This window comes from Photorhabdus hainanensis, from assembly GCF_018448965.1.
Classification (GTDB): domain Bacteria; phylum Pseudomonadota; class Gammaproteobacteria; order Enterobacterales; family Enterobacteriaceae; genus Photorhabdus; species Photorhabdus akhurstii.
Genome location: NZ_RCWD01000010.1, coordinates 1 through 57,671, shown reverse-complemented (window position 1 = coordinate 57,671; position 57,671 = coordinate 1). Strand labels below are relative to the sequence as shown.

Annotated in this window: 56 protein-coding genes, 1 tRNA gene and 2 pseudogenes (1 of these 59 running past the window's edge); 15 read left to right on the top strand and 44 right to left on the bottom strand. The window is 41.1% G+C overall.

The features are described from left to right. The 8 genes from EAE92_RS08265 to EAE92_RS08230 form a co-directional block, all read right to left on the bottom strand. On the bottom strand, window positions 1-722 hold the 5' portion of the coding sequence (locus EAE92_RS08265; protein WP_214067734.1) for a major capsid family protein. 313 nt of this gene lie to the left of the window's left edge; the window shows 722 of its 1,035 coding nt (coding positions 1-722); it begins with the start codon at window positions 720-722; its stop codon lies off the left edge, out of view. Further along, complete coding sequence (locus tag EAE92_RS08260; RefSeq protein ID WP_214067733.1) at window positions 722-1,198, bottom strand: structural cement protein Gp24; 477 nt, start codon at window positions 1,196-1,198, stop codon at window positions 722-724. Before EAE92_RS08260 ends, EAE92_RS08265 begins: the two co-directional genes overlap by 1 nt. Before the next feature lie 2 nt (window positions 1,199-1,200). Continuing rightward, window positions 1,201-2,526 (bottom strand): DUF2213 domain-containing protein, encoded by a 1,326-nt coding sequence (locus EAE92_RS08255; protein WP_214067732.1) that lies wholly within the window; start codon window positions 2,524-2,526, stop codon window positions 1,201-1,203. Between the two features lie 17 nt (window positions 2,527-2,543). Continuing rightward, window positions 2,544-3,236 (bottom strand): phage head morphogenesis protein, encoded by a 693-nt coding sequence (locus EAE92_RS08250; RefSeq protein ID WP_214067794.1) that lies wholly within the window; start codon window positions 3,234-3,236, stop codon window positions 2,544-2,546. A gap of 85 nt (window positions 3,237-3,321) precedes the next feature. After that, the gene (locus tag EAE92_RS08245) at window positions 3,322-4,827 is read right to left on the bottom strand and encodes a DUF1073 domain-containing protein (RefSeq protein ID WP_214067731.1); all 1,506 of its coding nucleotides are present in this window, start codon (window positions 4,825-4,827) and stop codon (window positions 3,322-3,324) included. After that, the gene (locus EAE92_RS08240; protein WP_214067793.1) at window positions 4,827-6,062 is read right to left on the bottom strand and encodes a PBSX family phage terminase large subunit; all 1,236 of its coding nucleotides are present in this window, start codon (window positions 6,060-6,062) and stop codon (window positions 4,827-4,829) included. The genes EAE92_RS08245 and EAE92_RS08240 overlap by 1 nt, the downstream gene beginning before the upstream one ends. A gap of 69 nt (window positions 6,063-6,131) precedes the next feature. After that, window positions 6,132-6,788, bottom strand: coding sequence for a terminase small subunit (locus EAE92_RS08235; protein ID WP_246545090.1), 657 nt, complete (start codon window positions 6,786-6,788; stop codon window positions 6,132-6,134). 78 nt (window positions 6,789-6,866) lie between these two features. Continuing rightward, window positions 6,867-7,184 carry a hypothetical protein gene (locus tag EAE92_RS08230; protein ID WP_214067730.1) on the bottom strand — a complete coding sequence of 106 codons (318 nt, stop codon included), beginning with the start codon at window positions 7,182-7,184 and terminating at the stop codon, window positions 6,867-6,869. 402 nt (window positions 7,185-7,586) lie between these two features. On the opposite strand from EAE92_RS08230, the gene EAE92_RS08225 reads away from it, so the two are divergent. Beyond that, window positions 7,587-8,690, top strand: a complete 1,104-nt coding sequence (locus tag EAE92_RS08225; RefSeq protein WP_214067729.1) for a beta family protein — start codon at window positions 7,587-7,589, stop codon at window positions 8,688-8,690. Here EAE92_RS08225 and EAE92_RS08220 read toward each other — a convergent pair. The 5 genes from EAE92_RS08220 to EAE92_RS08200 form a co-directional block, all read right to left on the bottom strand. Beyond that, complete coding sequence (locus EAE92_RS08220; protein WP_214067728.1) at window positions 8,650-9,228, bottom strand: sce7726 family protein; 579 nt, start codon at window positions 9,226-9,228, stop codon at window positions 8,650-8,652. The two genes, EAE92_RS08225 and EAE92_RS08220, sit on opposite strands and share 41 nt — an antisense overlap. 213 nt (window positions 9,229-9,441) lie before the next feature. After that, the gene (locus EAE92_RS08215) at window positions 9,442-9,654 is read right to left on the bottom strand and encodes a hypothetical protein (RefSeq protein WP_214067727.1); all 213 of its coding nucleotides are present in this window, start codon (window positions 9,652-9,654) and stop codon (window positions 9,442-9,444) included. Then, window positions 9,651-10,112, bottom strand: coding sequence for a lysis protein (locus EAE92_RS08210; protein ID WP_214067792.1), 462 nt, complete (start codon window positions 10,110-10,112; stop codon window positions 9,651-9,653). Before EAE92_RS08210 ends, EAE92_RS08215 begins: the two co-directional genes overlap by 4 nt. Window positions 10,113-10,204: 92 nt before the next feature. Then, entirely contained in the window at window positions 10,205-10,741 is a 537-nt protein-coding gene (locus tag EAE92_RS08205) for a lysozyme (protein ID WP_011147596.1), read from the bottom strand. Next, window positions 10,725-10,907: a phage holin family protein gene (locus tag EAE92_RS08200; protein ID WP_011147597.1), complete on the bottom strand. Its 183-nt coding sequence runs from the start codon at window positions 10,905-10,907 to the stop codon at window positions 10,725-10,727. The genes EAE92_RS08205 and EAE92_RS08200 overlap by 17 nt, the downstream gene beginning before the upstream one ends. Window positions 10,908-10,995: 88 nt before the next feature. On the opposite strand from EAE92_RS08200, the gene EAE92_RS08195 reads away from it, so the two are divergent. Continuing rightward, a complete protein-coding gene (locus EAE92_RS08195) occupies window positions 10,996-11,469 on the top strand; it encodes a YjaA family stress response protein (protein ID WP_343221383.1) in 474 nt (157 codons plus the stop codon). 44 nt (window positions 11,470-11,513) lie between these two features. Here the strand turns inward: EAE92_RS08195 and EAE92_RS08190 are convergent, their stop codons facing one another. The 7 genes from EAE92_RS08190 to EAE92_RS08160 all read right to left on the bottom strand — a co-directional run bounded on the left by EAE92_RS08190 (window position 11,514) and on the right by EAE92_RS08160 (window position 16,071). Beyond that, window positions 11,514-12,557 carry a DNA-methyltransferase gene (locus tag EAE92_RS08190; protein WP_214067725.1) on the bottom strand — a complete coding sequence of 348 codons (1,044 nt, stop codon included), beginning with the start codon at window positions 12,555-12,557 and terminating at the stop codon, window positions 11,514-11,516. 100 nt (window positions 12,558-12,657) lie between these two features. Then, window positions 12,658-12,858, bottom strand: coding sequence for a hypothetical protein (locus tag EAE92_RS08185; RefSeq protein WP_011147645.1), 201 nt, complete (start codon window positions 12,856-12,858; stop codon window positions 12,658-12,660). Between the two features lie 179 nt (window positions 12,859-13,037). Next, window positions 13,038-13,553 (bottom strand): antiterminator Q family protein, encoded by a 516-nt coding sequence (locus EAE92_RS08180; protein ID WP_214067724.1) that lies wholly within the window; start codon window positions 13,551-13,553, stop codon window positions 13,038-13,040. Window positions 13,554-13,577: 24 nt separating this feature from the next. Then, a complete protein-coding gene (locus tag EAE92_RS08175; protein WP_246545089.1) occupies window positions 13,578-13,838 on the bottom strand; it encodes a hypothetical protein in 261 nt (86 codons plus the stop codon). Window positions 13,839-13,853: 15 nt separating this feature from the next. Further along, entirely contained in the window at window positions 13,854-14,447 is a 594-nt protein-coding gene (locus EAE92_RS08170; RefSeq protein ID WP_214067723.1) for a DUF1367 family protein, read from the bottom strand. A 100-nt stretch (window positions 14,448-14,547) separates the two neighbouring features. Then, window positions 14,548-15,747 carry a helix-turn-helix domain-containing protein gene (locus tag EAE92_RS08165; RefSeq protein WP_046975053.1) on the bottom strand — a complete coding sequence of 400 codons (1,200 nt, stop codon included), beginning with the start codon at window positions 15,745-15,747 and terminating at the stop codon, window positions 14,548-14,550. A gap of 15 nt (window positions 15,748-15,762) precedes the next feature. Continuing rightward, window positions 15,763-16,071 carry a hypothetical protein gene (locus EAE92_RS08160; RefSeq protein WP_214067722.1) on the bottom strand — a complete coding sequence of 103 codons (309 nt, stop codon included), beginning with the start codon at window positions 16,069-16,071 and terminating at the stop codon, window positions 15,763-15,765. 84 nt (window positions 16,072-16,155) lie between these two features. Between EAE92_RS08160 and EAE92_RS08155 the strand changes: the two are divergent. Continuing rightward, window positions 16,156-16,968, top strand: a pseudogene (locus EAE92_RS08155) (site-specific integrase); the annotation flags it as partial. 2 nt (window positions 16,969-16,970) lie between these two features. Beyond that, window positions 16,971-17,073, top strand: a tRNA-OTHER gene (locus EAE92_RS08150). A 215-nt stretch (window positions 17,074-17,288) separates the two neighbouring features. Here the strand turns inward: EAE92_RS08150 and EAE92_RS08145 are convergent. Then, on the bottom strand, window positions 17,289-17,702 hold the full coding sequence (locus EAE92_RS08145) for a helix-turn-helix domain-containing protein (protein WP_214067791.1): 414 nt from the start codon (window positions 17,700-17,702) through the stop codon (window positions 17,289-17,291). Between the two features lie 74 nt (window positions 17,703-17,776). Here EAE92_RS08145 and EAE92_RS08140 point away from each other — a divergent pair, with 74 nt between their 5' ends. Further along, window positions 17,777-18,271 (top strand): DUF2938 domain-containing protein, encoded by a 495-nt coding sequence (locus EAE92_RS08140; protein WP_214067721.1) that lies wholly within the window; start codon window positions 17,777-17,779, stop codon window positions 18,269-18,271. A 440-nt stretch (window positions 18,272-18,711) separates the two neighbouring features. Then, window positions 18,712-18,966 (top strand): YceK/YidQ family lipoprotein, encoded by a 255-nt coding sequence (locus tag EAE92_RS08135; protein WP_214067720.1) that lies wholly within the window; start codon window positions 18,712-18,714, stop codon window positions 18,964-18,966. A gap of 222 nt (window positions 18,967-19,188) precedes the next feature. On the opposite strand, the gene EAE92_RS08130 is transcribed toward EAE92_RS08135, so the two are convergent. The 5 genes from EAE92_RS08130 to EAE92_RS08110 form a co-directional block, all read right to left on the bottom strand. After that, window positions 19,189-19,476, bottom strand: a complete 288-nt coding sequence (locus tag EAE92_RS08130; protein WP_214067719.1) for a gp53-like domain-containing protein — start codon at window positions 19,474-19,476, stop codon at window positions 19,189-19,191. A gap of 1,144 nt (window positions 19,477-20,620) precedes the next feature. Then, window positions 20,621-21,208, bottom strand: coding sequence for a putative adenosine monophosphate-protein transferase Fic (locus EAE92_RS08125; protein WP_214067718.1), 588 nt, complete (start codon window positions 21,206-21,208; stop codon window positions 20,621-20,623). A gap of 2 nt (window positions 21,209-21,210) precedes the next feature. Next, a complete protein-coding gene (locus EAE92_RS08120) occupies window positions 21,211-21,699 on the bottom strand; it encodes a YhfG family protein (protein ID WP_214067717.1) in 489 nt (162 codons plus the stop codon). 79 nt (window positions 21,700-21,778) lie between these two features. Next, a complete protein-coding gene (locus EAE92_RS08115; RefSeq protein ID WP_214067716.1) occupies window positions 21,779-22,315 on the bottom strand; it encodes a GNAT family N-acetyltransferase in 537 nt (178 codons plus the stop codon). 174 nt (window positions 22,316-22,489) lie between these two features. Then, window positions 22,490-22,978, bottom strand: coding sequence for a bactofilin family protein (locus EAE92_RS08110; RefSeq protein WP_229001700.1), 489 nt, complete (start codon window positions 22,976-22,978; stop codon window positions 22,490-22,492). 1,773 nt (window positions 22,979-24,751) lie between these two features. On the opposite strand from EAE92_RS08110, the gene EAE92_RS08105 reads away from it, so the two are divergent. Both EAE92_RS08105 and EAE92_RS08100 read left to right on the top strand, forming a co-directional pair. Continuing rightward, complete coding sequence (locus EAE92_RS08105) at window positions 24,752-25,027, top strand: FaeA/PapI family transcriptional regulator (protein WP_065389050.1); 276 nt, start codon at window positions 24,752-24,754, stop codon at window positions 25,025-25,027. Window positions 25,028-25,232: 205 nt separating this feature from the next. After that, a complete protein-coding gene (locus EAE92_RS08100; protein WP_036810591.1) occupies window positions 25,233-25,688 on the top strand; it encodes a GNAT family N-acetyltransferase in 456 nt (151 codons plus the stop codon). A gap of 126 nt (window positions 25,689-25,814) precedes the next feature. Here the strand turns inward: EAE92_RS08100 and EAE92_RS08095 are convergent, their stop codons facing one another. Beyond that, window positions 25,815-27,719 carry an autotransporter outer membrane beta-barrel domain-containing protein gene (locus EAE92_RS08095; RefSeq protein WP_214067715.1) on the bottom strand — a complete coding sequence of 635 codons (1,905 nt, stop codon included), beginning with the start codon at window positions 27,717-27,719 and terminating at the stop codon, window positions 25,815-25,817. A 427-nt stretch (window positions 27,720-28,146) separates the two neighbouring features. Here EAE92_RS08095 and EAE92_RS08090 point away from each other — a divergent pair, with 427 nt between their 5' ends. Continuing rightward, complete coding sequence (locus EAE92_RS08090) at window positions 28,147-28,602, top strand: acetyltransferase (RefSeq protein WP_105396826.1); 456 nt, start codon at window positions 28,147-28,149, stop codon at window positions 28,600-28,602. Window positions 28,603-28,672: 70 nt separating this feature from the next. On the opposite strand, the gene EAE92_RS08085 is transcribed toward EAE92_RS08090, so the two are convergent. From EAE92_RS08085 to EAE92_RS08065, 5 genes are all read right to left on the bottom strand, one after another. Next, the gene (locus tag EAE92_RS08085; RefSeq protein WP_214067714.1) at window positions 28,673-29,485 is read right to left on the bottom strand and encodes an energy transducer TonB; all 813 of its coding nucleotides are present in this window, start codon (window positions 29,483-29,485) and stop codon (window positions 28,673-28,675) included. Window positions 29,486-29,566: 81 nt separating this feature from the next. Beyond that, window positions 29,567-32,581 carry a TonB-dependent receptor domain-containing protein gene (locus EAE92_RS08080; protein WP_214067713.1) on the bottom strand — a complete coding sequence of 1,005 codons (3,015 nt, stop codon included), beginning with the start codon at window positions 32,579-32,581 and terminating at the stop codon, window positions 29,567-29,569. Between the two features lie 52 nt (window positions 32,582-32,633). Then, entirely contained in the window at window positions 32,634-34,124 is a 1,491-nt protein-coding gene (locus EAE92_RS08075; protein WP_246545088.1) for a surface lipoprotein assembly modifier, read from the bottom strand. Window positions 34,125-34,216: 92 nt separating this feature from the next. Further along, the gene (locus EAE92_RS08070) at window positions 34,217-34,963 is read right to left on the bottom strand and encodes a Slam-dependent surface lipoprotein (protein ID WP_110091393.1); all 747 of its coding nucleotides are present in this window, start codon (window positions 34,961-34,963) and stop codon (window positions 34,217-34,219) included. 764 nt (window positions 34,964-35,727) lie between these two features. Further along, entirely contained in the window at window positions 35,728-37,089 is a 1,362-nt protein-coding gene (locus EAE92_RS08065) for an MATE family efflux transporter (RefSeq protein ID WP_214067712.1), read from the bottom strand. A gap of 584 nt (window positions 37,090-37,673) precedes the next feature. On the opposite strand from EAE92_RS08065, the gene EAE92_RS08060 reads away from it, so the two are divergent. After that, entirely contained in the window at window positions 37,674-38,948 is a 1,275-nt protein-coding gene (locus EAE92_RS08060; RefSeq protein ID WP_214067711.1) for a bifunctional O-acetylhomoserine aminocarboxypropyltransferase/cysteine synthase, read from the top strand. Window positions 38,949-39,383: 435 nt separating this feature from the next. After that, complete coding sequence (locus EAE92_RS08055) at window positions 39,384-40,178, top strand: glycoside hydrolase family 16 protein (protein WP_214067710.1); 795 nt, start codon at window positions 39,384-39,386, stop codon at window positions 40,176-40,178. Window positions 40,179-40,240: 62 nt separating this feature from the next. On the opposite strand, the gene EAE92_RS08050 is transcribed toward EAE92_RS08055, so the two are convergent. Further along, complete coding sequence (locus tag EAE92_RS08050) at window positions 40,241-42,334, bottom strand: TonB-dependent copper receptor (protein ID WP_246545095.1); 2,094 nt, start codon at window positions 42,332-42,334, stop codon at window positions 40,241-40,243. A 149-nt stretch (window positions 42,335-42,483) separates the two neighbouring features. Next, window positions 42,484-42,987, bottom strand: coding sequence for a DUF2946 domain-containing protein (locus tag EAE92_RS08045; RefSeq protein ID WP_281422762.1), 504 nt, complete (start codon window positions 42,985-42,987; stop codon window positions 42,484-42,486). Window positions 42,988-43,875: 888 nt separating this feature from the next. Between EAE92_RS08045 and EAE92_RS08040 the strand changes: the two genes are divergently transcribed. After that, window positions 43,876-44,259, top strand: coding sequence for a hypothetical protein (locus EAE92_RS08040; RefSeq protein WP_110091384.1), 384 nt, complete (start codon window positions 43,876-43,878; stop codon window positions 44,257-44,259). Continuing rightward, window positions 44,240-45,508, top strand: coding sequence for a glycoside hydrolase family protein (locus EAE92_RS08035; protein ID WP_214067708.1), 1,269 nt, complete (start codon window positions 44,240-44,242; stop codon window positions 45,506-45,508). The genes EAE92_RS08040 and EAE92_RS08035 overlap by 20 nt, the downstream gene beginning before the upstream one ends. A 141-nt stretch (window positions 45,509-45,649) precedes the next feature. Here EAE92_RS08035 and EAE92_RS08030 read toward each other — a convergent pair whose 3' ends face one another. From EAE92_RS08030 to prpB, 4 genes are read right to left on the bottom strand one after another with little or no spacing between them, the layout of a single operon-like run. After that, window positions 45,650-47,599 carry a propionate--CoA ligase gene (locus EAE92_RS08030; protein ID WP_281422761.1) on the bottom strand — a complete coding sequence of 650 codons (1,950 nt, stop codon included), beginning with the start codon at window positions 47,597-47,599 and terminating at the stop codon, window positions 45,650-45,652. 7 nt (window positions 47,600-47,606) lie between these two features. Next, entirely contained in the window at window positions 47,607-49,058 is a 1,452-nt protein-coding gene (locus tag EAE92_RS08025; protein ID WP_214067706.1) for a bifunctional 2-methylcitrate dehydratase/aconitate hydratase, read from the bottom strand. 55 nt (window positions 49,059-49,113) lie between these two features. Next, complete coding sequence (gene prpC, locus EAE92_RS08020) at window positions 49,114-50,280, bottom strand: bifunctional 2-methylcitrate synthase/citrate synthase (protein WP_214067705.1); 1,167 nt, start codon at window positions 50,278-50,280, stop codon at window positions 49,114-49,116. Between the two features lie 60 nt (window positions 50,281-50,340). Then, window positions 50,341-51,231 carry a methylisocitrate lyase gene (gene prpB, locus EAE92_RS08015; protein ID WP_214067704.1) on the bottom strand — a complete coding sequence of 297 codons (891 nt, stop codon included), beginning with the start codon at window positions 51,229-51,231 and terminating at the stop codon, window positions 50,341-50,343. Between the two features lie 301 nt (window positions 51,232-51,532). Between prpB and prpR the strand changes: the two genes are divergently transcribed. Beyond that, window positions 51,533-53,209 (top strand): propionate catabolism operon regulatory protein PrpR, encoded by a 1,677-nt coding sequence (prpR, locus tag EAE92_RS08010; RefSeq protein ID WP_214067703.1) that lies wholly within the window; start codon window positions 51,533-51,535, stop codon window positions 53,207-53,209. Here the strand turns inward: prpR and EAE92_RS08005 are convergent. Further along, window positions 53,206-54,177: a GlxA family transcriptional regulator gene (locus EAE92_RS08005; protein WP_036810638.1), complete on the bottom strand. Its 972-nt coding sequence runs from the start codon at window positions 54,175-54,177 to the stop codon at window positions 53,206-53,208. The two genes, prpR and EAE92_RS08005, sit on opposite strands and share 4 nt — an antisense overlap. A gap of 176 nt (window positions 54,178-54,353) precedes the next feature. Between EAE92_RS08005 and EAE92_RS08000 the strand changes: the two genes are divergently transcribed. Continuing rightward, complete coding sequence (locus EAE92_RS08000; RefSeq protein ID WP_214067702.1) at window positions 54,354-55,121, top strand: DJ-1/PfpI family protein; 768 nt, start codon at window positions 54,354-54,356, stop codon at window positions 55,119-55,121. 373 nt (window positions 55,122-55,494) lie between these two features. Here EAE92_RS08000 and EAE92_RS07995 read toward each other — a convergent pair whose 3' ends face one another. From EAE92_RS07995 to EAE92_RS07975, 5 genes and pseudogenes are all read right to left on the bottom strand, one after another. Next, entirely contained in the window at window positions 55,495-55,704 is a 210-nt protein-coding gene (locus EAE92_RS07995; protein WP_052739373.1) for an RpnC/YadD family protein, read from the bottom strand. Between the two features lie 99 nt (window positions 55,705-55,803). Next, window positions 55,804-56,064 (bottom strand): annotated as a pseudogene (locus EAE92_RS07990) (ISNCY family transposase); the annotation flags it as partial. Window positions 56,065-56,108: 44 nt separating this feature from the next. Further along, window positions 56,109-57,044, bottom strand: coding sequence for an Rpn family recombination-promoting nuclease/putative transposase (locus EAE92_RS07985; RefSeq protein WP_214067701.1), 936 nt, complete (start codon window positions 57,042-57,044; stop codon window positions 56,109-56,111). A 193-nt stretch (window positions 57,045-57,237) separates the two neighbouring features. Further along, on the bottom strand, window positions 57,238-57,438 hold the full coding sequence (locus EAE92_RS07980) for an LbetaH domain-containing protein (RefSeq protein WP_214067700.1): 201 nt from the start codon (window positions 57,436-57,438) through the stop codon (window positions 57,238-57,240). Further along, window positions 57,432-57,671, bottom strand: a 240-nt coding sequence (locus tag EAE92_RS07975) for a transposase (protein ID WP_214066812.1), incomplete at its 5' end; no start/stop codon positions are given. The genes EAE92_RS07975 and EAE92_RS07980, both read right to left, overlap by 7 nt.

Genomic DNA, 57,671 nt, shown 5'->3' with positions numbered 1-57,671 from the left:
ATGCAAAGTTTCAATGGCTCTGTTCGTTCCACCAACCCTTCCGTTTGTTTTGTAAGCTGTTTAAATAGGCGTTGGGAAATATCGTCATAAATTGCCTGCCCATCTTTGGTTTCCCACGTTGTACCATTGGATTTTCCGTTTGCAGCCGGTACCACCGGTGCGCTTAACCCCAGATCATTCAACAGTCCATAGTTTTTAAGCCCCGCAATACCATAGAAATAAGACTTGTTCATAAACTTGTTTAGGGTTAATGCGCTTGCGGTGTTAAGTTGCGCTGCTCGATTGATACGGGCCGTACCGTACATATCCAGCTCACGCTCCCCCCAGACAGTAAATGTTTGGAAATGATAGCTCTGGCGTTCCACCCAATTCACGTTAGCATCTGACATGCCGTTATTGCTGTGATCACCGTATGAGCTCACTTCACCCGTTGATTCTTCAACCGGGAACTGGGTTGTCAGCGTTGTCCAGTCACCTTTTTTATTTTCACCGATAATTTCAGCCGCTCTCATCGGCGTGACCAACACACGAACCAACTCAGGATCGAGATAGTTAGTCAGATACGCAGGAACACCGGCGTTACTCACGGTCACCATAGCTGGCTGTGCATCCATAGCTAACGTATAGTTACGAGCATATTGGGGATTTAAGTAATCGACGGCCTGTGGTACTACAATGCCGTATTCCCCTTCAATATATTGAAAATCTGTATGTCGTTTCATTAGCTCCAGGTCCCCATTTTGACTAATTCACCCGCACCAGCAGCAGTACCGGCAACGAATTTAGTTTCGATAAAATCAGTGATAGTTTTTCCCGCTGCGGCGGCCTGCACCTCACCCGTTTTTAAGGATGCGTAAATCTTATCCCCAACTTTTGCGGGAGTGCTTGTTCGTACCGTAAAATCACCCGCAGTAAATAAAGTGACTTCACGTCCGGGTTGGATCAGCATGGATGCTTCTCCCAACCAAAGAGTGATAGACGCTTGTCCGTCACGCCCCACAAAACCAGACGGGGCACCCGCCCCCTTGTTCGAAACAACACCATCAATCACCCAGGCAAAACGCCCAACAGTTACTCCATCGTTACCCGCAATCAGCGTGCCGTCCCTTGCTAACAAAGTGGCGCTAGGGTTAGTACTGGCAAATGCTCCCTCAATGCCGGGGGCTGGATAGTGATTAATTTTGTTCGGAAAACCCATAGTTAAATCCTCACTAATTCAGATGCGGTGGGAAAACGTTTTTCAAAAGAATCTATAGCAGCAGAATCCATTGCTAGGCGGGCTTTAAGTTTTGCTGATTCTGCTATGCCGATCTGCATTTTCACTAAAGAGCGATAAGCGGACGGATGAACGCCGGTTGTATCAACACCCACCTCATCAAGCGCAACCTTGTAAATTTCGTCAGCAGAATCCATTGCTACTACATCACCGATGAGGGGTTTAACCTCAGCCTCAGCAATGCGAATAGCATTAATGTGATTCACTGTGTCTTTTTCTGCCTTTCGAGTAGCTGCACGAATAGCAGCATCCATTGCGGGCTTACTGACGCTATCCTCTTCCTTTGGTTCTGGTTTATTATCGGGATCATCGTCTTGCGCGGGAGTGCCTGAAATTAACGCCCGGATTTTTTCCAAGTCTTCCTCTGGCAATTTACCCGCAAGCAGTTCAAGTACTTGCGCACAGATATCATCGTCCTGCGCGGGTAACTCCGCAGGCTCCTGTGTCTCCGCATCATCAGCAACAGCTTCAATGATTGAGGCAAGCTCCGCTGAGTCGATTTCCATATCCTGAGCCAGAAGTGTACCGAATTTGCTTTTCGCCGCTTCCGCTATACTTTTCGCGCTACCACCCGCTTTCAGTAATGAGGCAATTTCTTTTGGTGCAGCATCTTGTGCTAATTTCGGCTGCAAGTATGCCCCCAGCGCCGCACGTACAGCGACAGCCACCATTTTTTTATTTAACTTCATGTGTTTTAACTCCAGAGGGAGGGAATCGCAGACAACAACATCTGCACCGACTCGCCCTTCTTCAACAAGAGCGACATGGTTCCCGACGATATCGCGCATAACGCCATCATGATGAATGCCGTCATACATGCCGGGGGTCATATCAGCGACGTAGTGATACGCCGCTGACAATTCTTTTTGTTCATCCGATTCAATACCCGCTATAGATTCAGCATCCCAAATTGCCAGGCTGTTTTTCAGGTATGTACCATCGAACATGGAATCTGATCCCGTTGTACCGACAATCAATTCTGTTGAAGGTTTGGCCGCCGTGACGGGAATGTGTTTTTTCAATAACGGCAGGTTATTGAAAGTTGCAACCCCTTTCTCTAATTCATCAGGGGCACGCAACAGTTTGTAGATACGATTAGGATCAAGCCTTAACCCTTGCCAGTTCGGGATTTCTCTTCCGTAATACGATGATACCGTCGCCTTAGAGATAGGACTTTCAGCAACATGCAAACGCCCATCTCTGTCGTATGAGCGTACAGAAGCCCGATCTAACGCCAGACCGTGATTCATAATATTTCTCGGATTAATTAGTTGGTTAGTTTAGGAATGACGACCTGCCAACCACACCCGCAATTGATTTCTTCACCAGGCATGATCCATTTTCCGTCAATATAAAGCCCTTTTGATAAATCGAACTCTTTACCATCCGCTTTCAAGTGTGATTGACGAAATTTTTTTGCTGCATGACTGTGCCGCCAAATGCCCGTCTTAAAACCGATTGAGCGCTGCCGGGCAGATTGCATAACAGAAGTCGCTTTGTTGTTCTGGTCACGAGCAATCAGGGCTGCTCGGCGCTTAGTAATGTCGTAACGCTCTTGCAAGGCTTTTGTCAACGTTCCAAGATCACGCCCCCTTGCTACTGATTGCATCACTAGCGTTTCAACTTGGGATAAATATTGCCGTGGAATACTTTTAATCAACCCAACATTCTCACCAATGACCGTCTGTAGCGCGTTATTCATTTCTGTCGTCATCGTGAACGGTATCGAAATATGTGCCGCATCTAACGCATGATTTAACGAGGCATCCATGTTGTCCATTGATAAAGCCGTGAATTTTTTCGCCAGCTTATCAGCTAAAACATCAAACTGCTTTAACCAACGCCGGGTTAATTTTCGCATTGCTGAACGCATCAACATCTCCGGGCTAACATCCATTGCCATTACTGCACCGCTGTTCTTATAATTGGCGGATACCCAGTAAATCACCGAGTTATTCATCTCATCCACCAGCTTATATAACTGCTTGCTGTACCACACCCGAACACCGGCATTAGGTTTAATTTGTCGGAGTGTTTGAAGGGGATCAGATGATGTTTTCCGTGTTGCCCTCTTCTTCGATGTCGTCTTCTTTGTCGATTTCATCATTGATTTCCAGAGAGTGATACGGGCTGTTTTCATCGTTGGCTAGACGTTCGCGAGCTTCATCTGTGCTAATCACATTTGCAGCAATTAATACTGAATCAGTATCTGCATCGGTCTTACGTATGCTGGCTTTTTGTTCATCATTCATTTGATACAGCGGCTCGAATGTAAAGCTAATATCAGGATCAATTTCGCCAAATTCGGATAACTGAATAATATCAATCATTCGTGCCAATCCATCTTTCACTAACATTTGCAAGGTAGCAATGAAGTCATAGAAAACACGGATTTCCCCATCAGATGACGCATTTAGCCCGCTTGGTGTGATACCTGTAAAAATCACTAACGGTATGCTACTGACTGAACTCATATGTTCCTGAGACTGGGCTTGCAGTGAATCAAGGCCACTTAGCGGTGTATTGAACTGGAAAAACTCCTCTTCGTTATCCAGCATCATTACCCCTCGGTTATCACGCATCTTGTTAAACAATTCTGCACGATAAATTAACTGATCGGGATTCTTCGCCTGTCCTTGCAACGTCGATTGAAGATTGGTTTTAAATCCAGACACAGAGAATGAATGGATCAAATCAGATACGCTATCACGTGTCCTATACCAGTTTTGTACATAAGACTCTGCAATCTGAGTCAGTGATAAGCCGCCGAAATTATACGCAGGTTTAAACATATCGGTTAATGGCCGGGTGATAAATGTAATCAAACGACTGTCATGTACAGTTTTTGCCATCACATACCAACTTGACGGCTTATAGAAATCATTGCTCAACGGGTTGCTAGCGTTATAAATCCCCGGATATGTCCATATTGGCTCAATGACGTTAAAGCCAATAAGACTCCCCTTTGTGATTTTTTTGGGTGACAGAAATAATCTAGACTCAAGTTCAACCGGATCGGTTGCAGCAAGCACGCCTCTTGACGTGCGAACATCAATGTAAATCTGACCTCGCCCAAAAAAACCATCATGTTCAATGGCTTTTTTTAACCGTTCACGAACGTGGAATTTTTCAATAGCCTCATTAAGCGCTTTGATTTTATCTGATTTGTCATTATCCCCCACTGACGTTAGCTTTATCCACTTACGAGTCATCTCCCCTGCAATAGTGCCGACCATTTTCCGATATTCGGGTAATTGTGACAGTTGGGCCAGATAAGGATAACCGGGGAAACCCACATCTCCCGATATACCACCTGTACCCGTCATATATTCATAAGGTGTAGAATCCATTGCCATTAATGCGGATAACTGTTCAGTAGGAACAACACCGGGAGGGGGCCTGTATGGTTCAACAGGCCGAGCTACTTTTCTCTCTGTTATCGATCCGACAGTATCCGGATGTATGTTCATTGGCTGAGGTGATGCTTGATCAATATCCTGTTCAACTGGCAAAGCCTCCGCTTTCTTTTTATGTCTGAATTTGAAAAACATTAAATTCGCCCCAACAGATTTTTAGATATACGAAGTGGGTTGTTTTTGCCTGTGATATAACCATCCAGCGAATAACGTACCGCATCCCATAAATGGTTATGTTTGTCGAGCACCACCGGCAGGATTTCACCGGTCAGTCGGTCAGTCTTGTATGAATAGAGTCTTGCCTCATCAATCATGTGCTTACAGCGTTCATGAATAATGATTTCTTCAAACCCTTTTAGGTAAGTGATCCCATCTTCGACACTTCCGGGCCACTTTGTAGCACCATCGATAACGAACCCCTGACGAGATAAGTAGCTGATTGTCTCCGGTCGGCTACTGTCCCCATGAATGGGCCATTTGCGAGAAAGTGGCACTGAATCATAGAACTGGGACATTTCATCTAATTCAACACCTATCCCATAGGCTTCATATTCAATATATAGTTTGGTACCGATAATGAAGCAGCGAATTAATGTTGACGGGTCATGAGCGAAACCGAAGTCAGCCCCATAGAAAAGCCGGGCGGCCTCTAGCCACAACTTATTAGAAAATGCTTCAACCCGGTACTTGCCAGAGAAAATAACTGCTTCACTGAGTGCTTTTGGTAATCCAAGCCAAATATGCTCATACGCTTCATAGTCGATACGTTTGCAATATTCCATCTCTTGCTTAAGCACATCAGGGAAAAAAGCATTATCGCAATAATTAACCTTGCTAATAATAACGCCGCCGCCAGAGGGATCTTCGTGATGCCGGGTCATCAGTTTGTATGTTGGCTCTTCCTCTTCTCTGGGGTTGAAAGAAACCCAGACTTCGGATTTATTGGCGCGAACTGTCGGACCAAGAATATCCCAACTATCTTGTGATACCGTCTGAGCCTCTTCAACCCAACAGATCTTAATGCCATGCATCGACTTGATGCTTTGAATATTGTTGCGAAGACCTTTAAACGTGAAACGAGTGCCGTTCTGACCTTCAATCTCGTTGTTTTTGACCTTATAGAAGTGGGACAGTCCAAGATCAATGATTTGTGCCTCAAGCAGGGCAAGAACAGAATCATTGATTGAGTTCTGGAATTCACGGGCACAGAGAATCGTCATTGGCTCTATAGCACCCAACAATACCAGCGCACGAGCGATCTCTACCGATTTGCCACCACCACGCCCGCCATATGTCCAACGCCAACGAACAGAACCCAATGCTCGGTCATATAAAACCTCTGTCGCCCAGTCACTACTAAAGGCGTACAGCACACCATCTATGATGACTGGGCTACCTGTTTTCCCTCGCGCAGTTTCTCCATATGTGTTGACCAGACATCAGCCGGGCAATTGGCAGGCGTGACAACAGACCTTGCCATAACTCAGACCAGCGAGATCAACATTGACCTCAGTTTTATTGCTGCTCATATCGATACCGGTAAGCTGAGCGGCGTTTTTAATATTTGGGGCAACCTGCCCGAATTTCTTATCTGCTAACGCTTCCTTCCCAGCACGAAACGACAATTCAGCCAGGTGTCCAGCATTGAATGAAACAAGCAACGCCGCTTCGTTTCTCAGTTCTCGAATGCGGGCTTTTATTTCCGGTCTGCGTATCAATATGGATGATTGAGAATCAGCACGGGCTGGAGAGTAACCCGCACAAATTGCCGCCTCTTTCATCGGCATACCCGCCGCTATGTTTTGAGCAAACTGTTCGTATTGCGGCTTTAGAATCCCTGCGGTTCCTTGCGAACTCTCTGCGAACTTTTCAGACTCCAAGATATTACTGGTGCTACTTGCTACCTGACTTTCCGTTTGGTTCGCATCAGGTCCGCACTGCGTACTTTCAACAATAGTGCGAACCCATTCCTCAGTCTTTGCCCTCTTGCGGATTGCGGCATCACTAATACCGTACTTTTTGGCAATCTCTCTGATTGAGATGAGGCCGGAACGGTAATCGCGCTCTATTCCCTCCCAGTCAGTATTTTTTGCCATTTCTTTCCCTTAAAATATAAAAACCACCGTGGAAGGTAGTCAACATGTAATATTTATTCAATAACAAATAATCATCATTCAGTTATTGTTTAATTCGGCTTTCCGTCTGATATTTACCATTCGAACATAAAAATCATGCATAGATTTATAGTTTTCTTCACGTTTATCAATAGCCTCAAAAGGCTTAAGCCACTCATCAACCTGAGATTTGCACGTAATAAAAGCATCATCCACTAACTTTTCAGGCAGTATGTCTGCTGATAATTTAGGAAGGACATAATCATTTAGACATGTTGTCATAGGATCTGCGTATTGGGTTTCCGAGTACCCAATACAAGGTAAAATAAAAACAATCATCAATCCGATAAGTTTTACGCAATTGAATATTTTTAACATCACTTCCTCCTCGCATGGGAGGATTATATATCAGCATTATCACTAAATAACGCTTCATAATTCTGCTACACATGGTCTTCTTCAACCCATTGTTATACATAGAATTATGAGTAGTATAAGATGTAGCTCTATTTTGGAATCTTATTTAGTACGCGATAGATACAAAATGCCACCACGGGATGTTATGGCATGGGGATATTTCTGTAGCTACTCAGGGAATGGACACAGAAATAAGAATTTATCGTTAGAAAATTATGTTAGTGAGGAAACATGAATAACATCACGATTATCAATGCATATCTTCATTTATTTAAGAAAATACGATCCAGCTCTCTATGTGTTATCTAACAAAAGGTAATATACTGTCTATTCTTTAACCTTATCAAAATTAGGAGATAAATAGTGCTTGAAACAATTTCATATATCCCTATTTTAAAGACCAAAAGAGCTGAATTTAATGCATTAAATCAACTCGACACTTTTACGAAATCAAAGATTATTCCTCTATTAGAAATTGAGCCAGTTCCCATAGACCCTGACACAGATATCCCAGATAAAACATATAATGAGATGTTAAATGGGTTTGAGAGAAAAATTCTTTCTGGATGTGATGGTATTCCTATAGTATTTTTAGATGGGATTTTAATCGAAGAGCAATTTATTGCTTCAACAGACACATATCCAATTGAAAATGCGATAATCCAAGCAAGAAACGCTGGGTTTAGAGTGATTCCGGTAACATCTCCGACCAGATCAGTTGATTATAAACAATCTATCAGCACCCTTGTGCAGGGCGAAATTTGCTTCAGATTAACAACCACTGATTTAGTCAATCCTCAACTAATTACTGATTATATCCATGAATTACAAATTACCCCTGAGCACATTGATATAATTATCGATCTACGAGATATGCTATCAGAAAGTGATGTCAGCTCAGAGCATAGCAAAATACTTGCGTTGGGCTTGATTAATAACTTTAGCAACCTCCAGAGATTCCGTTCTATATCATTAGCATCAGGATCTTTCCCTATTGATTTGAGCGGCATATCGTTAGGAACTTACTCTCAAACTCGCTTAGAATGGACATTGTGGCAAGCTCTTCATTCTAGCGGACAGTTATTAAGAAACGTTATTTATAGTGACTATGGTATACAGCACCCTGATTATTCTCGCCTTGCAACTCGATTCCCCAGTGTTACCGCCAGTGTTCGATATACTGCCGATAGTGATTTTTTAGTATTTAGAGGGCAAGTTGCGAATCGATATGGCTATGAACAGTATGGCGCTCATAGTAAAGCAATTGTGACCCACCCTGAATACTCAGGAAATTCATTCTCTACAGGTGATAGAGATATTGATAATTACGCGAGAGAATACACGCAATACCTTCAAGATCCTGCGGGAAATTACAAATTTGGCAGTCCAGAAGTTTGGAGGAGAATTGGACAAAACCACCATATTACTAAGGTAGTCTCTCAGCTCTCCAATTTGTACGGGCTTTAAGCTTTTTCCTGACCAAATCACGAAGCTCATCTGTATCTAAAGTTTCGGCTAATTTATTCCATAATACACGCCGTGGTTTGCTTTTTAGACCACGGTCTTTACCTAAATCAGAGAAAATTTCCAGCATTTCCTCTTTCCATAGCAACATAGAAAGGGATACTTTATCTATAGACGGATTAAGGCGATTGTGGCGCTCAGTATATAAATGTATACCATTTCTTGCACCTTGCGTTACTATCTTAACTCCCCACCAATCAGGAATAATCTCCATTGCTGGCTTAGAGTGAGTTTCAGAAACGACAAGAGTTACCTTATCCATAACCGATGAATAATATTGAATCTGTAATGGTAAACGGAGCAAGTTATCACTTTTACTTTTGATTTCATAACCATGCATAAGTCCATTAATCACCGTAATATCAGCACGGCTTGCTCCGAGACTCATTATGAACTCGTCAATAATCAATGTATCTGGATCTTTGTGATGCTCCCTCAGTATTTTAGAATGAACAGCACGCCGCACGTCTATGTCTTTCATTATCTTGTCTTTCTTTCCAAGGTGTTAATGTAACCGTTTTTGAGGTCAGGAACTTTAAACGCTAACTGAATATATAGCACTATTTTTTTCTTCGTCCTCTGACGTAAAGCCTATTTTAAGAAAAAATTCCAATACTCAGTTAATGCACTGCCCCCTAACATACTCCTGCCACCCCAGTACCATTTGCTCTGAGGTGGCAATGTGTTCTATTCCTCAATTAGAAGGAGCTGTCTCTTTCTCTGATTTCAGTTCAGGGAAATTAGTAAACGCCATTTTTGCAATGTATTTACCGAATTCGCCTTTGCTGATGATAAGCGTTTGGTCAAGGATCGTCTCTGAATTGTTGTGCGATACATAGTATTTACTGGGTTGTGTTTGTGTTTCTCTGTCTTTCTCGAAGTAAATCAGATCAACTTCTGTTTTCATTTTGTCGCCTTGTAACATTCAGTTTTTATGTAATCCTGCAAATATCTTAATTTTGCTCGGTCATTGATGATGCTTTCTCGGATATCAAGAACAGTTGATCCAGTTTCTCCAGTGAGTTCGACTGTGGTTGTAGTGCCCACGCCGCCGGAGGTAGTGGCCTCACGCACGGGACAGGTGGCTTGGATGCGCAACTTGCGACGACCAGCGGCAACATCATTGCGAAGAACATCAATTTCAGATTTAGCATTAGCAAGTTCCTGAATGTGTTTCACATCAAGCTCGCGCAACATAGTGATGTGTGAATTTTGATAATTAAGCGCATCCGTAAGCTGTTGGATTTCTGATTGCAGCTGTTTTGTAATATGCTGCTCTTTCTGTAACTCAAAGTGATAATAATACGCTGTCAATGAAATAAGGAGCGACGCTAGTATAGTGTAGCAATGAAAGCTAAATTTCATAGCAACAACACCCCAGAAACCAGCCCCATCCATCTTTACCTATCAAAGCAAGAACGAAACCAAACAGAAACAATATCCTGGCCAACAAATATCTACTCATCCAGCCCCCAACAAGTTAATTCCGATTCCTGGGCACGTCGCTCAACTTGACCATAACAGCCGTTTGCCTGCCCTTTGGTCTGTCGACAGTCTCGACCATTATCAAATACCCAACGTTTTATCTCAGCACAAGCGCCTTTCTTATCTCCGGCATTCAGCTTTCTATAGAATGTGGAAGAGAAGCATTTCGATGGGCCAATGTTATATGGGCAAAAGCTGGCAATACCTGCTATCTGAGGTTCAGTTAATGGCACCCGCACATTGCGTTTTACCCATGCAATAGCCTGCTTTGCTTCTTGTGCATTGAGGTCACGGCACTGATTCGGCATTAACCTCATCCCCTGACGAGCGGGAGTTCCATCAATCCGAGTAACACCTCGGCAGATTGTCCAGACTCCCCCCGCATCTTGATACGCTGATAGCCGGTTACCCTCTTTCTCGTCCAAGAACTGAGACAATATCGCCGTGGCACCTGCACCAGAGAGAACCAGACCGATAACCGCAGCACTTAACTTACTGGTCTTTGTCATTGCGGCTAAGCTCCCGATGCTTGTAGTACCAGTTGACCCCAAAGGTGCCAACAGTGCAGATAATGCCAATAATGATGGCCCAGTCGTTCAGCGACAGAGCACCAAGCATTGCTGTAAATGTGCCCCAAGTGTATGCAGTGGGGCTGGTGTATTTGTCCATACGCATAATTCCATCCCACTGATGGAGTGATCATTTAGTTAATTTAATTACTTGGGCTGATTTGCCCTGTATTGATTTAAAAGACTCAATAAGCATGAGACTTCACTGCATTAAGAGAAGAACGTATACTTGCAACAAATTTGAATTACCTGACATACACATTTTTATGAGCTTAATTCACATACGACTATATATTAATAAAATTGTTGTTCGCAACGTCAGCACTGGTAAAGAAGTCTCTGGTACCCCCGACACTCCCTTTACCACATCTCGTTTATTACTAGGGCAAATGATACCTGCAATGTTTTTGCTTAAAAAATTAATAAAGAAAGTGAGAAAAAATACTTGGTATAACTTTTTTTTGTCAAACCATCATGTGATTATTCAGCCGATGGAAATGAATGAAGGTGGACACAGCCAAGTTGAATTTAGAGCTTATATAGATCTCGCTAAGAGTATTACTTCAAGTCAAAAAGTTAATCTCTGTTCACCGAGATTACAACCACTTTCTGACAATGAAATCCGCCAAATACTATCCAACAATTCACTATTTGGCCATAATAACTAATGAGAGAAACTCAAATAACCCCTCCACCGCAACGAGGTAGTTATTCATATTATTACCCCCATTTCCCGCTTAGTTTGGTTAAAGTACTCTTCTTCCAATTCTACACCCAAGACCCTACGATTCAGCTTCAGTGCCGCTTTTAGTGTTGAGCCCGATCCCATAAAGAAGTCCGCCACCAAATCCCCTTCCCGACTACTGGATCGGATAATATGCGCCATCAAGTCTGCCGGCTTTTCGCAAGGATGTTTACCTGGGTAATACTGAACAGGTGGAAAAGACCAGACATCAGTATAAGGCACATCTACCGTCACCGAGAACGGACGGCGCAGCAGCCCATATTCCAGACTCAATTCCTCATATTGGCGTGACAGAGTAAGATGAGATTCTACTAACTCATGATACGGCCTGTTTAATTCTCCGTTCTGGTGTTTTTCTCTGGCTATTCGAGCGAACAATACCCGCAGTTTTTGGTAATCCACTTCATTGGGTAATTGCCACTGGCTATCACTGAACCAGTGACTGACCATCTGTTTTCCCGTGGCAGCGTTAATTTCTTTTGCTGTGACACCCAACACCTTTCGTGCATTGCGAAAGTAGTCCACAAGCGGTTTAAAGACATATTGCTTAAGTTCGCGGCATTTGTGGAAATACCCATCACCTTTAGGTTGATAAGGCCCCTGATAATGTTCAGCAAATATGATCCGTTCAGTAGAAGAGAAATAAGCCCTTAAACTTTCTTTATTCTGCCTGCGCCACGGACCAGAAGGTTTTGCCCAGATAATGTGGTTAAGCACATTGAACCGTTCACGAACAAGGATTTCCGTATCAGACGCCAGACGCGAACCACAAAACATATACAAACTGCCGTTGGGTTTCAGCACACGCCAGAATTCAGTCAGTACTTCATCCAGCCACGCAAGATAAGCTGTTACATCCTCCCATTGTCTGTCCCAACCACACTCTTTTACCCGAAAATAGGGGGGATCGGTGGCGATTAAGTCTATGCAGTTGTCTGGTAACGTTTTGATAAATCGTAGAGAGTCGTCATTAATTAATGTGATACCACTTAAATTCACAATATTTTCCATAATCGATACTAGCTTACTCTCTGGTTAGCACAGAACAGGCGAATGGCTGGTGTCGTCAACTCCACCAGCCGTCCATTTCACCGCTTAAGAAGTCACCCCATCAAAGGCAACGCTTGAAAAAAGTGTCGTTGTCCCGGCTTTCCATCAAGCCCGCCAGACAAAATTGAGTTAAAAGTAATTGGCAACGCGGTGTTGATAGCCCCGTCAGAGTTGAAACATCGGGAATAGAAACCCAGTCATACATTGGTACTGTTTCTAAAACACATGAGGCTGTTGTTGTCATATCTTCATGTTTTAGCATGATAATTTAAACCTTTGGTCAGTTATTGTGCATAGACACACATGTAACTCTGACCAATGACAACAGCAAGTCTTATCTGAATTTCAAGCAATAAAAAACCCCGCACTGGGCGAGGCTATCAGTCACGAATACTACTATCACAACATATACTGAAATAGTGGCTCATAAGTTCAAAGATGTCAACACGTTCGTGACAAAAGTCTTGATTTTCTTTCCTGTTCCCGTCTTATAAAGGCATCTTGCAATGGTTGATAAATCAAATATTCCGTTGCTCTTAATATTTCCTCAACCTCACGCCGACAAGTTGACATTGATGGCTTTCGCTTACGCAACATACCATTTCTGCGGATCATAATTCTTGGCTGAACCGTTGCATGATAATGTTTGGCAATTGCTCTATCAGATACACAATAAACATATCGACTAAGCAACATCCCAAATGCAACCCGATCAATGTAGTAAATATGGTCTACTACCCTAGCGATTAACATTCCGTCATCATCATTGCATATCGGACGTTCTGGATAACCTCTCAGCTCTACCGTCGCCATAAGCTCAGCAATCATACTGCTCTGACGTTTATCAAGCCTGCCAGAATACACCCATGCACCGAACTTGGATAACCAGTCCTGCAACCAAATTTCTTGTGCCTGAGTCAATTGCAGCCCATCCGTTGAAAATATCACACCCGACATAACCGTACCTCTTCAACTTCCCTTTTAACTTGGGGCAATAGTTCCGTTGCCATACTGTGGATTGCTTGCCATGCCTTCGGTGCCGCATGAAAGCCCGTGGGATGCAAACGCTCGATGATAGCGAGGATGCAGCAGAATGGAGAAATGAGCAGCCCTTTGGGCCATATCTTGTACCGCTCTCACATGATGAATTTCCGCAAGTATTACTCCCAACCCCATATTCCGACAACAGATACATCCCAGTAATGTCACATTAGAAAGCCACTGTTTTTCACTTTTAGCCATTGGCTCTGCCTCTCATTACATAAAATCGGACAACTGAGAAGCTGCATGTTCAGCGGCGTTTCGGGTCGGGAAATTGCGATACAAAATAAAGTTCCAAAGCACGTTTAATGTATCTTTATAAAGTTCCTGAAATTCCATCTCTTCCATTTTGGCGAAACTGACTGAACGAGGTTCACGGTACAGACTGCCGTTGGGCATTTCGTAAATGTCATAGTGCCCTGATTCCACTGTTGCCCAGCGCCGAAAGGCATCAAAGGATTTGGTGGCAGTAATATTCTGGGCTCGGTTTTTAGATATGCCAGCAAGATATTCATCCGCAGCGGATTGTAAGACATCTTCACTGCCCGCGAAGTGTGCAAGAAATTGTACGTAGCCACGCACAAGCGCTTTCTCTTCCGGGGAAATGGTACCCCCAGCAGGTTCCCAGTATTCATAGCCGAGATTCAGAAGGGCAAAATATTTACGATGGAAACGCAGGTTACGTGCTTTCTTAAAATCCGCATAGAGCACATCGCCCCACTTCACTTTGGAGTGCAGGTATTCCCTGGCTGCGGGAGTCGCAGGTCTCAGGGTGTCATTCGAAATTTTGATAAAACTATGCTGCGTCATTACTTATCCTCAAAGTTATGACACAGCAGCTTTTGTTTAGGTTATCAGATGTTCAGGCCGATACGAACAGAATAACAGGTGTTAGTATTAATTCCCAATTTTACTTTCTATTAAATAAATTGACGACGTTTGTATCTTGTTGTGTAGTAGATATATTAATACTATTCTTCAATTGTATTCTGGATTGGAAATCAAGTACCTGTGATTCTGACAAGAATCCCTTAGGAACTGAACATAAATCCTCTAAATCTCCTTTTGGGAAACCAAATTCCTCAAGAAGTGTTTTTTTACTAAAAGTTCTAGAATCCAATAATAGATTTAAGCACCTAGGTAACAAACGAACCGACTCTGGTTTTCTAAGATCATCAAGCGGCTCTCCTTTTCGCCAACCTCTAGCAGAAATATTTTTATATAACCTCTGATATTCCAGAGAAGATATTAATTCTAAATTTCTCGCTCTAAGGATCATAGATTGTGCCGACATCCCCCAGCGATTTTTTAGAGATATGAAATTCTGCAATGTAGGATATGGAGGAAGCTCTACAGAAAATGACTCTTCCGGCAGCATGAAACTCGACGCAAACTTATGTGCTTGCTCTTCTATTGGATTAAAATTGATATTATCAAATTTATTTATATATCGATGTAAGACTATATGACCTAATTCATGAGCAGCATCAAATCGACTACGATAATAGTTATCTTTATCACTAGCTAAAACCACATACGGTCTATTCTCTAAATCATTCCATTGAGAATAGCCATCCATTACAGAACTACCTTGTTCAAATCTGGAACAGACTATCCCCGCATTCTCCATTACCAGTAATAGATCATCTATCGGTGCAATACCTAATCCCCAAGCTTTCCTACACTCAAAAGCCATTCTTTCAATCAATTGATCATCTATCGCTCTGTAATCCTTTACGTTAAGATGAGGAATGTTAACCTCTGGATAATCAAGATATTCTTGCATCTTACATGATAACTCTTGAAACCACCCCATGTATCGCTCTGAGGCGATACATAAGTCTTTTGCCGTGGTTGAAAGTGTTCGGAAGAATACTGGTTTTTTTTCGTACTTAACAATAGGCTTTGTGAACCAACTTACCGGGCAATTAAGAATCTGACTTAAGCTATGCAATACTTCTGCATCGGGGGAATGATTACCGTTTTCCCATTTGGTAATAGTTGATGGCGAACGATCTACTAACCTACCAAGGTTAATTTTCGATAATCCCCTCGCTTCTCTTATCTGTGTCAACCTTTCAGATTGGAAACCAGAAATTCCCACTCTCATAATGTCTCACCTATTCTATTTTTCCTGATCCTTCAGGCGCTTCTTGAGCTTAGGTAAAACCATATCAGGAATGACTATCTTCTTCTCTTCAGAATAGAACGCTAACAGCTCCGTTACAGATTTATTATAGTGAAAACCTTTCAGATTGGTGAAAGGAACCACAACCCTTAAATCCATCATGCTGGCCTGAGATTCATGATATGGTGGATTAATATTTATTAACAACACACCTAACGTACTAATGTCATTATGATGCTTACTATCTTCTTCTCTAAAAAGATCTGGAGTATAGCCTTCAATTCTTTCATTTAGCTGAGCTATCAATAAGCGATATTTCGCACCTCTTATATGGCGCTCATCGTGATCTAACCCCGTACGGCTAATTTTAACACCTTCTGAATCGATAATTCTGAATTACATAAAATTCCCGTTATAGAGTTAACACCAGCAATATTAAAAACTTGGATTCAAAAACGATCAACTGCTCTGAAAACAATCAGGAACAATCTGTCATTTTTACGAAGCGCCATAGATGAAGCAGTTACTGATTGCCTGATTAGTATGAATCCTGTGAATTTAGTCACAGCATCACGGTATCAAACTGAACGAATAGAAAATGATAGCGAATATATTGTTGACCCCCTATCTCCTAACGAGGTTACTGCATTACTGTCAGCAGCAGGCAATAAACAAAAACAATGGGAAAATTTATTCCTTTTTGCGATACATACAGGGCTTAGAAGCTCCGAGTTATGCGCGCTTCGGTGGCAAGATATCGACTTTATTGGCAAAACCGCACATGTCCAGTCGGCAAAAGTTGTGGGAATAATAAAAGGAACGAAGACAAAAGCCGGTACCAGAAAAGTCGAACTGAACACTGACGCTATGTCGGCCCTATTAAATCAGAAGGCATTCACTTTCATGAAAGGCAACGTGATATTTGAAGATCCTAAAACAGGCGAGGCTTGGGCAGGCGCAGATGCAATTCGTAAAAAAGCCTGGGTGCCCACACTGAGAAAGGCCGGAATCCGGTATCGAAACCCGTATCAAACAAGGCACACATTTGCAACAAAACACATCAGCCAAGGGGTTAATCTTTTCTGGCTTGCAGCTCAAATGGGGCATAAAGGCCCAGAGATGCTTTTCAGACATTATGGATCATATTTGAAGGACTATGACGGCAGCACATACAAGTCCAAACAGGTCAGTGGAGGGACATGAAAGGAGCTGCAAAGGATACGCAGCGCAGATATTTCATAAAAATGTTATTTATAACAATAAGATGAAAAACAATTAACGCGGGTTCAACTCCCGCCAGCTCCACCAAATTTGGTTATAAAGCAATCCAAAAGAGACCGAAAAGCCCGTAGTCACAACGAGTTACGGGCTTTTTTATGTCCTGAGAGTCTGATGCGACCTTAACTAAATCCAAACCTTTTAGGCCCATTGATAGACCCAACGAAAAGCTCTATATGTCTTCGTTGGGCCTAAAAGCACGGAGATTAGCCATAGCGAGACACAGAATTCTGAACGCCCTCGAGTTACACTTCAAAACGCGACAGAAATTGGGCTTTAGCTAAGATTTTCTGAAATTCAGGGCACTGCATATGCTCAGAGGTAGTACAGTTTGCGATATGTTTCAACCCATTACGTATTAAACTGAGCTTGCGAATGGTTTTATCTATCTCCCTTGCCTTAATCAGCAACCGTTCCCTGTCTATGTTCACTTTTCCTTTTCCGTCTGCATCAAACATGACTGCAATATCGTCAAGCGTGAATCCCGCAGATCGGCCAAGCGCAATCAGTTGAAGTTTATTCAGAACATCAGGACTGTATTGTCTTCTGAGACCAACACGTCCGATCGGACGTATCAGCCCTTTTTTCTCATAGAATCGCAATGCTGAAGGAGATATTCCAACAAGTTGAGCGACCAAACCAATATCAAGATCTTTCATAGTTGACTTAAACCTAACTTTAAGTTGCACAATGCTTGCCAGCTTAACATCTCTGATCAGACGGAGCATAGAACATGAACACAGACGTTATTTTTCGAATCTTGATAACTGGTATCGGCGCGACAATATGTATGGACATCTGGACATTAATACAAAGGCGTCTGCTCGGTATTCCATCTCTTGATTATGCTCTAGTTGGCAGATGGTTTTTATGGATGAGAAAACAACGATTTTTCCACCAGACTATAGCCAGCACTCCCGCAATCTGTGGAGAAAGACCTTTAGGATGGGTAATACACTATCTGACCGGTGTTTTATTCGCCCTCATCCCGCTAATTTTATCTAGCCAGAGCTGGTTTTATCAGCCCACACTAGCGACAGGATTATTTGCTGGCTTGATAAGTTTGTTTATCCCATTTCTGATTATGCAGCCGGCATTTGGATTCGGTCTGGCTGCGTCAAAAACCCCAGTCCCCATGAAATCACGAACGATAAGCCTATTAACTCACACTTCTTATGGGTTAGGGCTTTATCTCACAGCAAAAATTATAAACCTGGTAATATCATAACGACACCTGACGTTTTTATATTTTTCATGTATATAAAGGACGTTTCAATGAAAATCATAATAGAATAAATTATCAATCAGCTACCCCGTTAACGACCTAAAAAAGGATTAACGGGATCGGAAGGAAATTAATATTGTAAGCTAAAAATCTTATTGATAGGCAATGTTCTCAAACTTATCAACATCAACCATAGTAGCTTCATCTCTGGATACTTTAACCATTCGTCAATGACAATAATAATGTTATGGAATTGATACATAATTCAAATGCATCATCAATTGCTTTTTACAATAATTATCCTTTAACTTTAGTTATATTTATATTTCAATGCTGTAATGAATCAAACTAGTCAAGATGAATCTGTTAATATTGTATTTTCAATTTGAAATCGGGATGTTACTATTCAATATATTGGCTCAATTATATCAGGAGTATTACCAATGCTAAAACCTATTGGAGTTGTCTTAATCTCAGCTATTTTAACAGGATGTGGAACTTTTGGCTCTCGTGTAACTCACGGCTATGAATGCAAAGTCTACCCAGCAACTCAATTTGATATACAAGGTATTAAGGAAGGCTACCCATTTTCAAGCCTGATAGACCTTCCATTCTCGATAATCACAGATACACTTATACTTCCGTGGGATACTCATCGTTTATATACTGATGAAATATGCAAAAAACCACACCTTTAAACTATGCTGAATTATATTAGCCAACACCCGATAAAATAAGCTAAACCGGATAATAACAGACAATGGTTAATTTAATTTACGACGAACATTCTACAAAAACTGTTCCCGATATATAGATTGATATCGAATATTATGGGAGCAGTTCACTAAGTAGCTTTCAATATAATTTCTCTTTAATTTCAAAGCTATAATATATTAATTCTCTCTGTATTAAAATATTACTTAATATCCTATTGCAAACCAATATGAGCCTAAATTATCACGCCCAATTATAGCACCGGCAGAATTAAATTCATAAACTGTTGAATAGTTATCCGCAGGAATCGCATTGGAATAGACACTAACTTGCATAGATAAGCATGCAGTAGGAAATGGGATTGGATATGTTACTGTAATTTGTCCAGGGCCTCCTTTCGGATTATATCCCCATTGATAAATTATTCCGGTATCGCCACACTTCCACCAACCATTTACGGCTTTTAGGGCAGTATTTTCAGTGATATTAATCATGGATTCTCCTTAAGGTTAATAATTAATACTTTCTTCAAAAGAGATCTACCGACTAAATCATTTAATTACATAAGTCATGCATTGATAATACACTTTAACTATAGTAGATCCTAAATAAAGCATGATGAATTATTTTTATCGCTAATAGTGATTAACCATTACGGAGTAATTAATATTAATAAATAATTTTAAAGACAAAAATTATACAAAGCTATTTATTAATAGTATCAGGAAGCTGCCTTCCCACTTCCTGCTGTTTTCCTTGCGTGATGTCCCGTTCCCCCCTGTCACATAAATATGGATGTAATAGTATAAATAAAAAATTTTTATCATAATTTCACAGCATCAATATGAATGAATGTATCACCATGCAAAAAAAAATAATAAAAACAATATATTTAAATACAAAACATCAATAAATCAGCATTAAATTATTCATTAATATTAATCAATGGCAATTATTTTCCCATCTTTTGTCACAACCCCACCTGTGTTACTTCAACAGATTTTCAACAAAACAATAAAAAATTATACGAAAAGGGAACTTATTACCTTTTATTGAACAATAATTAGTAACGCAGATAAACTATTTGACTCCAATAAACCCCTGATGAGGTACCAACGATGAAGAAGTTATCAGCTTGCCTTTTAGTGTTAAGTATTGCCTCCTTTTCCTCCAACCCGGCATTCGCAACTATCTGTTTGCAAAGCGATAAGCCACTGATCAAATGTACTCAAATATGCGGACCGATAGCTCTTTATAGTATTTTCTTCTCAATGGCTTGCTTTTAAATCAACCAATAGCAAGCAAAAGTGACAGGAATAATTTTATTCTTGTCACTTTATCATGTGGTTATTACTCTTATTCATAATGATATATCTTTACACAGTTCAATTATTCTAATCGTCCAGCACACTAAATGAATCTAATCCAAATTAAGTGATTTTCACAATTATTAAATCGAATAAAATATAAAATTATCTATAGGCTATAGGGAACTACTTTAAATGAGAGAATTTATTTATAAAATATAATCTAATAGCAACCAACATAAGTCCATAATTAAAGCTATTTTTCTGCCTATTTAAGCTTATTACTTCTTAAAGCCATACCCATAAATAATCAATAAAATAGCAAGAAATATTAAATAGAAACACAATCTGCGAAAATTCTTATTAATGGCCGATAGTTACATTGATAAGCAGAAACATTAGCGTCAATCCATTGCTTAACATTTATAGATTCAAAAGAGATTTTATAGCCACAGTTTATAACAATATATTCAAATAACAGCCGCTGGGTTCGACCATTTCCCTCTCTAAAAGGATGAATCACATTTAATTCCGCATAATATTCAGCAAGCTTTTTAATAAGCTCTTTATAGTTTAATCCCACAAGATAATTTTCATTCTCTAACATATTAAATATCCTATTCCCTTCTATCTCAATACATTTAGCATGACAGAAACGGGTATCCCCTTTAGATATATCAATTATCCTTAGCTGACCAGCCCAGTCATATAAATCAGAAAATATCTGTTTATGGAGTTGACGCCAAAAGACCAAATCGTAAGGTGGTTCCTGGAATGAAATATTCAATATAGCAAGTTCAGTGAGTTCCCTTTCTGCCTGTTCAAGCACAACAGAATCACGAATACCTAATTTATTAATAAGTGTGTCGATACCCGGATATGTGTAGGGATCTTGCCCTGCTCCATATTTATCTACCATAATTACCTCAATTGTAAACTATACTTTCTAATGAGTTTATCTTTAAGATTTTTTTGCTCTTTCGACGTTTCAGGCAAACTATTCATAACAATATTCATTCCTTCAAGACGCATACTGTCTCTATAGTTTTTTAATTTTACATTGTCAAAATAATGTTTTTTTTCATCATAAGTTGTCATTATTGTTTTTCTACTCTTTTGGTTTCGAATACCTTTCTCTTGCTGACGGGAGTATTTAAACTTAGCTAAATCCAAATCGCTCAATTTACAGTTAATCGCCTGACCACTTTCAAATATTCCCCAAGAAATAACTTCAAAATAACTGATCTTCCCTTCCCTAATACGGTTAATTTTTACTTCTAAGTCTTGTTGCAATATTTGCAAGACCTGTTGTACCTTACGTTCAGATATCCCTGTCGCTTCAACAATTGAACGCGTATTAGGATGATCTAACTTAGTCAAGGCCGCCATAACAGCTAATTCATATTTCATTTGAATTTCCAAGATACAATCTATGCGATGATAGTATAAAACATCAAGGTAACGAAAACCAGAAAAGAGAATCGCGCTATTATTGACTAACCCGGTAAAGCACGTGTTCATGAAGTGGGTGCCCATCCGGTAATAGAGGATGTAAAAAAGTATTTTCATCTTTCACCATACCAAGCCGCTCCATAACTTTTTGAGATCGCAAATTAGAAATTGCCGTAAATGCAACTATTTCCTCAAGTTTTAATTGAGTGAAAGCAAAATCCAAAGCTTTACGTGCGGCTTCGCTAGCATAACCTTTACCCCAAAATGGTTTGTCAAGACGCCATCCAATTTCAATACAAGGTGAAAATGGTAATTCCGCCACAGGAATATTCAAACCTACAAAACCAATAAAATTCCCGGTTTCTTTCAGCTCCACAGCCCATAATCCCCAACCTCCCTGTTGCTCAAATTTCTGGATAATCGAATCCACCATCGTATTACTCTGTTCCGCCGTCAAAGCGGCAGGAAAATATTCCATGACTTCTGCATTACTATTCAAATGGCAAAATGGTAATCTGTCTTCTTCTTTCCATGCTCGCATGATTAATCTATCTGTTTCCAACACCACAGGCATATTCTTTTCTTCCCAATATTAATTAACAAACAGGATACCTACCATGCGACAAACCACATACTTTAATCAGAGTAATTAAAACAGTTAAATAGGTAGATTGTTATAGTAAACAAAACTAAAAGGAAAGGCCCGTGCCGGCAGGATCTGAATCAGATATCACACGGGCCTGTCTTATCAGGCACTTGTTTTTACCGTGGCCTTATCTTTAGATTTATCATTATTGGTATCTTTTATCATCGGTACAACACGTTCAGACGCAGTTTTGTTTTCAACCTGTTCCGATTGTCCAAAAAACAAGCCTCCACGCTTGATAGACATACTGCTGCAACGACTGATCCCACGCAGCTCACCATGTTCAAGAATATCCAACGTCGCTGCACAACAAGTCCCTTCAACATTACCATCAATAATGATTTCCGGCGCGCTAAGTTCACCTTCAACCCGTCCAGCGTGCATAATACGGATCGCACCCTCTTTCACTCGGATATTGCCAATCACTTTGCCCCAGATCTGTATATCACCTTCTACATCAATATCACCCTTAAATACCGAGCTTTTAGCAACAATAGTACAACGACGAGCTTCCGCACTGGCGTTCTTTTTATCATCAACAAATTGAGACATGGGTTCAACAGCCGCTGCCTCTGATTTTTTTCCAAACATAGTTTTTAATCTCGACCTCATGTGAATAAAGCAAAATATTAGCGCCAAAAAAGAGAGAATCGCTGTCACTGCACAGCCCAAAAGATTACCAGCCAGATAGAATCCCAGAGCAATGCTCCACATGATCCATATACAGCTCAAAAAAATGTTGTCCGAAAAACGATGTTTTGCCATGTTTGTTCACGTTTTTGTTATTTTTCATGCTTTTTTCGTTAGAAAATACAAAACCAAAATCACTATTTTAACAGAACAGATAACAATCAATACTAAAGGAAAGCAGGTATTTACAACGTTATTAAACGGTTAAAGCCTATATTTTCATTCTTCGATAACAATTAACAAGGAAAAATTAACATTAAAATAGAAACCTTATTCCTATAATTGTTAACATAAATCAACAATAAAGTCACCTTATTAATGTTTAATTTTATTTACAAATTATGTATTATAAGAATCTTTCTCCATTAATATCTACTGACTATTTATCTAACAAGCATTTTACTTATTTATACAAACAAATTGATTTATTAATAACATCAATATTATTGCATGAAAAAAACAACTAATATCCGATAAATTAATCATTCTTATGAATAAATGATTCCATTACAAGTTTATAAGATGAATTATAGATTGGCGCAATAATCCTAAATTCTTCATCTAAATTAAATCACTATAAAAAATGGTTAATATAAAAAAGAGATAAGATTGATATGAAAATAATTCAATATTGGGAGATATAATGAATGAGGAATTATATAGTAGGAATAACCTAAACGCCAAAATTTTATTGAAAATAATTAGGATTCACTTGTCTCGTAATAAATAGTTATTAAAAAGTAAAATTTATCATTAATCTGAATATATAAAGTTTCTTCCGCTGATACAATTTCGGAGATTTATCAGTCTTGTTAGTCACCCAAGGTAAAGCCAGCAATATTTTCAATGTTGCCCGGGATAATAACTGATGAACTACTGGCTGTAATCTGCAATTTACCAAACGGTTCTCAAGATTATTGTGAGTTGAAGCCCTCGCCTTTTTCAATATCACGTTGGAAACTCCCCCCGGGTTGATAGTCTTACCAAGAAGATCCTGATCAGTAAAATAAGGCACAGCAATAATAGTGCCATTAAAGGTCACTGTGATATAACTTCGATCGGCTTTATTTATAATAGACACAATACCCAATATTAATATGGTCGCTATTATAATTTTATTCAGTTTCATTTCCAATTATTACGATTATCTAATAATGATTAATGTCAGCATAAAACAAAAACATATTTTAAATAAATAACTTCATTGTCAATCCTATCCTATTTTAATCCTGTGAAAATTAGAAAAAATTTGATGCAAGGAATAAATCATAAAAAACATTTATACATTAACAATGACCCTATCGACCTTTCAAGTATTACAGAATAATTCAATTAATAAAAACAAAAAATACAAATTCAAATAATTTCACAACAAAACACTTAGATAACATTTCAATACGATCATTTGCGATCTATAGTGTCGCAAATTATATCTATATAAGTATAAAATACTTTATGTGGTTTGTTTTTCAAATTAAAAGATCTAAAATTTCAATTTTTCGATATAATCGATCTGCATCGTACAAAAACCAACCTTGACAAAACAGGAGATACCCGGCAATTCTTTATGTCTGAATAGAACATTCAGATTGCCCTCATGTGTTGAAATTAACCGTTGGATTATCCGAATTGCTCAAGATATCCAACTGGGTTCAATAAAGCCTGGAGTTAATAATGGAAAACCGGAAAGATTCGACTCAACCTTCCCAGACGGATCAAGTACTCAATGTCATATCCGAATTATGCACTATTCGGAAAATGCAAGCGGCTCCCCCACCAGAATCATGGCCTAGCACACGTGATGTAGCAGAACAATGCGATTTCACCATCTACAAGGCGCGTTATCTGTTATTGAAACTGGCTAACAAAGGATTAGTTATGGTCACTCCGTCTCCCATTAAGAATTCTCTCCGATGGTATATACCGGAAGACAAAATTAAGTCTATCTAATATCAAGCAAATCTGAAGAAATGGATGTCTGTTCTGTACAGTAGGGCCTGTTTATATAGTCGAAAACTTGATAAGACAACATACGGCCCTATGGTGTTATTCATTCAAATCACTGTATTCTTCCCATTACAAAAGTCTCAACAACGCATTCAAGCGCAGAGATATCATAATCAATTATTATCATTTTATTTCAGAGGAAGTCAGAATGGAAAAATTGCATCGTTGGGAAAAGGATGGATATGTTGTCTCTACAGATAAGAATAAATTAGATATTACGATCATACAGCGGTTTCTGACGAAATCGATTTGGGCAGAAGGAATCGACAAGGAGACGGTTAAGTTGTCGATCGAAAATAGCTTGAACTTTGGTCTGTATAAAAATACTCAGCAAATAGGATTTGCTCGTATCGTGACTGACTTCACAACCTTTGGTTATCTTATTGATGTTTTTGTTTTGGATGATTATCGCGGATTGGGATTAGGACGTTGGCTAATGACATGTTGCCTGGAACATCCCCAAATAGCACAACTTCGTCATATTATGCTGGTCACTTCTATGGCGCCGTGGCTATATGAAAAAATGGGTTATTCCCCGGTAAACGAAGAAAACTTTGTTTGGCAACTTGTTCGACCAGATATTTATAAGCAATCTAAGAGATAAAGCAACCATATCAATTAGTCATGAAAAATGCCCGACAAGGTAGTCGGGCATTACTACGACAATAGCCACACTATTGCGATAAACAGGAAGCTACTGTTTTATCAACTTGTATCTTTTAACCAGAAATTAGAAGCTGGCATTAACACCTAAGCTGAAAGCATAAGTGTGATTCTGAACGTCACCATCATTGCGGGATATTGACGCAAAAGCGCCCCAATCTTTTGTAATAGCAGCATTCATACCGATAACATATTCACGCCAGTTGGTGTCCTGCTTTTGGCTTTTACTAACGAAAGATGTCTGAGTTGAGTTAATGGCACTACTAATCTGATAGCGCTTATCGCCAAATTGGTGGTTAAATCGAGCCTCAGCATAGGGGTTAAAACGACCCAAATTGGTGTCCAGACGCCAGCCTAATGTTCCGACCTGAGAATCGTAACGTTGATCACCGAAATTCATAGCCGTGCTGCTATTACCCGATTCACGATAACCTTTAACATAACTCTTATCCCAAGCGTACTGGATAATCGGGCTGGTCATAACCGTAGATGTCAGCGGAATATCCCAACCCGCTGTAATGCGCCCTCCCCACTGATGACCGGTAGTCGAAGCATGCTCCTTGCTCAACCACCCATTGAGCACGATACCGCGCGTAATATCCTCATATTTCATGTCCAAATAGTGAAGATCGCCGCTAATCCAACCTTTATCGTAGTAACGCCATAAACCATAAGTGGTGAATACATAACCACGACCATCAGCGCGGAAATGATTAACTGAGCGCTTATCCTGATAACGCGAGATCATTCCCCCTAACAGAATATTATCCGTGAGTTGATAGTCACTACCCAGTGTCAATGTGCTGTTGTGATTACCGCTATAACCACCGAATACGCCTATTTTATCCTGCTCGTTACCCACGCTGCGTAGCTGTTGCAAACGGTTGTCAAGAGAGGCAAGCGCTCCTTTCACCGGCACATTGTTGGTATTCGTCAGTGACATAACCTGATGTGGAGCATTAAGGATTGAAATAGTGTACTGACCAACCATACGTTGCGCGGTTGGAGTCGGATGAAAATTATCAGCAAATAAAAAGATTTGACTGGCATTAAAACCGGTATCATTGGCATGACAGGATTTAGCTTCAATACCCTGAGCACAGGCATAACCTACAGTATTGGAAAAACCGTAGCGTAAAGGATTGTCAATGACTTCATGCAAAAGTGCATTAACATCAACCCGAACAATATTGCCGCCATCCTGACTCAGTGCGATATCTTCTAATTTATTGTAGCTGTCAACCAATGCTGAAGCGTTGCTACTTAATTGCTTATAACTATCCTCAGCTTTTTTGGCATCGTCCTTCGAAACTATTGACGCCATCTTTTTAAAAATACCGTCGATAATTTGAAGGCGAGTATCTCTATCAATTGTGGTATATCCGTTAACTATCGCATGAATTTCATTCATCTGTTCAGAAGTGGCTCCTTTAGAGATAACAAGCTCCAAAATCTTCGGCGTCATACCAACATCAGGAACCGTAGGCACGATCACTAATCCAGCCCCCTTATCGAGAAGCATATGTACTTGGGATGCAGCGGCTTTCGCACTATCCTCAATCATTTTTTGTGCGTTACCTGGATCTCTCAATGCCGCCTCAATATCATTACCACCAACCCAATGAACATACATGCCATTAGGATCAGCACGATTACCATGACTTGCCAAATAACGGCCTACCTGCTCCTGAGTAGTGTTATCTTTATTTCCAGAATTAGGAATAGCGGTCGCTCCACCTACTGCGTAATTATTCCCTCCACTATTAGAATTGGTCAGTTTAGTCCCTAAATGTTGAGCAACAAGATCGTTATACAACTCACTGGTTGTACCATCGGTCGTATATCGACCTCCATTTCCACTGTCACTCAAGCTATCACCAAAAACATATAGATGGTCATAAGTGTGTGCATTCGAAATTGCACTTATCGAAAGTGCTAACATGCCTGGTGTAAATATAAATGCCCTTTTCATTAATATGATCCTCAAGAAGTTATTTTATATTTATCATTGAACTAGCCGTTCAACTGAAATGATCAATCCAAATAGAAACTACGTTAATGAGATATGACGCAATTCCTTTTTTGATTAGCCAATACCTCATTATAGTTAGTAACAGAGAGAATCCCGCATTATTTTTTTAGATTTTAAAGTGTAGTGCTGCTTGATTGTTCAATTAATCAAATCGGTTAAAATTCAACTATCTATAAGAAGTAATATTAGACCAAATAGATTGAATTCTCTCCTTTGTTTCATGAAATAGATCACAAAACAGACAGAAGAAGATTCTGATAAGAATAATGGCTAAATCTAATTAATATCTGAATCGATCCATCACAATAAACGTGATAGTGTTAATTCATCATCGGTTTAGCAAAGTAAAATATTAAGAAGAATGAATATGAGAATTCAGCAAGCAATAAAGGCCGATTTCAATAAGCTGATCGAAATCTGGGAAGCCTCGGTACGAGCAACACATGACTTTTTATCTGGCGAACAGATTAATGAATTGCGCCCATTAATTCTGCATACTTATTTACCGGCGCTGACTGTTTATAAAGCGATAAATGACAAACACGAAATTGAGGGTTTTATTAGTGTTGATCAGCATCGAGTTGAAATGCTATTCATATCCCCGGATTCCCGAGGTAAAGGCATCGGCAAAGCGTTGCTGAATTTTGCTATTAGCGAATTAGGTATCAATGAACTTGATGTTAATGAACAAAATACTCAAGGAGTGGGGTTCTATCAGCACTTGGGGTTTGAAGTTTTCAACCGCTCAGAAATTGACGGTCAAGGTAATCCATTTCCGTTATTACATATGCGAATTGAACGGCCGAACGCCGAAGCCACCTAACTCACACTTTCCCCACATAACGTTACTATTATCGAGGCAGCGACAATCTCTTCGCTGCCCAAACCTATATTTATTTCAAATTAAACTCTATCGCTAAAGTCAGCTCCCTTGGCAAACCGGCCGGTTTCAGCCCTACCGACCGAGCTTGTTGGATCGCCGTAAGGGCAGCCCGATCCAATTCATCAGCGCCTGAGCTCTGCACTAATTGGTGATTCGTCAAATCGCCGCTATCCAGCAAGCTAAACCTGACCTGAACTATCCCTTGCTGCTTCATCTTCTTAGCCCGACGCGGATAGCGTTTATGTTTTTCAATTTCACGACGCAGGGCAGCCTGATAGCTTTGTAACTCATCAGCTCCCACTCCAGTCATTGGTTGACTGGTCGTCGCCTGACGGGCGCCAGCTTGTGAATCCGCAGCATCTCTCCCTGCTAATTGAGCGCTGCCTTCCGTTTGCTCTGGCTGATTTTGCTCTGCTCCCTGTTTACGCCCACGCTCTGCCAGTTTTGGTTGAGGATCTTCTACCGGTTCCTTCTGTGGCTGAGGCTTGCTCTTCGGTTTAGCATCCGTACGTTTTTCTGGGCGTTCCTGTTTCCGTGGCTTATCCGCTGGCTTATTGAGTACTATTTTTGCCTCATGTGGCGATTCCGCTACCTCTATCTCTGGCGGTAACGGGGGCGGAATAGGTTCCGGTTCTACAGGTTGTTCCTGTCCGGCCGGTGCTGCCGAAGCAACCATTTCTATCGACATACTGATTATTGGCGAATTCACTGATTGATTATTCGTACTGTCATCATGCAGTAAATGCCGCGCCATAAGCCCAACAATACCCACGTGTAACAGTAAGGAAGCAAACAAGCCAATATAAAAACGATTTTTCATCATAACTTCAAGCCATCTTTCCGTTCGTTATCTATGGAGATTGCCAGCGCTCCTAATGACAACTGGCGAATCTCTCTTAAAGAGTCAGAACCGACTGGTGACACTAAGCTTAAACGTCCGCCCAGGCGCTGGCATCATGGAACGTGTTAACGGGTCCAGATAATAGCGATCGGTTAAGTTGGTGCCGGATAATTCGACAACCACATCTGGCGTAACCTGATAATTAATATAAGCATCTATAGTCATCACTGAATTCCAGTGCATCGGATTATTATTTATCCCTTTATAAGCACCGGGTAATTTCTTCATTAACCATTTTTCATCCTTATTCTCCACGCTACTGTGGTATAACACTCGGCTGCCAATTTCTAAATTTTCATCCAATAACCTACCACCAATATTCAGATTAAGAGAATAACGCGGTGGAATAGTTGTCCTTAAATAACCACCGGGAAAACCGCCATCAATACATTCAGGAACACCAAATTGGTTTCTTGGATCTAACATCAGCGATTCGGTTTTATCGCAAACTTTATTCTTAAGATTATAAGATAGGCCAAAATGGGTAAAGAAACTACCGTTATCATAACGTCCTTGTAGTTCTAAACCGGATAATTTCTGTTTATCTAACTGAGTAAATACAAAGTTACTGTCACGATCAAAAACATGCTCAATAATGGTATTGTAATAAGCGAATCTAATATCCGCATTACGCTCCGCACCCAATAACTGACTTAAATCATGCACATAACCCACTTCCACTGTTTTACTACGTTCAGGTTTAAAAGCACGTGTAGGCTTATCAGTCAAACCGGAAGAAAAGCCAACGGTATCCTCAAAAATACTTGGCATACGTACTGCTTCAGCATAACGGGTATAGATACGTGCATGATCAGAGATATAAGCCGTTGCGGAAAATACCGGCGCCCAGGCATGATCTTTACGTTTAGGTTGTTTAGACCAGCGCTCCTGTTCACTTTTCGCTTTATAAACGCCCTTATCACTGTTATTTAGTATTTCTCCAGAGTCATCAATATAACGGCTATTCTGTTGAGCAGTACTGTATTCATATTTATACACTTCTTTATTCGTCACGGGATCAATAACACGTTCGTTCATATCAAGTTTCCCATTAAAATAGGGATTATCTTGTTTATATAACTTACCATCGTCATGATATTTCCAAAGCACATCTACCGGCACCATAGGACGAAGAATTGAATCCCGTTCTTTTAATTCTGTAATCTTCTTTTCTTCATATTCGAAAAATTCATCTAAATCATCGAAACAATCATCAATGCAACTGCTATATTTCTTATACAATATAGCTTCCCGCTCAGTAAGTGTTCTCATATATTGCAACCCCTTACCAACTAATTTTTCATGCTTACTATAACCAATATCACGGGCAGCCAAACGTTCATTTAAAAAATCATCCTTAGACCAATAACTTACCCGTCTAGCGCCGGCACTTAATGCCAACCATGAAGTAGGCCGCCAATCAAAATTAAAAGCAATATTATTCTCTTGGCGGCGTCCTTTTCTTGGTGGCGATCGAAAATTAGAAAAATTCTTCCCTTTATAATCATCATGGGAACCTAAACGTTCCTGTTGTAGGCTAGCTGACAAGGTTAAATCTAAACTTGAGGTCAATTCGAAAGCATTAGAAAGATCAACACCCCAACGGTTATTATGAGCATTGGTAGAAGCAGTATCTACCAGACGACCATCTTTATTTGGATCTCTTTGCTTATTATTCACATCCTTATTCACATCCCATACTTCATCTCGTTCTCGCGGTTCACGTGGATATCCCCCGGCAGTATTGGTATCGCTGATAGTACGGGTAATCCAAAATTTCATATCAAAATCAACCCACTTATTTCCATCAGGTTTCCACTTATAATCCAGATTAAATGCCTGCTGATGTACATTCGCCAACGGCCACTGCGGTACAACATTATCTTTAGCACGAACCCAACCAATCCGCGAAGGCATAATCTCCCCGTAAATCGTTTTAGTATCACGGATACCAAACCCAATCGTCTGTTGATTAGCCAGATACCAGTTATTTTTAAGCAACCAAGATTCCATTTCACTGGAGGTATTAGGCACTTCATTTCCAGGGCGATATATACGTGCCACAAAAGGCAGATAAGGATCATATGACCGGGTACCGCCATCAAGGATCTCTATATCCTCTTTACTAATGGGATCATCATAACGATGAGCACCACCCTTGCCGGCAAAATAGTTTCCTTTACTGCGGTAACTATAAGCTGCCATTAAATCAAAATATTCCTGCCGGGTACCTAGCGCCAGACGTATCGCATTATCTTTCAGGCCCAATAATTTATTATCTTTTGAAGTTTTCGGCGTAATTTCTAACGCAGGATCAACATAATTAAATCCCTGATTAAAACCGGGAATATCCCGATAATCTTGCCCTAATACCAGATGCGGTACTCGTTCCTTAACAGCATTACTGCTGGTTTCCAATTTCAAGTTAATACCAAATCGTTCATCTATTGGTACCACATCATCAATACCCAAAGTTTTGATCATTACCGCCCCACCGATCGAACCTTTTACTCCACGTGTCAGTGATGGGCCTTTTTCTATCTCAATGCTGCTGATCAGGTTAGGATCAATATAGTTACGATTATTCGCACCGTTATAACCACGCCAAGTGGTAATTGCCTGCTCAGTACCATCAATGGTAACAGGAACCCGTCCCTGCCCTTGAATGCCACGAATATTAGGATCTAATGCACCACTGTTTCGCGAATCACCACTAAATACGCCGACTGCGCTTTTTAAAACATCCGCCGGTGAAGCACCCTTATAACGTTCTACCAAATCCTTACCCAAGTAAATATTGGTAATATCTTTATCATAAACCGCATCATAACCTGCCTCATCTTTTTCACTGGTCGCTGAAACGTTAATTTTACCAAGGTCAGCCTTATTTTCAGCAGGCTGTTTAGATGACTGAGCCGGGGTTATTAATGTTTCTGCATCAGAACGATAGGGCATCATACTGTAGGCCAATGCCAGCATGAATGTTATTTTGCTATATTTATTATTTAATTTATACATAATCATTATCTGCCATAGTGTGGATTGAAATAACTTGTTACTTCAACCAGTATCAAAAATACTTTTCAAACTTGACTAACACTTCATTCTTATTATAGGAATAGAGCCAATCAACATTACTACTATTTTTTCTAAATCGATAAGTAATTACTGGGGTTAAACCAAAAATCTCAAATTTAGGCATACTCACAATTGCCGCATAGAATTGTTCATTATCTTTACGACGCGCATTTAAAGGTACACTGTAATCACCAAATTGCCGCTGGCGCAATGCAGTAAATACTACTGCATTAATTCCCGGATACAATTGAGTAGAAATGCCTGCTCGCACGCCTTTTTGCTGATAATCATCCACTTTTTCAACACTGGTTTTATTAACCCAATCACCACCCGCAAAGGTAATGGTTTGATCAGTTAAATAATAAGATAAGGTAGTATAAACAGAAGTCATATTACCGTCATTATGATTATAAAGTTTATGATAACGAAACTGCTTATATTCACCTTCCAAATTTAATGCCAGATTTTTAGATAGAATATGCATCCATTCGGTTTTCACTCCCGTAGTACGATAACGGGAATTATTACCAACATAATTAAACTCAACGACTGGCCCCATTAGGAAATCATCTTTTTGTGCTTTATAGCTATAACCTAAATAAGTAGAAGTAGTATTTTCATTCTCCTCACTGTGATGACGATAGCTTTCTCCATAAGTCATCGAACGTAAAAAAATACCATGATGACCACTTAGTGGATATATCTTACGTAACGTAGCATCATAACTAATACCGTTTGCCTTCTTTGCCATAGGCAACCTACGTTCAGTTATACAACCAACATCTTTATGATATTCAGTACAAGCAGGAGGCTTATCTGGCGACATATTCGTGTTATCGTTAAAGATATATCCCACGGAAAAAGATCCACGCCAAGAATTGCGCAAATTAATCGCCTCCTGATAATTAGTTATATTCTTAATGACTGCCGGTGGTAATTTATTTTCATTATCGCGACTAGCCACTGAAATTTCATTAAATAGTAAACTGGCTTCTCTATTTTTTTGATTCTCATAATAGACCCTGGCTAACTCTAATTTAGCCCGGGTAAAATCAGGTTGTTGCTGCAAGATAGCCTGATAATGCTGTTCTGCTGCTGCCAAGTCACCCTGAGAACGCGCCAGATTTGCCTGAGCAAAATGGACCAATTGGGTATCATGTCCAAGTAGCTTCTGATATATCAACAAAAAACGCTCGACATCCTTCACTTGTTGATGATTAATGGCTAAATAAAGCGCCTGGCCGATATCATTCACATTATTTTCAACACTAAACGTTTGACCATTAAGTACTATCGATAAATGATCTGTCTTTTTATTTACAGTTTCATCTGTAACCAGCGCTTTTTCTTGATCTTGCAAATTTCGCTGTACGTTATGCCACAATCTTCTACCGGTATCTTCATCTGCCAACACTAGAGATGGATTTATAAACAAACAGCTAATGAGTAAAGTAAAACGAACAATTGGGGTATTTAGCATCATTAATATCACTGCTTAATTGTCGAGCCAAAAATAAACAAAAATAAGACAAAGCCAATATGAACTTTGTCTTATCCAGTCACTAAGAACGCATATTATGGGTTCTTAGTTCCGCCAAAGGCGGTGTCTTTACTATGGTCCGAAGTAAACGTAGCAGTTCCTGCTAAACTAGCGGCATTATCACCAAAGAAATGCCCGCTATTTCTACCAACAGCCCCTCCAGCAGTCGCACTACCCACAAATGAACCATCAGCTTTAATAATAGAATTAATACCGACAGTCAATGCGCTATTTGCTATTGAACCAGTAAGCCTTTTCTGACCGAAATCAGCAGTAAATGTTCCATGTAGAGCATTGCTGCCACTATATTGGTTAATTCCTTTAACCGTATAAGTTGCAATACCACCAGTAGGCAAATTAGTGGTCACATCTTTACCGGAATAGTAGGCGGTATGAGTAGTATCATTCACCTTGCCGGTTTGTGACCATTCACCAAAATAGACATCAGCATTAGCCACTTTACTAAAATTAAATACCCCCATCCCGCTGTGGCTGCCCGATCCCGGCATAGAAATTTTGTGAATTCCATTCGCATCCGCTGCGGCATAACGGGTAAGCCCTGAAAAGCTAACAATTTGACCACCAGCAATGGAATGTACCCCAACTCCCGGTTCCCCCCCAGGGCTTCCATGACCAGACCCACCCTGTTTAGTCACACCTATATTAATGCTAGGTTTATTCGCATCAAACTTTTGAGTTTGCCCAAAACCTGGATCAGCCATTGCCTGTGTTACTAACCCACATGTACCTAATACTGCAATTAACACTTTAACTTTGTTCATAGCATATTCCTTATGTTAACTAATTAAATGTTAGAGTATTGCTTATTACATAGTTTTAGTACCGTCCGAAGACTGGCGCGCATACTAACGTACTTTTAATAAAAAATGAAATGATAATCATTATCATAAAACAATTGTATCTATTTGTATAGAATGGCAATTAATATAGATAACTATTTAATTATTAAATAAATATTTACCATAACCTTAATAAAATAATGGATATAATCTTAGATGAATCACCCAATAATGAGTGTAAAAATATCAATACACACAGATAGATGAATAAGAAATTATTTCAATAAAAAATTAATTTAATAGTTATTATTTAAATTGTTACTATATGGCGTCAAATTAGCTATTTCACATTAATTAAGAAATATTTGACAATAAGAAATAAAAATCAAAAATATATATTTCATCTAAATGATTTAAATAGAAAAATTATCTCCCCAGATATAAATATATTTATTCCGAGAATGATCACTAATATATCAATTACTAAATTCACTAAAACAAAAATATTACTAACATGACTTAAATTATAACTAAATATAATTTCCCATTGATGACAAATAAAACAACCACAGTTTTAGAGAGTAAATTTTCATTCACTGTAATTTTTTATAAAATAAATAATTAAATAACAAAATTGATACTCTTTTAGCTCTAAGATTAAAGAGTTGAATTAAGTTATTTAAATAAATTCAGAAAAATCCCCTACCTTTCGACAGGGAATTCATGTAGATATAATAGCTCTTAGGCTAATGCGAAATTAACTGAGAAATCATTCCTCTCTGTCTAACCTTTAATATGGCAAACAGCAAAATAGCATTCACAAAGAGACCCAAAACCAATCCATACCAAAACCCTATAATTCCCATACTCTCGGTTACCCAGTCTGTCAAAGCCAAAACAAACCCTAATGGCAAACCAACTAGCCAATAACCGAATAACGGCGCGTAAAATACCGATCGGGTATCATGAAAGCCCCGTAAAATACCGGATAAAGCCGCCTGACAAGAGTCAAAGAATTGGAACAGGCATAATAGGAAGATTATGTTAAGCGCAATTATTATGACGCCGTTGTCGTTAGTATAGAGTGAAATAAATGAACCGGCGAAATAATAGATTAAAACGCCAATAACTGCGGAAATAGATAAAATTAAAGCAATTGAGATCTTTATAGTCCCTGTTAATGCTGTTCTATCTCTCTTCCCAATATAGGAACCGACTTTTACAGTCACAGCGGCCGCAATCCCCCCAGTTATGGTATAGATGATAGAGGTAATATTAAGCATAATATTATGCGCAGCAATGACTTGAGCACCTAAAGGAGCAGCGGTTATCGCAATTACATCTAAAAAAACCATTTCAACAAAAAGAGCCAATCCACTTGGCATACCAATATAAAAAGTCCTAATCAAAGCATGATATTTCGGCAAACTAAAATCTGGCCTATATCGACGATATTCTTTCTTTAGCAAGAAATAGATAATCAAGAATACAGCAATTAGATTATTAATAATTGCAGTTGTAATACCCGCGCCAATGCCTCCCATTTCTGGCAGACCTAGTTTTCCATAAATAAATATGTAATTTAATGGTATATTCAATAATAAGGAACCCGCAGACAAATACATGGCGATTTTTGTGTCTTCCAATCCTTGTAGAAATGAACGAAAAACATTAAATATCATAACACTAGGAACACCACACGCCAGAGCGATAACATAGCCCTGTGTAATGTCTAAAATATGCTCATCGATACCTATGAACGAAAGTAGCCAACTAACTAACATTAATAAAAGAATTATTGGTATCGAAAGTATCACCGCCAGAAACAAGTAATTTTTAAGACTGTCTTTAATCCCTTCGTCATCATGTTCAGCTTTCTGCTTTGCGACATCTGCCGCCAGCATGATAATCGTCCCATACCCTAATACAAATATAGGAAACCAAATACTACTTCCTAATGTTACTGCTGCTAAATCAGCCGTAGCATAGTGACCAGACATCACAATATCAACAAAACTCATTGCTGTACGTGCTATCTGACTAACAATGATAGGGAAAGAGAAAAATAAAAGTTGTTTTAACTCCCGCCGGTTTGAAAACTTAGCCATAAGAATCCCATTAATTTATTGGTTAGTTCCAATAATTGATCATACTAACAATAAATTACGACCAAAATCATTTAAAAAAGTCTGAAAAAATTAGAATTACGAGTATACCTTCTATTTTCGCTCAGGCAACAGCGAATAAATAAATTAAAGCAATCTAACGAAAACTAACTATTTCACAGAAATTTTTGTGATCTTTATAAAAGATTGAATATTTATTTAAGTATTTTGTTTCAATTTTATATTTTAATAGTTAATGTTACTTGGCTGAAATTATTGAAGTATTTTGTGATAACATCCACATTATTAAAAAATAAAGAGACCAGCATAGCTAAAGTAGATAATTAGTAACTTTTTCAAATTGTTTCTTTAATTAATAAATAATTAGCGGAAATATCATGTCTATACAGATATCTATTCTAACAGTTCATTAATCAAAAAGAGATATAAATCAAGTTCTTTGTGAGCAATTCCTTATGAACAATTCCTTATGAACAATAGTAAGTAAGGCTATGATTTTAACAAAAGCCGCTTACACCTATTTATCAAAGATATATGTCATCTTACCGTAAAAAAAGAGATCGAAAATGAAACCAGAAACTCTTGCTATCCACGGCGGATATTCCCCTGATCCAACAACCAAAGCCGTTGCCGTTCCTATCTATCAAACGACATCCTATGCGTTTGACGATACCCAACACGGCGCCGACCTATTTGATTTAAAGGTTGAAGGCAACATCTATTCCCGCATTATGAACCCAACTAATGATGTATTAGAAAAACGGGTTGCTCTACTTGAAGGAGGCATCGCTGCTTTAGCGGTTGCATCTGGCATGGCGGCTGTCACCTGTGCGATTCAATCCATTGCCAGCGCTGGAGATAACATTATATCTGTTGCTAAGTTATATGGCGGCACTCATAACCTGCTAGCTCACACATTGCCGCGATTCGGGATTGAGACACGGTTTGCTGAACACGATGATATTGCAGCACTGGAGTCACTGATTGATGATCGTACCAAGGCGGTATTTTGTGAATCTATTAGTAACCCGGCCGGTAATATTGTTGATCTGAAAAAATTTGCCGAAGTCGCTCATCGTCATGGCGTCCCTTTAATTGTTGATAATACCGTCGCCACGCCTGTGCTTTGTCGCCCCTTCGAGCATGGCGCTGATATCGTTATTCACTCTTTAACCAAGTATATGGGAGGGCATGGTAACTCTATTGGCGGTATCATTGTGGACTCCGGCAATTTCCCCTGGAAAAAATATAAGCAACGGTTTGCTGTATTGACTACCCCAGATCCCTCCTATCATAACGTCATTTATACCGAGCAATTCGGTAAAGCGGCATTTATCGGGCATTGCCGTGTGGTTCCGCTACGTAATATGGGCGCTGCATTGTCGCCTTTTAATGCTTTCCTTATTTTGCAAGGATTGGAAACACTGGCATTAAGAATGGAACGTCATACTGAAAATGCGCTGAGAGTCGCCCATTATCTGCAAGATCATCCTCAAGTTAGTTGGGTGAAATATGCCGGGTTGCCAAACCATCCAGAACATGAACTGGCTCAACAGTATGTGAATGGGAAGCCATCAGCGCTCCTCTCTTTTGGTATTAAAGGCGGGCAACAATCCGGCGCGCGATTTATTGACGCACTAAAATTGATTGTGCGGCTGGTTAATATTGGCGACGCTAAATCACTCGCCTGTCATCCAGCGTCAACAACCCATAGCCAATTAAATGATGAGGAGTTAATTAAAGCTGGCATATCACAGGATATGATTCGCTTATCTATCGGCATTGAACATATCGACGATATTATTGCTGATCTTGCCCAAGCTCTGGATGCATCGAAATAATTTAAAGTTGTCATATACCCTATGGATTTCAAGATGCATCGCGACGGCAAGGGAGCGAATCCCCGGGAGCATAGAAAACTATGTGACCGGGGTGAGTGAGTGCAGCCAACAAAGAGGCAACTTGAAAGATGACGGGTATATACCCCGTTCTCACGAACGGGGTCTTATTCATCGATCCTCTCTGTTCTTTTCTACCTATCTCAATTATTTTTTCCTAATCCATGTTGTCGACTTTAATTACCTTTCATTTTTATTAATCAATATTAAAACCATATTGAATGACTAAAACGAAAAGCATAGGGGTAATAAATTAAATCGGTAACTCCGTCGCCAATATTCGATAAAGTAATTCATATCTCCGCGACAAAACGGGGAGATCAATAATAGCTCTCGGATAAATAACGGTTATTCACGTCAAATATACAAGGAAAATAGATGAAAATTCAGTTAGCCTATACGTTGTTATTAAGCACATTGTTCAGTGGATATGCTCTAGCGCAAATCCCCAATGAATTCAGCCCTACACCTTCATTTGAAGATAATTTCGATGGCACAACGCTTAATACCCAAAAATGGGATTATCGTGGCCTGGGCGTCAGAAAAAATTGTATTAATACTCAATCAGCGGTTACCGTACGAAATGGTCATTTAACCATAAAAACCTATTCCGATAATTCTTCTGGCAAGCTACAGAATTATTGCGGTATGATTTCAACACAAAAAAGTTTTCTACAATCATATGGCTATTGGGAAGCCGCTGTCAGATTTAATCGCGCGGAAGGTAATCAAGTTGCATTCTGGATCCAGTCACCGACAATGGGCCTCGATTTAACAAATCCAGAAAAATCAGGTGTCGAAATTGATGTATTTGAACATTTAGCCGAAGCGACACAGGATCAATATGATCACGCTATTCACTGGAATGGTTATGGCAGCGCTCATAAGGAGTGGTCAAAAAGATTATCTACCGGCAAACTTACTGACGGTAAGTTCCATAAATTTGCTGTAGCATGGACACCAAAAGGTTACACATTTTATGTTGATGATATTCCTCAAAATCTGTCGGGGTTAGATCAAATCCCTATTTCAATCGCCAACCAATATATTATTTTAAGCTCCGAAGTACCGCGCAGTTATCCAGCTCAAGGTTATGGCCCGATAAATACAACAACCGCAACATTCGATGTAGATTATGTAAAAGTTTATCCGTATATCGGTAATAAGAAATAATCATCGTTCAGGAAAAAGGAAAGCAAATAATTGGCGCCCAATAATTGGACGCCATTTTTCCATTAGAATTTTATATCTACTTTCGCCCACACTGTCCGGCCGGGTTCATTCACTGAGGTATTCGCTGAATAACCAAAAGTGCTATTACCAGCAAGGTTGAGGTGTTCGCTGTATTCTTTATCCAAAATATTGTCGATACCCGCGCTCACTTTTATATTTTTATTAATCTTATAGGCAGCATTTGCAGAAAGTACGCCGAAACCTGAACTATCTTGGAAATCTTTACCGACAACATTACCCTGCCCCTCGGCAATCCGATGCTGGCTGCTAACCAATCGCCACAAACCGGTACTGCTCCAATCACCACGTTCATAGGTCAATCCGAAGCGGGCTTCCAGAGGCGGGATCTGAGGCATCGGCTTGCTATCCGTCCTGTTTTCTCCCCAAGCATAGGCAAGGCTGGCGTCCGTTTTCCAATGATCTGTCAATTGATAACCAAAGCCCATTTCCCCTCCCATAATATTGGCATTAACGTTATCAGCCTGGCTAATACGGGCGTTTGTCGGGCTATATCTAAATAAGATGAAATCATTTACACGCCCTATATAAGCGGATACCCAACCATTAAAACGTTCCCCGGTATATTGAGCGCCAATATCAAGCTGAGTGGTTTTCTCGCTTTTTACCCCATCAAAAGCACTGGCACTCCCCGCCGGACCATATTTAGGCGAAAACAGTTCCCAATAGTCAGGGAAACGCTCGGTGTAACCAATACCGGCATAAAACATCATTGGCATATCAGCCAAAGTATGCTCTAACCGCATAAAACCACTCGGTAAAGTATCATTACGCTCTTTTTCACTATTACCAGCAAATTTCTTTACTCGGCTGCGATCAAGACGGGCGCCGGTTATTAATTCGCTCTGTTCTGTGGCATACCAAGTTAGCTCGCTAAACAGGCCATAGTTATAAAATTGAGCATCCTTTTGCCAGCCATTACCTGCTTTATTACGGTGGGTATTGGTTTGCGTATCTGCGCCGCTTTCTAATTTAACGTCTTGCCATAGCCAAGTGCCCATGACTCGCCCCCCGACAACGCGACGATCCAGTTGCATCGACATACCGTGGTTCATATTCATGTGCATACCACATCCATGCTTACAACCCGAAGAAGAGATCCTCATCGACATGGGGCTATTCGGGGAACGCAGCGTGATATTGTCCATGATATGGTTGGTATAGTTGTAATAAACTTGGGCTTCAACCTTATCAAGCACTTCACTAAGGTGGGATTTCTCAAAACGTAAACCGAGACTTTCACGTTTGAATTGCGAGCCATCCATGCCACGTCCAGCATAACGGGCCTCGCCATCACCTTTTCCAACGGTCAACTCAAGCAATGTATCTTTATCCGGCGTCCATCCTAACGCAAGATCACTATTCCATTTATCCCAACGTGAAGGAACGCGATACCCATCGCCATCTTTGTAGTCATTTGAACGGGATTTATTTGCCATTAAACGTAAATATCCCAATTCACTGCCGATACTCGCATCAACATTACCATCCCAACGGTCATTTGAACCCGTCAGTCCACTGGCATTGATTTTTGCTCCCGACTCATCAAATCGCGGATGTTCACGTTCAAACCTTACGGTCCCAGCGGAAGCGCCGGGTCCCCACAATACAGTTTGGGGTCCTTTAATGACTGTCAGCAAATCATAACTTTCTGGCGAAATATAAGATGAAGGGGCATCCATTCTGCCAGGACACGCTCCTAGCATTTCTGCGCCATCAGTCAGAAGTTTAATCCTTGAACCAAACATTCCGCGAAATACCGGGTCACCATTGGTGCCACCGTTACGGATTTGAGAAAATCCCGGTATGGTTTTCAAATAATCAGAGCCGTCACTGGCCGGAACCGGCTGACGAGGCGTTTTCGGCGAGGTGACAATTGACAAAGGAGAATGCAGAGGTGCTGTTACCGTAATTACATCACCATCATTGGTTTTTAAACCGTGCACATGGTCGCGTGAATCAGGTGAAGTTTCAGCCGTATAGCCATTAAAAGCAGCTAACAGAAAAAGCGGCATTGCCGAATTAATACAACGGGACAGCGTATTTTTTTTATGAGAAATATTTTTTTCGAATATCATCATCTTGCCTTAAATGTAAATCCACCTTCCAAAGTGATATTTCTATCAAAAGCGGAATACGTTATAGAATCCAACCAAAGTGTTTTTGGTATGAACAAACTTTTCCTGACTCAACAATGAGCAGGACAAGACATTTCATTATGTTTAAATTAATGAGATGAGATCTGTTCAGGCGGAGCACGAGGCAACGAATCAGAAAAGATGAAATGCGGCAGGAAGGAAGCTACAGTTTGAATCGGTGGTGGCCTTGCGATCAGCGAAGTTGACCAAAATAGCGGTGTATTCGCCAAATCCAGCATAGGTACATGGATCAGAAAAACGCAGTATCCACAGGCAATATCCTCCAACATCGACATACCGCCATGCATACCCATCTGCATGCCATCATGATGGTTAGTAACATATGATACGGAAGAAACGTCAGAATGAGACATATTGCGAGGCATATCATCGTCAGATGACATCACCACATGGCAATCGACCACTCTCGATGAATGAGCCTCACCAATGCGCGCATGTTCCAGTGACCGGGAGATCACTGGCGCAATGAACAACATCAGTATCGCGAATATACCGAGCCAAGCTGGCAAGCGGCTTCGCGATGTATAAAATTGGATCAGTGACAAACTAAGCCTATTCTGTAGAGAACACATTCAGGGACGAGATTGTACGTATTTCACGACCAAATGTTAAAACACTTTATGCAGGAATGTCGCTTTAGCGGCAAAATTTATTATTTTTCTAAAGCCAGAGGAGTTGCTTTCGTGAACACTGAGCAAAATCACAGAGATTAACGTCACTAAAAAAAGTATTTCCCCACGTGCAAATAAGGCAGACTAGACTCAGCATGTCTATATAATGCCGTTTCCACATCAACTCTTATCCACATAACCCATAGATCTTCATATTTCAACCGCATTTTTTATCCTCCACAAAAACACTCATTAGAAGAACCTTAAGTTATGCAATTTTTTACGGTTGTGAACACGCAGACTACGTTTTCTATAGCTGAAATACAACACACGATAAAACAGAATAAGAGAGTCAGTCCTCAGTCAGAATTTTTCGATTGATTAATTAGGAATAGTCTTAAAAATAAACTCATTGATATTTTTTGTGATTCATGTAACATTTTTTGTCCTGAACAGTTATTCACCGCCAAAAAAACAATGACCATATGATTTTTTATACTGATTTATTTAACTCTTATGATTTTACAATGGAAGGATAAAGATACAAAAAATTTACCTTTATAACCACCGATGTAACAGCAGATTTCTGTACTACATCAGCGCTGATAAACAATGCTTTGTCATAGTGACATTGGTAAGAAGATGCCTATAAAGGCACACCAGAAGACCAGTACAAGAACTGCTCGAATAAACCAGCACTAATTGGTTAAGTTACCAATCATCGACTGAATTTAGTGAGACGAATGCGGGTTAACAGCCATTACATCTTTTTTAGGAGCATATTTGAGGAAGGTTTTACTAAGAACTTTTCTCGCTTCGTGATTTAAACTTACAACTCTGGAGAAAATTGTGACTTTGTGTATCAAAAAAGCCCCCAAAATTTGGGGCATCATCAAGCAATTAAATATCAATAACTATGCCCTTAAAATGTCAGATCTGGCAAATAATCACAGATCCACATTAAATGATGCTTTAGTTTGCTCCTTGCATTATTGTGGATTGCTGTTTCGCCATTTGCATGTGATTTATCGAAATATTTTACTGGCCACCTTAAGCTTGGCTATTCTCTGCGGATTATTCTTGGTTCCTCCATCATTAGCACAAACAGAGATACCTTTAACAACATCAGGTATTCGAACTTCTATCGGTCCTGTGGTTAAGGGGGGGGGTATACAACTATGCGCCTTCCGTGATGTTGGACGGGGTATATCGGATGTGGTGGTGTGGTTCTGATCGCACCCATCCCGGTGATCATATTTTCTATGCCGAGTCTTCATCTCTTGATGGCCCTTTCCACGCACGTGGAAGTAGCGCCCCCTACCAGATTGTTTTTTCCCCTAACAAGGAAGCAACCGCATTCGATAAAGTCCATACTTGCGATCCATCTGTCATACGAGTTAATGGCACATATTATATGTATTATGGTGGATGGAACAGCGTTCGCGTTGATGCTGAAGGTATAACAAAAATTGGCCTCGCAACAAGTACTGACGGAATTAACTGGATACGTGCAAATAATGGTAATCCGATAATCTTACCCGCTAACAAGAAGCTAGATGGAAATCCTTATGGAGCAGGGCAACCATCCATATCCTATCTCAATGGTATGTTTTACCTTATGTACACCGATACGACCGGAGCAGATTCCCTAGATAAAATTTACGGCGGCGGAGGGCAATATGTCTTAAGATCTCCCGATCCAACCTTTCAAAATGAAGTGGAAGAACTTACTCCTAATGGCTTCGTCACAAAAACGGAAGAGAATCACACCGGATACCAGCAAAACTATTGGGTAAGCGTCGATATGCAATTTTCTGATGCACTCAATGCATGGATCGTGGCCCACAATGACGGCTCCAGACTATCTTTAAGCTTTTATCCTCCAGACTTCTCTACGAAAATCTACAATGATGTCCAATTAAGCACCTCCACTGTAGAAGGTCCCGGTATTGTATCAAGACCTGATAAACACTCAGTTGTCTCAAGTACCGGACAGTGCGGTACACTGCCAATCGATGTTATCAATGCGACTGCGCGTAATTTCCCTCGTAGGTCGCCTACAGACTTAGCACATATTGGTATCGACATCAGTGCTGGAATGAACTGTGAGAATATGCTTCCTAGTCAGGTCGCGAATATTTACGAAGGTTATGGAATTAAAGCAGCCGGTTTACCTTTAACATTTGTTGTATCTGGAACGCGTTTCCAGGCTGATTCCATTCGATCAATTCAGTTCTTAACTAAGAACTTTGTTGAGGTTACACCTGAGATTTTCCATGCCATTCCATATGGCGCTTCATTAAAAGCCGGCTCTCCCGTTATTGGCGCAACTGGACAACCTGCCGCGTTTCTTCTTGATTCCGCTAAATGGCCAGTAAATGGAATAAAGATAATCAGAGATAATAAATCATCTATTAAGATGGTGCCGTTAGCTGAATACGATTCTTATCCAACAAAATACCCACTCTATCTAGTGCAATAACCATTTCACTAGCTGAGCCAAGCACAGCAACTTATTATATGCTGAGTTTTCTATACTACATCATGGTCGTAAACGCGACATTGGAATGTTTACGGCCATGTTCTGCGAAGATGAAATTAGAGCTACAGATTTCAAGGTCTGTTAACAAAAAACAGCTTCTCGAATGACTTCTAATGAAGCAGGATTTTCAATCAGGGCAAGATCACCGGGTTCACGTCCTTCACATATTGCCTGCATGGTTCGACGCAACATTTTTCCTGAACGTGTTTTGGGAAGCTGAGAGACAAAATAGATCCGTGCCGGGCGGCCTACACTGCCAATTTGCTTATTGACCAAATCCATCAAGACTTTTTCCAAAACAGCAAAATGCTCAGCATTCTGGATCTCCTTCCCATCCTTTAGGACAACAAAAGCAACCACGACTTGCCCTTTGATAGCATCCTTAATGCCAATAACAGCCACTTCGGCAACATCTTCATGGCTGGCAATACACTCTTCTATCTCCCTTGTTCCTAGACGGTGCCCGGCCACGTTAATCACATCATCCGAACGCCCCAAAATAAAATAATAGCCATCACTATCACGGATACCCCAATCGAATGTGGAATAAACAGCATGCTCAAAGTGTCGCCAATAGGTGTTGAGAAAACGTGTATCATCACCATAGATAGTTTGGATGCAACCTGGGGGCAAAGGCCCTTCAATAACGAGCATTCCTTTTTCGTTATCACCACACGCTTTGCCAGTCAGTTCATTGATGAGCTTGACATGAAAACCATACATCGGGAAACCAGTACTGCCAAATCGACTCGGCCTGTCATCCAGCGGGCGGGCAATAGCCATAATCGGCCAACCGGTCTCGGTCTGCCAGTAATTATCTATGACCGGGACATTAATAGCCTCAGCAATCCAGCGAGCAGTATGCTCATCTAGCGGTTCTCCCGCCAAATACAATGTTTTAAGTGATGAAATATCGTATTTACCAATACATTCAATTGGATATTTTTTCAGTACACGAATCGCTGTAGGTGCTGAAAACATCTGCGTTACTTGATATTTCTCCACTATTTTCCACCAAATGCCCGCATCTGGCCGTATCGGCAGCCCCTCATACATAATCGTCGCCATTCCAGCAATTAAAGGCGCATAGACAATATAAGAGTGCCCGACGATCCAGCCGATATCTGAGGTGCTAAAAAACACCTCCCCCGCTTTACCACCAAAGATAATATCCATAGACGTTGCCAGTGCGACGGCATAACCTCCAACATCACGCTGTACGCCCTTTGGCGTGCCCGTTGTGCCGGATGTATAGAGCACACAGGAGGTTTCATTTGATTCAAGCCAGATTACAGGAACATCAGCATCAAAGTACTCCTGCCTCAATGTAGCGAAATCGATATCTCTCCCCGGCACCCAAACCATTTCCGATAGTCCGCGGTTAACCATCAACACATGACGGGGTTTGTGATTCGCCAGTTCGATAGCCTCATCCAACAATGGCTTGTAAGGAATAACTTTGCCGCCGCGCGATCCTCCATCAGCAGACACCACCAACACTGGCTCAGCATTATCCAGCCGAGTAGCAAGGCTTTGAGAAGCAAAACCACCAAAGACAACAGAGTGAACAGCACCGATACGGGCACAAGCGAGCAAAACAAACAGCGCCTCAGCAACCATTGGCATATAAACCAGAACTCTATCGCCTTTTTTAACCCCTAGAGAGAGCATCATAGCCGCCGTTCTATTCACTTCCTGATGTAATTCCCTGAAAGTAAATATTTTCTCACTATTCGTTTCTGTTGAGATCGTGATAAGCGCTTTGGCGTCGGGCTGGCTTTCCAGCCAACGATCCACCGCGTTGTAACATAGGTTGGTTTTTCCCCCGCAAAACCAGCGGGCAAAGGGGGGATTGCTATGATCCAGCACTTGTTCAAAAGGGTGTTGCCAGAAAATACGTTGCGCCTGTTCAGCCCAGAATGTGTTGGGCTCATCAATAGATTGCTGATAAAAAGCGTTGAATGACATAATCTCTCCTAGTGCTGCCGTAGATGATAGAGCGGCACTTGGGAGAGCGGCCGCCGATAGCATGACAAATTTAAATAACGTACAAATCGAGGTATTCGTTTACCGGCATGTTTTCCAGTAACGAACGGTCAAGGGAAACAGACAGGATTTTTTTCTGTTGTGTCTCAGGGAACTGGCGTGCCAGGTTGGTGCTGAATTTTTTCAGCAATAATGGAATACCTTCCTTACGGCGGCGAGCATGGCCGATAGGGAATTCGACTTTAACTTCATCAAGCCGGCTGCCATCTGTAAACGTAACAGTTAATGCGTTAGCAATAGAGCGTTTTTCTGGATCGTGATAATCACGGGTAAAATCAAGATCTTCAACACACACTATTTTTTCCCGCAGCGCATCAATGCGGGGATCTGCCGCAACGCTATCTTCATAATCCGCCGCAGTAAGACGACCAAAAATCAAAGGAATCGCCACCATGTACTGAATACAGTGATCTCGGTCCGCAGGATTGTTTAACGGGCCTTGCTTATCGATAATCCGAATGCAAGCCTCATGGGTACGAATGGTGATTTTGGTAATGTCATTGATAGTCTTACCCGCGTCTTTCAATTGTTGATGCAGGCTCATTGCCGCTTCCACTGCGGTCTGTGCATGAAATTCTGCCGGGAAAGCGATTTTGAATAGCACGTTTTCCATCACATAAGAGCCATAGGCACGCTGGAATTTAAAAGGCTGGCCATTGAACAGAACATCATAGAATCCCCACGTTTTTGCGGTTAATACCGAGGGATATCCCATTTCACCCTTTTGCGCCATCAAAGCCAAACGCACCGCGCGGGATGTCGCATCGCCGGCAGCCCAAGATTTGCGTGAACCGGTATTCGGAGCATGGCGGTAAGTTCGCAGCGATTGACCATCAACCCAAGCCAGTGATACCGCGCTCAGGATCTCTTCCCGATTCAATCCCAACATTTCAGCAACAACAGCGGTCGAAGCCACTTTTACCAGCACAACATGATCTAAACCGACTTTATTGAATGCATTCTCCAATGCAAGACATCCCTGAACTTCATGCGCTTTAACCATACTCGCCAAAACATCTTTGATCGTGAGAGGCTTTTTCCCACCAGCAACGGCATTTCTTGATAGCCAGTCAGCTATTGCCAAGATGCCGCCGAGGTTATCGGATGGATGCCCCCATTCAGCGGCAAGCCATGTGTCATTGAAGTCTAGCCAGCGGATCATCGCACCAATGTTAAATGCCGCCTGTACCGGATCGAGTTGAAACTGCGTTCCCGGCACGCGCACGCCATTAGGTACCACTGTCCCCGGCACAATCGGCCCTAGCAATTTCTTACAAGCCGGGTATTCAAGTGCCTCCAACCCGCAACCTAATGTATCCAGAAAGCAGTAATAAGCCGTTTCATAGGCGATGGATGATGTGATGGCGTATTCCATAACATAATCCACAATATCCACAATCACCTGATCATATTCAGGGCGATTGCTTACAACAGAGGTAGACATAATAATTCCTTGTTAAAAAAATACGTATACAGGGATCTCTGCATCGAAAATAGCGTTACCCACGTTTACTAATTGGCATAAATACTTGATTTTCTGGCCCGGTATAGTTGGCTGCTGGACGAATAATTTTGTTATCAATACGCTGTTCAATAATGTGGGCCGCCCATCCCGCAGTGCGGGCAATTACAAACAGTGGTGTAAACATCGCAGTTGGCACGCCCATCATGTGATAGGAAACCGCTGAGAACCAATCAAGATTCGGGAACATTTTCTTATTGGCCCACATCACCGTTTCTATTCGATCCGCGATATCAAACATTTTGGTGGTTCCTGCCTGTTTGGAAAGTTGCAGAGCCACATTTTTAATCACTTTGTGACGGGGATCAGAGATGGTATAAACCGGATGACCAAAGCCGATAATGACCTCTTTTCTTTCTAATCGCGCCAGGATATCCCTCTCTGCTTCATCAGGATTTTCATAACGCTGTTGAATTTCAAAAGAGACTTCATTTGCTCCACCATGTTTTGGTCCTCTCAACGCACCAATCGCTCCGATAATGGCAGAGTAGATATCCGTACCAGTTCCTGCGATAACCCGGCTGGTAAATGTCGAAGCATTAAATTCGTGTTCCGCATAAAGAATTAGGGAGGTATGCATGGCTTTTCCCCACGATTCACTGGGTTTTTTACCATGCAGGAGGTGCAGAAAATGCCCACCTATCGACTCATCATCCGTTTCCACCTCAATACGACGCCCATTGTGGCTATAGTGATACCAATAGAGCAACATGGAGCTGAAAGAGGCCAGTAATCTATCAGCGATATCACGCGCTCCCGCAAGATTATGATCGTCTTTCTCAGGCAATGTACAACCAAGAATAGAGGCGCCCGTACGCATGACATCCATCGGATGAGCGGCTGCGGGCAATGTTTCCAGTGCTGCCTTTACACTACTCGGCAGACCTCGCAGTGCTGCTAATTTCGTTTTATAGGCAGCCAGTTCAGCGTAGGAAGGCAATTTTTCGTGAATCAGTAGGTATGCAACTTCTTCAAATTCACACTGGGTCGCAAGATCAAGAATATCGTAACCACGGTAATGCAGATCATTACCGGTCTTTCCAACGGTACAAAGCGCTGTGTTACCCGCACTGACGCCAGAAAGGGCTACCGATTTTTTAGGCTTGAAAGTGGTTAACTCAGTCATCGTGTTCTGTTCGCTCATGGGTATCACCTCTACTGTTTTTATGCCATATAAAACGATGAAATTAGGTGGAACTGTCCATCATTGAGACTTTTTCTGGGAGAAAAGCACATCCAGCTTTTGTTCAAAATCGTAGTAGTTGATGCTTTCGTATAACTCATTGCGAGTCTGCATCATGCTGATCACACTCTTCTGCGTCCCTTCGCGACGGAGTGTGGCATAAACCTGCTCGGCTGCTTTATTCATTGCTCGGAAAGCAGAAAGCGGGTATAGCACGATGGAAACATCCACACTTTTCAACTCCTCGGTCGTGAAAAGTGGAGTCGCACCAAATTCGGTGATGTTGGCTAGTATTGGAACCCCGGTTGTTGACGCAAATGCTTGATACATGTGTAATTCAGTGATCGCTTCAGGAAACAGCATATCTGCCCCGGCTTCGATATAGGCTTTTGCCCTGTCAAGAGCCGCAGCTAATCCTTCAACAGCCAAAGCGTCAGTGCGGGCCATAATGACAAAATGCTTATCAGTACGAGCATCGACTGCGGCCTTAATGCGATCAACCATTTCCTCTTTGGATACAATCTCTTTATTCGGGCGATGACCGCAGCGCTTCGCACCGACCTGATCTTCAATGTGCAACCCCGCCGCCCCTGCTTTGATCATTGAGCGCACTGTACGTGCCACATTAAAGGCAGAAGAGCCAAAACCGATATCAGCATCCACCAGCAATGGCAAATCACATACATCCGTAATACGACGAATATCTATTAACACATCATCCAGCGTTGAAATTCCCAGGTCAGGCATCCCCAATGAACCCGCCGATACACCACCACCAGAAAGATAGATGGCTTTATAGCCCGCCCGTTTAGCCAGCAACGCATGATTCGCATTAATGGCGCCAACGACCTGTAGTGGAGATTCGGCTTCTATAGCCTGACGCAATGCCAAACCAGCAGAGGAAAGCGCCATGTTAGGACCTCATTGTTATTATAATGAAACACACTTGTTACCTAGCAATATGTGTACCAATAAAATAAAAAATGGCTGGCGATTTTAAAAAACAAACACAAAATAAAGTTAATATTTTGTTTTTTAATTGAAAAATGGCGATAAAAATATTTATTAGTTTGTAGGAAAGTACCATTGATAGAAAAACACACCTGTTTCATAATGAATCAATTACGTTTCACGAAACACGAATGAAACAATTGCGAAACATTGAACTATTGTGGTGGGAAAAACGAAAGCAGCGTACAGATAGAGGAATAGCATGGCAGAAATACCGTCAACAGAACGTGATAAACCGGTCATTTGGACAGTCTCTGTTTCCCGTCTTTTTGATCTCTTCCGTGATATCACACCAGAGTTCGATCATCAGGCCAATATCACGCCTATCCAACTCGGTTTTGAAAATGCGGTTCAGCATATCCGTCAACGGTTAACAACTGAATGTTGTGATGCTGTGCTCTGTGCCGGTTCTAATGGCGCCTATCTTAAAAGCCGTTTGTCAGTGCCCGTTATTATCGCCAAAGCCAGCGGATTTGATTTTATGCAGGCATTAGCCCGTGCACGACAAATCAGCTCTCGTATTGGAGTTATCACCTATCAGAACACGTTACCTGCGCTAGAAGAATTTCAGCAACGGTTTAACTTGCGTATTGAACAACGCAGTTACGTAACGGAAGAAGACGCACGGGCCCAAGTCAATGCACTAAAAGCCATCGGCATTAAAGTGATTGTCGGTGCCGGGTTGATTACCGATCTTGCCTATGAAGCTGAATTGGTGGGTGTTTTTGTCTACTCCGCTAATTCTATCCGCCAGGCATTCCGTGATGCTCTGGATATCGCCAGAATGACCAAACTCAACCAAGCCTCAATTTCTGCTTATCCAACCGAGAATAGTTTGCGTACCCGTCATACTCTCAATGATATCCGGGGAGATTCAGCGGTAATGGAACATGTGCGCAACACTATTATGCTATACGCCCGCTCGCCTGCCACAGTGCTAATACAAGGGGAAAGTGGTACAGGGAAGGAACTGGTGGCACAAGCCATTCACCATGAATATGCTCTGCGGTATGGTCAGATTGCAGGTAAACATCAACGCCCGTTTGTCGCCGTTAACTGCGGCGCCATTGCTGAATCCCTATTGGAAGCTGAATTGTTTGGTTATGAGGAAGGGGCTTTCACCGGTTCACGACGTGGAGGACGTGCGGGTCTTTTTGAAGTTGCTCATCGAGGCACGTTATTTCTGGATGAAATTGGTGAAATGCCACTGCCCCTTCAAACGCGGCTATTGCGGGTACTAGAAGAAAAATCCGTTGTCAGAGTAGGAGGGCACCGCCCCATTGTCGTTGATGTTCGGATCATTTGCGCCACACATTGCGATTTGGATACTTGGGTGCAAGAGGGGCGTTTTCGAACAGACCTGTTCTATCGTCTGAGTGTATTACGGATCAATATTCCAGCCCTCAGAGAAAGGGGCAACGATGTTGGTATATTGGCGCTGGAATATCTGCGACGAGCATTTGCCGCATTGAACTTGCCGGTATCACAATCAAGAGTGCAAGAGCTTGCTGCCTGTCAGGAAGCATTGCAAACCTATCATTGGCCCGGCAATGTCCGAGAATTACGTAATCTCATGGAACGGGTAACGTTATATCTCAGTGCTCATCCTGAGCATACCTTAACACCGGAATTGATATTAGCCCTTTCACCGGAGCGTAAATCTACATTCAAGCTGGCAGAAAAAAGTATAAAACCTTCGTTGACTGAACAATCCTCACTTGTTGCGCCACTTTCAGCCCATGAAACCTTGAAACGGTTTTCTGGCGATCGCCAAGCCGCTGCGGAGTATCTGGGGATTAGCCGCACTACATTGTGGCGACGACTGAAACAAGAATTGGCCGGGAATGAAGGAACGAACGTTAACGAAAACGTGATTTAAAACGTCGTTTTGAAATGCTTACGATAATCCTGTGGAGTACTACCGTATGCCCGGAAGAAACTACGACGCAAAGTATCTTCACAGCCGAAACCACAACGGGAGGCTATGCACTTGAGCGATAGCGTAGATTCAACTAAAAGTTGACGCGCCGCTTCCAAGCGGAATCGCTCCACCGCCTTGGCTGGCGTAATTCCTACATGTTGGCCATAGTGGCGCACAAAGCTGCGCTCACTCATATTGGCCCGGGCGGCCAAAGCGGCCACTGAAAGATCTCCCGCCAAATTGTTGGTCATCCAAGCGTGCAGATCTGCAAATTTACTCGTACTGCTTTGTAATGCCAGTGGAGCGCTAAACTGTTCCTGCCCACCGGGACGTTTGAGAAACATAACAAGCTCCCGCGCAACATCCAGCGCCAATTTATGACCGAAATCTTCCTCCAGCAATGCCAGAGCCAAATCGATTCCTGCGGTGACGCCAGCAGAAGTCCACACCGGGCCATCCTGAATAAAAATAGGATCACATTCTACCCGCAATTTACTGTAACGCCGGGCTAGTTCAGCACAGCTACTCCAGTGTGTGACGACTCTGCGACCATCAAGCAACCCGCAAGCAGCCAGAATGAATGCCCCACTGCATATAGACACAATACGCCGGGCCAGCGATGCATGCCCCTTTAACCAATCACGTAATGGCAAATGGTTCGACGCTGATTCAACGCCAATGCCCCCGGCAACGATCAGAGTATCGGCGGGAGAATCCAACTTAGGTAAGGGTTCTGCCTGCACAGTTATTCCGGCTTGCGTCATTACCTGCCCGGACTCACAAGCCACGACTTTTATGGCGTAAGGCCGCCTGTGACCAGCCTTCTCTGCCAGTTCATTAGCTGTGGTAAAGACCTGCAATGGCCCTGAAAGGTCCAGCAGATTTACGTTGGGGAAGATTAGAAAATAGAGAGTTTTAATGTCCATAGGGCGATTATGGCACTTGGCGTAAATCGTCGCAATATTGGCATATACGCCAATTAGTTTACGGTTACAGTTGTTCCATCAATTTACTACCGGGAATACAGATATTCAGCGATCGCTAAAAATAGCGGCATATGAATTTCAGTTCTCGTTTCAATCTCGATAAGGAAAACTTCTCCATGAAAAACACATCTAAGGAACATCCTGCGGCATTATCTTCGTTAACGAAAGCATCGGCTGGAGAAAAACCCACTCTCGCCTTTGTCATTTTCCCAGGCATGACGCCGCTTGATATGATTGGTCCCGCAACAGTTCTTGAAGTAGGAGGATGGTTAAATATTGAATATGTTTGGCGCGATTTACTTCCGGTGCGTACTGAGCTGGAACATATATCATTCTCGCCGAGTACTACATTTAAGCAATTAGATAAAGTGGATATTTTGTGTGTTCCCGGTACAGGAAATCCTTATGCTTTGCTTGCCGAATTAGACATGCTTGATTGGATGCATAAAGTGGGAAATAAAGCGTCTTGGGTAACAAGTGTATGTACAGGATCTGTCCTATTAGGAGCCGCAGGCTTGCTAAAAGGGTATCAGGCGGCGACTCATTGGTCGATGATAGACGATCTCAACGAATTCGGTGCAATACCGGTTAATAAAAGAGTCGTTATTGATAGAAACCGGGTTACTGGAGGTGGAGTCACCGCAGGTATTGATTTCGGTTTAACATTGCTGGCTGAAATCAAAGGTGAAGAATATGCACAAGCAGTCCAATTGGCAATGCAATATAGCCCAGAACCCCCGTTCAATAGCGGCATGCCAGAATTCGCAGGCAAAGAAATAACCCATGCCACGCTTCAAGCTATATTTTACAATGTGGAGAAACAGACGCCTGATTACAAAGAAATCTTAATTAAAAGCGCCAAAAGAATATCAGATATCTACTGAATCTATTTTCGTATGATGGCTTAATTCAACCTGTTTCAGCGTTCGCTTATTTACCAATAACAGAAATATTTTCTATTCTGAGAACGACTAATTCATAGGTGCATAGATCCAGATTTGTTTTTTTAGATTAAACGGTATAGGCAACCGATCCGGTTGCCGCTTCCAAGAGAAAATTTATCGAATTACGATGTTTCGAATATTCTATTTGAGGAATATTCTTTAATTATTCAAATACTATTTCAATTAAAAAGCTTAATACCCGACAGAAAAAGTATGATTTCAAACTTATCCAAATAATATACCGCTTCTATGTAAAGTTTTGTGCACTTATTATATTACACGAATTTTCATGCCAATAAGGTGTCAGCATAAGTCAATCGGCTATTTGTTCAATCTTACTCCGACTCATCACAATGATTTTAATTATCGTTTCATGGTCTATACCATTGTCTATCATTGCATACACGATTTTCACAAGCGCCAGTTTTCCACCTATCTGTAATCCTTTTCTGTATCCTTTTCTGTATCCTTCTCTATATCCTTCTTGGTATGCTTTCTGCGTTAGTTTCTGCGCTATTGTCATCAGTACCTCCTCATATTTCAGGGACTGTTCTGCCAGTCGCCAGACAAGCCCCTCTTTTAACACGAATCGTTAAATACCGATTCAGGCTCTCAGCACGAATCAGTGATGTATTTGTTCAAGTTCTTTCTGGCTCAACCCTGTACTTTTCATTATCGTTTCATGATCGATACCATTATCCATCAACGCACGCGCGATTTTCAGACTCGCCCGTTTTTCACCTTTCTGTAATCCTTCTTGATGTGCTTCTTGGCATTTTTGAAGTCCTTCTTGAAGTCCTTTATGTTTCAATTTCTGCGCTATTGTCATCAGTACCTCCTCATACTTCGGGAACTGTTCTGCCAGTTGCCGGACAAACTCCTCTTCTAACACGAATCTTTAAATCCGATTCAGGCTCTCAGTACGAATCAGTGATGTATTTGTTCAAGTTCGTTCTGGCTCAACCCTGTGCTTTTCATTATTGTTTCACGATCGATACCATTGTTCATCATTCTACAGGCGATTTCCAGAATCGCCTGTTTTTTACCTTTCTGCAATCCTTCTTGATGTGCTTCTTGGCATTTTTGAAGTCCTTCTTGAAGTCCTTTATGTTTCAATTTCTGCGCTATTGTCATCAGTACCTCCTCATACTTCGGGAACTGTTCTGCCAGTTGCCGGATAAAACCTTCTGGATCGGCGGTATCTCCCACCAGTAATATGTAGTTTAGCATGCTTTTTAGCTGCTCATCTGTATAGTAATCATACGCAAACAACATGGCCAGCTTTTGCCGTAACTCCGCCATATCACGTTGCCGGATATGTTTTTGTACTATTTCCAGCAGTGCAACCCGTTTGTGCGTCAAGATTTCATCATCCGGGATTACCGTCACATCTACCAACGGAAACGCGCTGGAATAAATCTCCTCTGCCAGAGCCGAAGCATTAAAGCAGTCGAACCAGTTGGTACTCCACGGATACGGCCGCACTTTTCCGTGATAGAACAACACCGGAATAACCAGCGGCAATTTTTCATGTCCCTGCTCCAGATGCCATTGCATCGCTGAAATACTGTAACGCATCAGCCGGAATGCCATCATCTTGTCCGGGGAACTCTGGTGTTCAATCACGCAATACACATAACTCTCACCCTGAGTAGTTTTTAATGAATACAGGATGTCGGAATAATGTACCCGCAGATTGTCCTCAATAAATGATCCCGATTCCAGTCGCAGTGTATCAAGATCACAAACTGCCCGTAATGTCGCAGGTAAGTGTATCTCTAGAAAATCTCTGGCGGTATCAATATGACTTAAAAACTTTTTAAAAATAGCATCATGTGGCGTCGGTGTATTTTTTCTTTTCATAAGAGGATAGTAACATATTTTCTTTTATATTGAAGGAATATTAAATAAATACCGTTTGCGTCTTGAATGACGAAACGGCATTTAAACTAACAATTAATGTATTTCAGTTAAATAATTCAATGATAGAACGTCTTAAAAATCACATTTAATTAGTCTAATCAAGCCTAATTAATTATTTTACGGAATTAATTAACTATTCTTTTAAATATAATCTTTCAGCAGATCTTAATGCCTTAATATCCGAAGCACAGAGATAAGGTTTTAAAGCATTAAATTTCTCTTCTGACCAATCATATATTTTTAACGCAAGTAGCTCATTGATAATGTGCGGCTCAAAGCGATATTTAACTAATTTCGCAGGCGTTCCAGCAACAATACTATACCTGATTACCATCGAATCTCAGCTAGCTTGAGTAAATACTCAGGTATAGGTGCTGCCCGGATACATGAATAAATAAGCTGTTCGAATGTTTTTTTAAGGTTAAAGCGCCAATTGAACCTGAAACAGAATTCGGCAAGATAACGAGGTAAATACTTTTTGCTAATCGAATGATATGTTCCGCGTATCGAATTTTTTACATTACTTATCATTGTGTTAACCCACTGAAAATAAGGAAGCTTAACACT

What these genes read in the sequence shown, in the direction of transcription:
- EAE92_RS08260 (WP_214067733.1), bottom strand. Translation starts at nt 1,198, where the DNA reads ATGGGTTTTCCGAACAAAATTAATCACTATCCAGCCCCCGGCATTGAG.
- EAE92_RS08255 (WP_214067732.1), bottom strand. Translation starts at nt 2,526, where the DNA reads ATGAATCACGGTCTGGCGTTAGATCGGGCTTCTGTACGCTCATACGAC.
- EAE92_RS08250 (WP_214067794.1), bottom strand. Translation starts at nt 3,236, where the DNA reads ATGAATAACTCGGTGATTTACTGGGTATCCGCCAATTATAAGAACAGC.
- EAE92_RS08245 (WP_214067731.1), bottom strand. Translation starts at nt 4,827, where the DNA reads ATGTTTTTCAAATTCAGACATAAAAAGAAAGCGGAGGCTTTGCCAGTT.
- EAE92_RS08235 (WP_246545090.1), bottom strand. Translation starts at nt 6,788, where the DNA reads ATGGCAAAAAATACTGACTGGGAGGGAATAGAGCGCGATTACCGTTCC.
- EAE92_RS08230 (WP_214067730.1), bottom strand. Translation starts at nt 7,184, where the DNA reads ATGTTAAAAATATTCAATTGCGTAAAACTTATCGGATTGATGATTGTT.
- EAE92_RS08220 (WP_214067728.1), bottom strand. Translation starts at nt 9,228, where the DNA reads ATGAAAGACATAGACGTGCGGCGTGCTGTTCATTCTAAAATACTGAGG.
- EAE92_RS08215 (WP_214067727.1), bottom strand. Translation starts at nt 9,654, where the DNA reads ATGAAAACAGAAGTTGATCTGATTTACTTCGAGAAAGACAGAGAAACA.
- EAE92_RS08210 (WP_214067792.1), bottom strand. Translation starts at nt 10,112, where the DNA reads ATGAAATTTAGCTTTCATTGCTACACTATACTAGCGTCGCTCCTTATT.
- EAE92_RS08205 (WP_011147596.1), bottom strand. Translation starts at nt 10,741, where the DNA reads ATGACAAAGACCAGTAAGTTAAGTGCTGCGGTTATCGGTCTGGTTCTC.
- EAE92_RS08200 (WP_011147597.1), bottom strand. Translation starts at nt 10,907, where the DNA reads ATGCGTATGGACAAATACACCAGCCCCACTGCATACACTTGGGGCACA.
- EAE92_RS08195 (WP_343221383.1), top strand. Translation starts at nt 10,996, where the DNA reads ATGAGACTTCACTGCATTAAGAGAAGAACGTATACTTGCAACAAATTT.
- EAE92_RS08190 (WP_214067725.1), bottom strand. Translation starts at nt 12,557, where the DNA reads ATGGAAAATATTGTGAATTTAAGTGGTATCACATTAATTAATGACGAC.
- EAE92_RS08185 (WP_011147645.1), bottom strand. Translation starts at nt 12,858, where the DNA reads ATGCTAAAACATGAAGATATGACAACAACAGCCTCATGTGTTTTAGAA.
- EAE92_RS08180 (WP_214067724.1), bottom strand. Translation starts at nt 13,553, where the DNA reads ATGTCGGGTGTGATATTTTCAACGGATGGGCTGCAATTGACTCAGGCA.
- EAE92_RS08175 (WP_246545089.1), bottom strand. Translation starts at nt 13,838, where the DNA reads ATGGCTAAAAGTGAAAAACAGTGGCTTTCTAATGTGACATTACTGGGA.
- EAE92_RS08170 (WP_214067723.1), bottom strand. Translation starts at nt 14,447, where the DNA reads ATGACGCAGCATAGTTTTATCAAAATTTCGAATGACACCCTGAGACCT.
- EAE92_RS08165 (WP_046975053.1), bottom strand. Translation starts at nt 15,747, where the DNA reads ATGAGAGTGGGAATTTCTGGTTTCCAATCTGAAAGGTTGACACAGATA.
- EAE92_RS08145 (WP_214067791.1), bottom strand. Translation starts at nt 17,702, where the DNA reads ATGAAAGATCTTGATATTGGTTTGGTCGCTCAACTTGTTGGAATATCT.
- EAE92_RS08140 (WP_214067721.1), top strand. Translation starts at nt 17,777, where the DNA reads ATGAACACAGACGTTATTTTTCGAATCTTGATAACTGGTATCGGCGCG.
- EAE92_RS08135 (WP_214067720.1), top strand. Translation starts at nt 18,712, where the DNA reads ATGCTAAAACCTATTGGAGTTGTCTTAATCTCAGCTATTTTAACAGGA.
- EAE92_RS08130 (WP_214067719.1), bottom strand. Translation starts at nt 19,476, where the DNA reads ATGATTAATATCACTGAAAATACTGCCCTAAAAGCCGTAAATGGTTGG.
- EAE92_RS08125 (WP_214067718.1), bottom strand. Translation starts at nt 21,208, where the DNA reads ATGGTAGATAAATATGGAGCAGGGCAAGATCCCTACACATATCCGGGT.
- EAE92_RS08120 (WP_214067717.1), bottom strand. Translation starts at nt 21,699, where the DNA reads ATGAAATATGAATTAGCTGTTATGGCGGCCTTGACTAAGTTAGATCAT.
- EAE92_RS08115 (WP_214067716.1), bottom strand. Translation starts at nt 22,315, where the DNA reads ATGCCTGTGGTGTTGGAAACAGATAGATTAATCATGCGAGCATGGAAA.
- EAE92_RS08110 (WP_229001700.1), bottom strand. Translation starts at nt 22,978, where the DNA reads ATGTTTGGAAAAAAATCAGAGGCAGCGGCTGTTGAACCCATGTCTCAA.
- EAE92_RS08105 (WP_065389050.1), top strand. Translation starts at nt 24,752, where the DNA reads ATGGAAAACCGGAAAGATTCGACTCAACCTTCCCAGACGGATCAAGTA.
- EAE92_RS08100 (WP_036810591.1), top strand. Translation starts at nt 25,233, where the DNA reads ATGGAAAAATTGCATCGTTGGGAAAAGGATGGATATGTTGTCTCTACA.
- EAE92_RS08095 (WP_214067715.1), bottom strand. Translation starts at nt 27,719, where the DNA reads ATGAAAAGGGCATTTATATTTACACCAGGCATGTTAGCACTTTCGATA.
- EAE92_RS08090 (WP_105396826.1), top strand. Translation starts at nt 28,147, where the DNA reads ATGAGAATTCAGCAAGCAATAAAGGCCGATTTCAATAAGCTGATCGAA.
- EAE92_RS08085 (WP_214067714.1), bottom strand. Translation starts at nt 29,485, where the DNA reads ATGATGAAAAATCGTTTTTATATTGGCTTGTTTGCTTCCTTACTGTTA.
- EAE92_RS08080 (WP_214067713.1), bottom strand. Translation starts at nt 32,581, where the DNA reads ATGTATAAATTAAATAATAAATATAGCAAAATAACATTCATGCTGGCA.
- EAE92_RS08075 (WP_246545088.1), bottom strand. Translation starts at nt 34,124, where the DNA reads ATGATGCTAAATACCCCAATTGTTCGTTTTACTTTACTCATTAGCTGT.
- EAE92_RS08070 (WP_110091393.1), bottom strand. Translation starts at nt 34,963, where the DNA reads ATGAACAAAGTTAAAGTGTTAATTGCAGTATTAGGTACATGTGGGTTA.
- EAE92_RS08065 (WP_214067712.1), bottom strand. Translation starts at nt 37,089, where the DNA reads ATGGCTAAGTTTTCAAACCGGCGGGAGTTAAAACAACTTTTATTTTTC.
- EAE92_RS08060 (WP_214067711.1), top strand. Translation starts at nt 37,674, where the DNA reads ATGAAACCAGAAACTCTTGCTATCCACGGCGGATATTCCCCTGATCCA.
- EAE92_RS08055 (WP_214067710.1), top strand. Translation starts at nt 39,384, where the DNA reads ATGAAAATTCAGTTAGCCTATACGTTGTTATTAAGCACATTGTTCAGT.
- EAE92_RS08050 (WP_246545095.1), bottom strand. Translation starts at nt 42,334, where the DNA reads ATGATATTCGAAAAAAATATTTCTCATAAAAAAAATACGCTGTCCCGT.
- EAE92_RS08045 (WP_281422762.1), bottom strand. Translation starts at nt 42,987, where the DNA reads ATGTGTTCTCTACAGAATAGGCTTAGTTTGTCACTGATCCAATTTTAT.
- EAE92_RS08035 (WP_214067708.1), top strand. Translation starts at nt 44,240, where the DNA reads ATGTGGTGGTGTGGTTCTGATCGCACCCATCCCGGTGATCATATTTTC.
- EAE92_RS08030 (WP_281422761.1), bottom strand. Translation starts at nt 47,599, where the DNA reads ATGCTATCGGCGGCCGCTCTCCCAAGTGCCGCTCTATCATCTACGGCA.
- EAE92_RS08025 (WP_214067706.1), bottom strand. Translation starts at nt 49,058, where the DNA reads ATGTCTACCTCTGTTGTAAGCAATCGCCCTGAATATGATCAGGTGATT.
- prpC (WP_214067705.1), bottom strand. Translation starts at nt 50,280, where the DNA reads ATGAGCGAACAGAACACGATGACTGAGTTAACCACTTTCAAGCCTAAA.
- prpB (WP_214067704.1), bottom strand. Translation starts at nt 51,231, where the DNA reads ATGGCGCTTTCCTCTGCTGGTTTGGCATTGCGTCAGGCTATAGAAGCC.
- prpR (WP_214067703.1), top strand. Translation starts at nt 51,533, where the DNA reads ATGGCAGAAATACCGTCAACAGAACGTGATAAACCGGTCATTTGGACA.
- EAE92_RS08005 (WP_036810638.1), bottom strand. Translation starts at nt 54,177, where the DNA reads ATGGACATTAAAACTCTCTATTTTCTAATCTTCCCCAACGTAAATCTG.
- EAE92_RS08000 (WP_214067702.1), top strand. Translation starts at nt 54,354, where the DNA reads ATGAAAAACACATCTAAGGAACATCCTGCGGCATTATCTTCGTTAACG.
- EAE92_RS07995 (WP_052739373.1), bottom strand. Translation starts at nt 55,704, where the DNA reads ATGACAATAGCGCAGAAACTAACGCAGAAAGCATACCAAGAAGGATAT.
- EAE92_RS07985 (WP_214067701.1), bottom strand. Translation starts at nt 57,044, where the DNA reads ATGAAAAGAAAAAATACACCGACGCCACATGATGCTATTTTTAAAAAG.
- EAE92_RS07980 (WP_214067700.1), bottom strand. Translation starts at nt 57,438, where the DNA reads ATGGTAATCAGGTATAGTATTGTTGCTGGAACGCCTGCGAAATTAGTT.